A 56235-nucleotide genomic window follows, 5' to 3' on the forward strand; every position below is an offset into this window, starting at 1 on the left:
CATTCAATTTGTTGCCGTTCTTCGCGTCACCGTATTTTCAGCGGCGACTTTTATAATATATCATGTTTTAGTTTACTTGGCAAGCACTTTTTTTGATTTAATTTTCATCACTATATTTCGGTGCTTGTTTCGGTTAACTTCTCCTTAAAAAAGGAACGAAAATTAATTTATCATATTGAACAAAAAAGGTCAACCCTTTTTCGACAAATTGTTCCCTACTCTCTTTCAAAGCCCTTCTCTTCTTTAATTTACTTGATATTCATGAGATTTGAGGTACAGCGCTGGCTATACCGGGCCGCACCTCTCATATAGTCAACTGATTTATCCCTATGGCATATCATTATGGCTTGGACTTTTTTAATTTACCGCCTCTTGCATATTTGGATAGCTCTTTGGGTGGCGCAAAGCGTGCATACATCCGGAACACTGTCTTATAGCGACTCGCAATGGCGTATTTGATTTCTTGATCGAGACGGTTGTCACTTAAATCGAACAACATTTCATCAAGTTCTTTGCGTAATACATAATCTAGTTCTTTGCATTCCTTCTCGTTAAACAGCATACCCAGCATTAGAGTTCTCCTTTTTCTGCATATGGATAATGGCGCGCCCTATGTATTCAAGTTCAAGCCCTTTCGATCAGAGCTCTATATTGGACAACGCCGGTTTTAGAAGCAATCCTAGGATCATCTTTGTCTGCCCTTTTGTGGTTGCTTCTGAAACCCGTTTTATTGTTATGGTCAACTTTCTGAAAATTTATGAATGTCATCCCATATAAATTTATCCACGCACCAGGCTGTAGGTAAATGTACTTTCGATAATCGCTGCAACAAAAAGCAAAATAACAATCCAGAAGGATGCAGTTACCGTTGTGCGCATAAATGCACTCCAGTGACTGCCAAGCGTATTTCGTTTCTCCCCGCCAAATTGAGCAAGACTTTTGAGAACCAACCCGCCAAATCTTAATCCGAATGCACATGCGATAATAATAACCGGAATTTCAATAATACCATGTGGAAGAAGTCCCTTAACGACAATATCAAAAAAGCTTGCCCCATAGTTCATTGTGGTATGAACAAGAAAACCGATAACCATTCCATTAATCAACAGGAAAATGACAGGCAGGATACCTAAAAACAGACCGGCGTAAATCACAAGTACGCTTTTGATGGCATTATTGAAAAAGATAAAAAGGAAGAAGTTCCATTGCACATTTCCCCCCTGCTCCAGCCGTTCACTGACCTCTCTAAGTCCCCCAATCTGTTTTAACAATAAATCCTCCAGCGGACCCGTACTGATCCACCCTGCACCTATGCCAACAACAAACAATACAACTGACCAAATTAATGCACCCCTAATCGAACCTAGAGCTCTGAGAAATGTACTGAATTTTAACATAATAACCTCCTGTGGAAACAAGATGATGGACAAACAAACGTATGATACGAATAACTGCGAGGTACGAGCATACATTGGAGAGTAAACAAGCATTTCTTAAGGGAGAGGGGCGCTTATTGGATGAACTCGTTCTATGTATTTAGCGGCAAAAAGATCAAACGTTTCCTGATTGTACTGGTTGCTGCCGTCTTCGCTATCGGGATTATTTATCTGGAGAGCGGCAATGTTTCCGTATTCTCGGAAGATGCACCGTCTGCCGTCTACAGTGTACCAACCGAGAAAAAGGTTATCGCACTTACCTTTGACATTAGCTGGGGAGACAAACGGACAGAACCCATCTTAAAAGTCCTTCAGGATAACAAGGTGGAGAAGGCAACCTTTTTCCTATCCTCCCCATGGAGCAAGACTCATCCCGAGATTGTAACAGCGATCAAAGACGCAGGATACGAAATTGGCAGCCACGGTCACAAACACGACAACTACAGCAGTCTGACTGAAGATGAAATCCGCAAGGAAATTTCTACAGCTCATAGCATTTTAACCGATTTAACGGGAAAAGAACCGAAATTGCTACGCCTGCCTAATGGAGATTTTGACAAACGTGTTCTTCAGGTAGCCAGCAGTCTAAACTATCAAGTTGTTCAATGGGACACCGATTCGCAGGATTGGAAGAACCCCGGTGTACAGACCATTGTTGATCGTGTTGTTAGCAAAGCACATCCGGGTGACATCGTGCTACTGCACGCCAGTGATTCATCGAAACAAACGCACGAAGCATTGCCAGTCATTATCGACAAGTTAAAAAAGCAAGGGTATGAATTCGTGACTGTTTCCGAGCTGCTTAATCATTCAAGTGTCAAAGGTAAAGAGGTTCGCGATCAGGCGAGCGCACAGTAACGGTACACCTTTAAGCTTAGCTAATAAAAACTATCGTAACCCTTGGAGCTATCTCATGTAAAAAAGCGCCGAAGCGCCATAAATGAAAAGAGCTAACCAGGTTAGCTCTTTTTGGCGTTTTTAAAATCATCATAACGCATGGCTTTCTTTTATTTGCTCGTTCTTTCCACTTGCCCGTTCCTCCATGGCTCCATCCACCAGCCTATGCAATATCAGCATTTGGTATGCATTACAGATTAGCAGTGGAACTACAATAAAGATGGTGGCCGCATTCACATCAATTCGCAACACACCGATCGTCTCCACCACGGTAACAGCTACCATGAAAAAGAGTGTAGGCACGAGAGCCGAAATATGCGTCTGCTTCACCTTAACGTAAGCGGTAACAATTCCGGCAGCCAGAATAATGATTCCAAGCACTATATCGGATAGGCGTTCTCGTTCCCCACCGACAAACAAGCGTAAAAACATTACATCAAGCAAAGCCAACACGGTTAGAACAATCTGTACCATTTGCCAACTTCGTTTGGAAAATACACCCTTGCCCATATAGTTCAATATCAAGTATGCGAAAAAACCCATTTGCGAATACACGCTAATCATAATTCCAGACCCAAACAAAATCAGGAGATAAATTAAAAAATCAGTCATTCCATTTGTTTTCTCTCCATTAACCACCATCATAATTAAACCTGTCACTAATGATCCTGCAGCCCCAATAAGCAAAGCTGACCAAAATAGGAAAAACCATTTACGTAAATTCAAATGTTTTCCACCCCCGAGAGTTTATTTTACCAACCTTCACAGCAAAAAACCATCATCATTCAACATATTTAGTGGTTTACCATCACATACTACATCCAGTATCTAATCAAGGAGGGGTTGTGCACATGAAACGGCCTTTGTGGCAGTTATGCTGTGTCGTAATTGGACTATCCGTCATGCTCGCCGGCTGTGGCTCAGATCAGAATTACTCGCCTCCTCAGGGCGGTTATAAAGAGATGAAAACGATGGTTGTGGATATTCTCAAAAGTGACGAAGGAAAAAAAGCAGTTGAAGAAGCTCTTACAGGACAAAGTTCTTCCGGAGGCGGAGAAAGTGGGGGCGCAGGCCAAGCTGGTGGCGCAGGCGGTGGATCTGGAACAGTGGGAATGAAAATGTTAATGCCTATGCAATCTTCGGAACAAATACGTATTGCTGTAAAAGATACCATCACTGCTCCAGAGTACAAAAAAGAATTCGAGAAAATTATGACAGACCCTCAATTTGCAGGAGAATTTGCCAAAGTAATCAATGCACAAAGCAAACAATTGCATGAGCAATTGATTAAAGATCCGACTTATCAAAAGTCGATTGGGGACATCATGAAGTCACCTGAGGTATCCAAGATGTTCATGGACATGACCAAAACACCTGAATACCGTAAACAAACGATGACTGTTATGCAAGAAGTCATGCAGAACCCTTTATTTCGTATGGAGGTACTGACCTTACTAAAGAAAGTAGTACAGGATGAGCTTCAGCCCAAAACCGAAAGTGGCGGTCAGGGTGATCAACAAGGTAAAAGTCAAGGTGAAGACGGCGGCAGCGGCGGTGGTGGTGGTGACGGAGGAGATGGCGGCAGCGGCGGAGACTCTGGAAGTAGCGGTGGATCTTAAAATTTAATAAAAGCCTTTCAATTGCTTCGAATTAAAGCCGTTATGTAGGGATACAACAATATAGATCTCACAAAAGCCCGCATCCGAAGATGTGGGCTTTCGTTTTTACATTTTAAAAATTAAAATTTGGCATCAATAGACTGGGCAACTTCATCGTAAATTGCTCCGATTCGTGACTCTGCCTTATAAACAGACGGGGAAAAGTCGGGTTCTGAAATATGATTGTCCGGCGATCCCAATGGAATCTGGGCAAGTAGAACGGTATGCAAACTCTCGGCAAGATTGCCACCGCCACCGCGACCAAATACATAATCCTTTTCACCGCACTTGCTGCATTCGTAATAAGCCATGTTCTCTACAACACCAAGCAGCTCATGTTCCGTCTGAATCGCCATGGCACCTGCGCGTGCCGCTACAAAAGCAGCTGTTGCATGCGGTGTTGTAACGATGATTTCTTTGCTATGTGGCAGCATCTGATGCACGTCCAATGCGACGTCACCCGTTCCAGGAGGCAAATCAAGCAGCATGTAATCCAGCTCCCCCCAATTTACATCGGTGAAGAATTGCCGCAGCATCCGTCCTAACATCGGTCCACGCCAAATCACCGGGTTGTTCTCCCGAATAAAGAATCCCATAGACATCACTTTTACACCAAATCGCTCTACAGGTTGAATGATTCCATCCTCGACGACCGGATATTCTTCAATCCCCATCATATCAGGTACACTGAAGCCGTATATATCTGCATCAATTAAACCAACCCTCTTGCCTTGACGCGCCAGAGCTGCAGCCAGATTCACGGTTACCGTTGATTTGCCGACGCCCCCTTTACCACTTGCAATCGCAATAAAACGCACTCCGGATTCAGGACTTAACAACTCATGTCCATCCAGCCCAGCTGCGTGGCCCTTTACAAGCACTTCATCCTGCTCGTCTTCATGTTCGGCTTGTCCTCTATTCAGGCTCTCACGCTCATGCTCAGACGCTGCACGCAGACGAATATGTACATCATTCACTCCGTGTTGGGACAACAGATTGCGCGTGGCATCACTAAGAGCACTTGTTTCCTCTAAGTTATTCTCCAACGTCACAATGGTAAGTGCAACATGATTTTCTTTAACCATGACATCGCGGACCCACTGGAGTTCAGTCAAACTTACTCCCAATTGCGGTTCCTGTAATGGCTGCAATAGTTCAAGTATCTGTTCTTTTGATAACATCAGACAGCACCTCAGCTTTATCTATTGGCATGTAATTAGGTATGCTGGTCCAATTATATCATTACCTTTCTCATTATGACTAACTTTTAGGACGTTCTCCTGAGGAATAACGGAGAATGCCATTATAGATGGACGCAGCCACTTTGCGCTGATAGGCTTCATCGGCAAGCATACGTGCCTCTTCCGGATGAGAAAGGAATCCTACCTCTACAAGTGCCGAGGGGATTTTTAGAGCCTGGAGCAAGTAAACCGTATTAACCGTTTTAGCTATTCGATCTGTATTTTCCAAATTACGAATCATTTCTTGCTGAAGCAGGTTGGCCAGTCCTTCATTGTCTGGATGGTTCGGTGTATAAAAAACTTGCGCGCCACTCCATCGGTTCGACGGAACACTATTCATGTGGATACTGATAAAAAGATCTGCTTGTTTATCTTCGATTCTTCTTACCCTTTGTTTCAGATCTTCCGTCTTGCGTTTAGAGTACCCTTTGGTATCTGAAGCAGCCAGATCGGTGTCTATTTCTCGGGTCATCACAACCAAGGCCCCGGCCTGCTGCAGATAATCGCGTACATACAGGGCAATGGACAAATTGATGTCTTTCTCGATGACTCCCTGCTTACTGACAGCTCCCCCGTCTGGTCCTCCATGTCCTGCATCAATGGCTATGACTTTACCTGCTAACGGCAAACCCCAGTAACCGGACATTTTGGATGAAGGGAGTTCATACGTGACTACCACAACAAACATCGCAAGCAGGCAGAGGCTTAACATGACCCTCTTGATTGTACGCAGCCTGATCCAGACCACAAAGTGCTTCCCCATATTTTTACGCATAAAAAAACCACCTCGTCCCTATAAATGATTCTAATCATCTATATGGGACAAGATGGACAAATATACCGTTAGGAGCGGACTTGCTCAGCCATTCCTTCAATCAGCACCTCAGCTACCTCAGGACGCGTAAATTCAGGTGGAGGGCATTGACCGTCACGCAGCAACCCACGTACTTTGGTACCGGACAGCGCCATATGGTGCTCTTTATCATGAGGGCAGGTTTTGCTTGATGCCATGTTGCCGCATTTGGTGCAGAAAAAACTATGCTCGAAAAACAAAGGCGTGATCCCGAGTTCTTCTGCTGTAAAGTTTGTAAAGATCTCCTGAGCTTCATACGTTCCATAGTAGTCACCCACACCTGCATGGTCACGGCCTACAATAAAGTGAGTACAACCGTAATTTTTGCGAACCATAGCGTGGAAAATCGCCTCACGTGGACCAGCATACCGCATAGCAGCCGGGAACACGCCGAGAAACGCACGATCGGCCGGATAATAGTTCTCCAGCAACACCAGGTAACTCTTCATGCGCACATCAGCAGGCACGTCATCTGACTTGGTTTCCCCTACAAGCGGGTTTAAGAACAGAGCGTCCACTATCTCCATTGCGCTCTTCTGAATGTACTCATGAGCCCGATGGACCGGATTACGCGTCTGAAAACCCACGACGGTTTTCCAACCCTTATCCTGGAACGTTTTCCGTGTCTCAGCAGGATCATAATAAAACTGTTCGAATTTTGCCGGTTTCGGGCGATTCAAAACCTGAATCGGTCCTCCCACATAAGTTGCAGGTCGTTCCAATAGTTTTTTCACACCCGGATGCTCTGGATCATCGGTTTTGAAAACACGCCGCGCTTCTTCACCTTGGTCGACATTGTATACACTCTTCACTTCCAGCAGACCGTATGTCACGCCATCGTCTTCGCCGACAAGCGCCACTGTCTCTCCGATCCGAAGGGCCGCAGCCTGCTGTTCATCTACAGCCAGAGTAATTGGTATACTCCATACTGTTCCGTCCGCAAGACGCATACGCGATATAACCGACAGATAGTCTTCTTCATTCATGAAACCCTGAAGCGGTGAAAATGCACCCACACCAATTAGATCCAAATCGGATATGGTCCAGCTGTTGATACGTAGAGAGGAAAGTTTCTCGCTCTCCTGTAATAATTGTTCCCGTTCTTCTCCTTGTACGACACGCTGAATTAGCGTACCTCCATGAGGCAGAATCGAAGTCATCTTGTCAGCTCCCTGTTACTCCATTTTTTATATCATCAGATTGAATTCATAGCACTATAACATCCAACGTTTACTCTAACCTGATTTATTTATGAAGGCCACATTCCGTTTTATCATTTCCAGACCAGCGTCCCGCTCGTGGATCTTCTCCAGGCATAACCTGACGTGTGCAATACTCACAGCCGATACTCGGGTAATTCTGATCATGCAATGGGTTGTACACGACGTTATTGGCACGGATATAATCCCATACATCCTCTGAAGTCCAGTGGGCGATCGGGTTGAACTTCATGAGACCGAACTTGGAATCATACTCGACCTTCTTCGAATTTGCACGGGTCGGAGCCTGATCCCTCCGTATTCCGGTAATCCAAGCATCATACTGGGAAAGAATGCGTGTCAGTGGCTCAACCTTACGAATATTGCAGCAAGCATTAGGATCCGATTTCCACAATTCATCTCCATGTTGAGCCGCCTGCTCTTCAGGAGTAATTTTCGGAGCAACACGTACAAAATCAAGATTGTATTTCTCCTTCATTTTGTCGCGTGTTTCGTATGTCTCCTTAAAATGAAAATCGGTATCGAGATAAAATATATCCGTAGATGGACTGATCTTCTGAAGCATATCTACAAGTACAACATCTTCCGCACCGAAGCTGCATGCAAAAGTGATATTTGGAAACGTCTCAATGGCATATCGAATAATGTCCTCTGGACTCGCATGCTCCAACTCTTCAGCTTTCTTACGTGCAAGGTCTTCTTTCTCCAACAAGTTCATCTTTGCATTTCCCCCATTCTGCATTTCAATACATCTTAAAGCCGACTAATCTAATATGAATTATGTATAGTATAAATCTTTCATTGGGGATGTCAATGCCTCCCATGTGGTAAATTACTGCAGTCAGAGCCCATTTTTTTGTTTGTTCACCAGAATAAAATTTGGTCTTAATTACGCATTCAATTGATTAGAGGATAAAATCATTCAGGGAAGCATCATCGATTTTCACCTTATCCCATTTCGCTCATCATCGGAATCCATTGCCACTGCTGGGTTTATGACGCCAAATGGATAAAACGAAGTATAGAACTATTCTATTGATCCTATGGAATAAAGAAGAGAAAGTAGGATTTATTAATGAAACAAATGTATGCATTGTGTTCATCAATTGTAAGGGCCCTTTATCAAAGCCATAAGAAAAACTGATGAGAATTGAGGAAGAAAATGAACCGATTCTTGTGAAATTTTAAGTGAGAAATAGGTTAAAGATTTTGGAGAAATGTATTATAGGAATATTAGTGGGGGAAGAAATTTTAATCGTCAGAGAGGAACCTGAAGCTACTCCGCTGCATCACCTGTGTAGTGAGCAATTTAAAATAGCTTAAATAGTCTGTAAAATACAAGAAAGCCTTTGACCGAGGCCAAAGGCTTGCAATGCATATTAACGTTTGGAGAACTGAGGTGCGCGACGTGCAGCTTTGAGACCGTATTTTTTACGCTCTTTCATCCGTGGGTCACGAGTCAGGAATCCTGCTTTTTTCAGGGAAGCACGGTATTCTGGATCTGCTTTGAGCAGAGCGCGGGAGATACCATGACGGATCGCGCCGGCTTGACCGGAGATACCGCCACCATGAGCGATAACAAGAACATCATAGTTGCTGAGTGTTTCTGTTAGGTTCAATGGTTGTTTTACGATCAGTTTGAGTGTTTCCAAACCGAAGTATTCATTAATATCACGTTTATTGATGACAATGCGTCCTTCACCCGGTACAAGGCGAACACGAGCTACCGAATGTTTACGACGACCTGTCCCATAGTATTGTACTTGTGCCATGAAACTGTCCTCCTTTTAATTAACCGCGAAGTTCGTAAACTTCTGGTTTTTGTGCTGCATGTGGATGCTCAGTGCCTCTGTACGCTTTAAGTCTCAGCTTCATTTTCTCGCCCATGCGAGTTTTAGGAAGCATACCGCGAACAGCCAATTCCAACATACGTTCGGGTTTGTTTTTAACCATCTCTTCAGCTGTAGTTACTTTCAAACCACCTGGATGCATCGAGTGACGGTAGTATTTCTTGCCTTGCATTTTTTTACCAGTCAATACAATTTTCTCTGCATTGATGATAACAACGAAATCGCCAGTGTCCACATGTGGAGTGAATTGTGGCTTATGTTTGCCGCGGATCAAAGCAGCTGCTTCGCTCGCCAAACGTCCGAGCGTTTTGCCTTCGGCATCAATGATGTGCCATTGGCGCTCAACTTCGTTAGGCTTCGCCATGTACGTGGTACGCATGAAAAGTTCCTCCTTAAAATGTTCAACATCATTATATTCATTTATCTTCATTCGTTAGGTTATAACTTTAGGTGTTGATGGATTATTCTTTCGATGTGAAGCTCTTAATTGGGGCTTGTGGGAAAGCCATTAAGAAAACACAACTTTTATATTACAGGATAGGAGCTTAAATCGCAAGTGTTAATTAAGCATTTCACTTCACAAATTTAATCTTTTCTGTATTCAAGATCCCAGAGCATCAAACCGCAACTAACTGCAGTAGGTCCTGCAGCAGAACGATTGCATGCTGCAATCATATTCGGTACATCAGAGGCTTTCCGTTTGCCCTCTCCGATCTCCAGCAGTGTACCTACAATAATACGAACCATATGCTGCAAAAAGCCGTTGCCGCTCACATAGATGTGAATGACACCCTGATCGCGCGGATGGTCCCTGCACATTGAATGGTCCACTTCTATCCATGCTTCGTATACCGAACGTACATGATTGTCTTTCTGAGACTTGCGTGAAGCAAAGGAAGTGAAATCATACGTACCGATAAAATGACGCAACCCTTCCTGCATTGCCGCAATGTCCAGCTTGGCATGATGATGATATTGCAATCTTCGGTTGAATACATCCGGGAATTGATTCGCATTAACGGTATACCGATACGTTTTCTTTTTCGCTGCATAGCGAGAATGAAAATCGGATGGCACTTCTACCGCATCAATAACGATAATATCCGATGGTAATCTGGAGTTGAGCGCAATACACCAACGTTCAATCGGGATCTGGGAATCCGTAAGGAAATTGAAGATCTGTCTACGTGCGTGAACGCCCGCATCCGTTCTGCCTGAACCCGTAATTTTAACCTTCTCGCCGGTTAAAGCTCGGATGGCATCTTCGAGATGGTCCTGAATGGTATTCCCTCCCGGCTGAACCTGAAAGCCGTAATAGGCCGTACCATCATAAGTTAACGTCATACACAAGTTGCGCATCATTACCTCACCTTTGTTCCATACTATACATGTGCCTATCCCGAACAGCAAAAGAAGCCCCTTCCGGAGCTTCTATTACAGCACGAATTCCGAAATGAAGAGAAAAAAAGGGTTAATCCAGAATCAGTGATTCTGTCCCCTTTCCTCATCTCATCTGTTTTACGCGCGGTCAACCAGTTCCAAGTAAACCATAGGCGCAGCGTCACCACGACGAGGTCCCAGTTTAAGGATACGAGTGTATCCACCTGGACGCTCAGCGTAACGGCCGGACAATTCGCTAAACAGTTTTTGGATTGCATCTTGCTCACCATCGATTGTTTCGCGGCGAACATAAGCTGCCACTTGGCGACGGGCATGAAGATCTCCCTTTTTCGCTTTAGTGATCAGTTTTTCAGCAATAGAGCGAACCTCTTTTGCTTTCGCTTCAGTTGTCTGAATGCGTTCGTATAAGAATAGGTCGGTTACCAGGTCACGGAACAAAGCTTTACGTGCGCTGGAATTACGGCCCAACTTTTGGTATGCCATTGTTTTCCCTCCTTCACTTCAAGCACTCGGCTGTCTATTCTTCTGTACGGAGTCCCAAACCAAGTTCCTCAAGCTTCTCTTGAACTTCTTCCAAAGACTTACGTCCGAGGTTACGGACCTTCATCATGTCTTCTTCTGTTTTCGTAGTCAGCTCTTGTACGGTATTAATACCAGCACGTTTGAGGCAGTTGTAGGAACGAACAGAGAGATCCAGCTCTTCGATCGTCATTTCGAGTACTTTTTCTTTTTTGTCTTCTTCTTTTTCGACCATAATCTCTGCATCTTTCGCTTCGTCTGTAAGACCCACGAAGAGCATCAGATGCTCGGTCAAAATTTTAGCGCCGAGGCTTACAGCCTCTTCAGGACGAATACTTCCGTCAGTCCAAACTTCCAACGTGAGCTTGTCATAGTTGGTTACTTGGCCGACACGCGTATTTTCCACAGCGTAGTTAACGCGGCTGATCGGGGTGAAGATGGAATCGACTGGGATGACGCCGATCGGCTGGTCATCGCGTTTATTCCGATCTGCCTGGACGTAGCCGCGACCGCGATTGGCAAAAATACGCATGTGAAGTCTCGAACCTGGTCCGAGCGTAGCAATGTGCAAATCCGGGTTAAGGATCTCCACATCGGAGTCAGCACGGATATCTCCAGCCGTAATTGCTCCTTCGCCTTCAGCATCAATCTCGAGCACTTTCTCCTCATCAGAATGAATTTTAAGCGACAAAGCTTTCAGGTTAAGAATGATCTCCGTAACATCTTCCATTACGCCAGGAACTGTAGCAAATTCATGCAGAACGCCATCGATTTGAACCGAAGACACTGCCGCACCCGGCAGTGACGAGAGCAAGATACGACGAAGCGAGTTTCCAAGCGTCGTACCGTATCCGCGCTCAAGCGGTTCTACTACGAATTTCCCATAGGTGCCATCATCGTTGACGTCTACCGTCTCAATTTTCGGCTTTTCGATTTCAATCACTGCAATACCCCTCCTTCAAAACGTCGGTCCTCTATGAAACATTTACCTTCTCTTGCGAAAACATGTAGTAGTATGCCTAAACAACCATTATTAGCAGATTGTGCCGGAAATATACCACACGCAGGGGCAAATCTCATTAGACACGACGACGTTTTGGAGGACGGCATCCGTTATGCGGGACTGGAGTTACGTCTTTGATCAGGTTAACTTCAAGACCTGCAGCTTGCAAAGAGCGGATCGCTGCTTCACGGCCTGCGCCTGGTCCTTTAACCATAACCTCAACGGCTTTCATCCCATGTTCCATTGCAGCTTTGGCAGCAGTCTCAGCAGCCATTTGTGCAGCAAACGGAGTCGATTTACGGGAACCTCTGAATCCGAGGCCGCCTGAGCTTGCCCACGAAATTGCATTTCCGTGAGGGTCCGTAATGGTAACGATAGTGTTATTGAATGTGGAGCGGATATGTGCCACGCCAGATTCAATATTTTTACGGTCACGACGTTTAGTACGTACGACTTTTTTCGGTTTAGCCATTTTCTCTTATCCCCCCTTATTATTTCTTCTTGTTCGCTACAGTACGACGAGGACCTTTACGAGTACGAGCATTCGTTTTCGTACGTTGTCCACGAACAGGCAGACCACGACGATGACGAACTCCACGGTAACAACCGATCTCCGTCAAACGTTTAATATTCAAAGAGATTTCACGACGCAGGTCACCTTCAACTTTGACCTCTTTATCGATACTTTCACGCAATTTGCTGACTTCATCTTCCGTCAAATCACGAACACGAGTGTCCGGATTGATGCCTGTTGTGCTCAGAATTTTCTGGGAAGTCGTTTTACCGATTCCGAAAATATAAGTCAAGGCGATCTCAACGCGCTTATCACGTGGCAAATCCACACCAGCTATACGTGCCATTTTACGCTACACCCCCTTCTTTAACCTTGTTTTTGTTTGTGTTTCGGATTTTCACAGATAACCATAACATTCCCTTTGCGGCGAATGACTTTGCATTTTTCGCAAATCGGCTTGACCGAAGGTCTTACCTTCATGTGAATTACCTCCTCAAAGTTTTGCTTAGCAAAACCCTCTTCGTAAGCATTGACCTTGTTCTACTATTGTAAAACCGGCTTCGAAGCTTTCGCAAGTTTTGCCGGGCAAAACCCGCTTCATAAGCTTCACAGTTCATTGCAACTGTCTACTACTATTTACGGTAAGTTATACGACCTTTTGTCAAATCATAAGGCGATAACTGAACAACCACTTTGTCTCCAGTCAGGATACGGATAAAGTGCATCCGCAACTTGCCGGAAACGTGAGCGAGAATTTGATGACCGTTCTCAAGCTCAACCTTAAACGTTGCATTCGGTAGCGGTTCGAGAACCGTACCTTCCACTTCAATGACATCTTCCTTGGCCATTAGTCAGTCTCCTTTCTCTTCAGCTATGTTGGTGGATTCCAGAAACGAATGAACCGCGAAGCGGAGCTTTCCGTTTGTCACCCGACCACTCTCGTTTAAACTGTTTACGACCTCGCTGCTAATCATCGGCTGGAGTTCAAGATGAAGAATATTCTTCTTCTTGGGCTGATCAAACTTACGTTTGTCTCCATCCGCAATATATACGAACCTGCTGTCCGCTATAGCAACAATTACTGCGGCTTGGTCCGCATTGCGGCCTTTACGGATCTTCACAAGTTGACCGAGCTGCGGATTAGACTGATTGTTCATGCCTTATCACCTACGCATTCAGTTTTGTGAAAATTTCCATGCCTTCTGGTGTAACTGCTACGGTGTGTTCAAAGTGGGCGCATAACGATCCATCAGCGGTAACGACAGTCCAGTTATCTTCCAACGTTTTCACATACCTTCTACCTGCGTTAACCATCGGCTCTATGGCCAGCACCATGCCTGCTTTAAGCCGTGGTCCTCGATCAGGAAGACCATAGTTCGGAATCTGTGGTTCTTCGTGAAGATCCGCTCCTATGCCGTGACCGACATATTCACGTACTACCGAGAACCCTTCATCTTCAATATATTTCTGAATCGCATGAGATATTGTAAACAAGCGAACGTCCGGTTTTACCAGCGCCAGACCTGCGTATAACGAAGCCTCGGTAACGTCCAGAAGACGACGGGCTTCTTCGGAAATACGGCCGACTGGATAAGTCCAGGCGGAATCTCCGTGATACCCCTGGTACTGCGCGCCAATGTCAAACGTAACGATATCGCCCTCGTTCAACTTGCGTTTGCCGGGAAATCCATGCACCAACTCTTCATTCACTGAAGCGCACACACTGGCAGGGAAACCGTTATAACCTTTGAAAGACGGCACAGCTCCTTGACTGCGGATGTATTGATCGGCCATATGGTCAAGTTCTCCAGTCGTAATACCGGGAGCGATATGCTCTGCCAAGAGACGATGCGTTTCCGCAACAATTCTCCCCGCTTCCCTCATCAAGCCCAGTTCCGTTTCGGACTTACCAATGATCATTCAATTAACCTCGCAGCAGGGACACGATTTCATGAGAAACTTGATCGATATCCTGCTCTCCGTCCATCTGGCGAAGAAGACCTTTGTTCTCATAAAATGTGAGGAGTGGTGCTGTTTTGTTGATATATTCGTCGAGACGTGTGCCTACGCTCTCTTCATTATCATCAGAGCGCTGGTACAAGTCACCGCCGCATTTATCACAAATACCTTCCTGCTTGGGCGGATTGAACACGACATGATAGGTGGCGCCACAGTTCTTACAAATGCGACGACCCGTCAAACGGGCGAGCAATTTGTTGCGGTCCACTTTCAGGTTGATTACATGATCGAGACCTGAGTTCAGTCGATCCAGAATACCATCGAGCGCTTCTGCCTGAGACAGGGTTCTTGGAAATCCATCCAAGAGGAATCCTTCTCTGCAGTCAGGCTGCTGCAAACGTTCTTCAACGATGCCGATCGTTACATCATCTGGTACGAGCAATCCTTGATCCATATATTCCTTGGCTTTCAGGCCAATGGGAGTTCCCTGCTTAATCGCGAGACGAAATGCATCGCCTGTTGAAATGTGGGGAATACCGAACTCTTTCACAATGACGTCTGCTTGCGTTCCTTTTCCTGCCCCCGGAGGGCCCATGAATAGGATGTTCACGTTATGTCACTCCCTCCAAGACTACCCTACATCAACAAACAGCACAATAGGTGCCGGCAAGTAAATCTTAGCTTGACCGGTACCTATTGCCTATTTATTGATAAAACCTTTGTAGTGGCGTTTGATCAATTGGCTTTCGATTTGCTTCATCGTATCCAGCGCAACACCTATTACGATCAGGAGAGATGTTCCCCCTATTTGCGCAGATTGAGGCAAACCAGAAAGTGCCCCCAAAATTACAGGCAGAACGGAAATGACTGCCAAGAAGATGGCACCTGCCGTTGTCAAACGAGTCATGACACGGGTCAGATATTTCTCGGTTGCTTTACCCGGACGAATGCCTGGGATGTAACCGCCGTTCTTTTTCATGTTGTCAGCCATCTGCTGTGGATTCATCTGTACGAAAGTATAGAAGAAGGTAAACCCGAAAATCATCACTACATACAGTAACATACCCAGAGGTTTATGTGTAGTGAGATTGGCTCCGATCCACTGTGCCCAAGCGCGATCAGCCCAGAAGTTTGCGATGATCGATGGGAACATCAACAGCGATGATGCAAAGATGACAGGGATAACACCTGCTGCATTAATCTTCAGCGGGATATGTGTATTCTGTCCACCGTACATTTTGTTACCTACGACTCGTTTAGCGTACTGTACAGGAATTTTCCGAATCGCCTGCTGAATGTAAATGACCCCTATGATAATCAGTACAATAACAATTGCAACGATTACCCCTTTAAGAATGTTCATGAACAGTTGATCAGCTTGGATAAAGTCGGATTCGATTGTTTGTTTGATAATATTAGGCACCGTGGATAGGATACCCGCAAAGATCAAAATCGAAATCCCGTTTCCTATGCCCTTCTCGGTGATCTGCTCACCAAGCCACATCAGGAATGAAGTACCCGCCGTAAGTACAATCGCGATCAAGATATAATCTGCAAAGGTTGCATTAGGAACCATTTCTGTATTGTACAAGCGGTTGAATCCGATCGACGTACCAAACGCTTGAATCAATGCCAGACCTACCGTTAAATAACGGGTTAGTTGTGCAGATTTCTTCTTACCTTGTTCACCCTGCTTCGCCCACTCCGCTAATTTTGGAATAACGTCCATGGAAAGCAACTGTACTATGATAGACGCAGTGATGTAAGGCACGATCCCGAGCGCAAATATCGAGAACTGAAAGAGCGCTCCACCCGAGAACGTATTGAGAAGTCCAAAAACTTCTTTACCCGCAGAATTTGTCGCTTCGAACACATCTTTGTTAACACCCGGTACGGGTACAAAGGAGCCGATGCGGTAAATGATCAGTACAAAAAGGGTAAATAATACCCTTTTGCGCAGATCTTCAACCCGCCAGATATTCTTTAGGGTCTTGAACATTAAATCACCTCGGTTTTACCGCCGGCAGCTTCAATTTTCTCCACCGCAGATTGAGAAAACTTGTTAGCTTTAACAGTCAGCTTCACAGTGACTTCACCGTTACCCAGGATTTTGATTCCGGACTTAGCGTTTTTAACTACGCCGTTCGTCATCAAGAATTCTGGAGTCACTTCAGTACCCGCAGCAAAACTGTTCAGGTCTTCAGTATTCACAACTGCATATTCTTTGCGAGTTGGGTTTACGAAACCACGTTTTGGCAAGCGACGATACAATGGATTTTGTCCACCTTCGAAGCCCGGACGAACACCACCGCCGGAACGAGCGTTTTGTCCTTTGTGACCGCGACCTGATGTTTTACCTGTACCACTACTTGGACCGCGACCAAGACGTTTACGTTCTTTGCGGGATCCAGGAGATGGTGAAAGCTCATGTAACTTCATCGTTCGTTGCACCTCCTTAAAGATTTGTGGGATTAACCCTTTTTTAAGCTTCTACTTCTTTAACAGCGACCAAGTGGCTTACTTTGTTAATCATACCACGAATGGCAGGATTATCGTTTTGAACCACTTTACTGTTGATTTTGCGCAAGCCCAATGTTTTCACAGTTGTTCTTTGCGTCTCCGGACGTCCGATCAAGCTGCGGACGAGGGTAATTTCTAATTTAGCCATGAGATTCCCTCCTTAACCCAGAAGCTCTTCGACGGATTTGCCGCGCAGTTTTGCCACGTCTTCAGCACGTTTCAAACGGGACAAACCTTCCAAAGTCGCATTGACCATGTTCATGGAATTCGAAGAACCCAGAGATTTTGTCAAAATGTCACCTACACCAGCAAGTTCGAGAACCGCACGTACAGGACCACCAGCGATAACACCAGTACCTTCAGATGCTGGTTTCAACAGAACGCGTCCTGCGCCGAACTTACCTGTTACCAAGTGAGGAATCGAAGTTCCTACGAGTGGAACGTGTACAAGGTTTTTCTTAGCGTCTTCAATACCTTTGCGAATTGCATCAGGTACTTCGCCCGCTTTACCGATACCAGCTCCAACCCAGCCGTTGCCGTCGCCGACTACAACCAGTGCGCTAAAGCTGAAACGGCGTCCGCCTTTTACTACTTTAGCTACGCGATTAATATTTACAACTCTTTCAGACAGTTCCAAAGTATTCGGATCTACACGCAAGTCGTTAACCTCCTTTTGAAAAATATCTTAAAACTCAAGTCCTGCTTCACGAGCCGCTGCAGCCAATGCTGCGATACGACCATGGTACAGATATCCGCTACGGTCAAATACGATGTTTGAAACGCCTTTGTCTTTCGCACGTTTAGCAACGAGTTCGCCAACTTTACGAGCAGATTCAACAGATGCGCCGTTTTTGATGTCGCCGCTCAGTTCTTTGTCAACAGTAGACGCGGAAGCGATCGTAACACCAGCTACGTCATCGATAATTTGAGCATACATATGTTTACCAGAACGGAATACGTTCAAACGAGGACGTGCTGCCGTTCCTTGGATTTTCTTACGAACACGCAGGTGTCTTTTCAGACGAGCCTTGTTTTTATCTTGTTTCGTAATCATCTCTGGGATTCACTCCTTTCAGGTTACCTCGCTGGCTTCAAACCAGAAGCCACGGGGTATATTAGAAACACAAGAAGCAAGCAAGCCGAAAACCGCGCAAAGGCGGTAAGAGAAATCTTATTTCTTCTTACCGGCTTTACCTTCCTTACGGATGATACGCTCGCCTTCATATTTAATACCTTTACCTTTGTATGGCTCAGGTTCACGAACGGAACGGATTTTAGCAGCGTAAGCACCTACACGCTCTTTGTCGATTCCGCGAACGATGATTTTCGTATTCGAAGGAACTTCGAATTCGATTCCCGCTTCCGGTGTAATTTCAACCGGGTGAGAGTAGCCAACGTTCAGAACGATTTTATCTCCGGATTTGCTTGCACGATATCCGACCCCAACCAGCTCCAGAGATTTTGCGAATCCTTCAGTAACGCCACTCACCATGTTGTTTACAACGCTACGCGTTGTGCCGTGCAAAGAACGGTGAGTTTTGTTATCGGAAGGACGCACAACTGTAATTTCGTTGTTTTCAACTGTAACCTTCATGTCTTTATGAAGTTCACGAGTCAAAGATCCTTTTGGTCCTTTTACCGTAATAACGGTGTTGTCCAGTGTGATGTCCACACCACTTGGTACTGTAATTGGTTTGCGACCAATACGAGACATATGTTGCACCTCCTATCTTGTGACGTTATATTACCAAACGTAGCAGACGACTTCTCCGCCGGATTTTGATTGACGAGCTTCTTTGTCCGTCATGATACCTTTGGATGTCGAGATAATCGCGATACCCAGACCACCAAGTACACGAGGTACTTCGTTGCTTTTCGTGTAAACACGAAGACCAGGTTTACTGATTCTTTTCAGACCAGTGATAACGCGCTCGTTATTTTGACCGTATTTCAGGAAAACACGGATAATCCCTTGTTTGTTATCATCGATAACTTCAGCGTCACGGATGAAACCTTCACGCTTCAGGATATCGGCGATTTGTTTTTTCATTGTCGAAGCAGGCATTTCTACCGTTTCGTGACGAACTGTGTTCGCGTTACGAATACGAGTAAGCATATCTGCAATTGGATCAGACATAGTCATTGTGAGTTAACCTCCTTCCCGTTCAGGACTTTTTACCAGCTTGCTTTTTTCACGCCAGGGATCTGGCCTTTATAAGCTAATTCACGGAAGCAAATTCTGCAAATTTTGAACTTTTGCAGGACCGAATGTGGACGTCCGCAACGCTCACAGCGTGTATAAGCACGTACTTTAAACTTTGGTGTACGTTGTTGTTTAACTTTCATCGAAGTTTTTGCCACTTAGCCTGACACCTCCTAAATAATTTCGGAGAAAAGGGAGTCTTTCCAGACACCCGGAAACGTTATACCAACATTATTTAACGAAAGGCATTCCCAGTTGCGTGAGCAATTCACGGGACTCTTCGTCTGTTTTCGCCGTTGTAACAATGACAATATCCATACCGCGGACTTTGTCTACTTTATCATACTCGATCTCTGGGAAGATCAGTTGTTCTTTCAGACCCAGTGTGTAGTTACCACGTCCGTCGAAAGCTTTGCTCGATACACCGCGGAAGTCGCGGACACGAGGAAGCGTAACGTTGAACAGTTTATCGAGGAAGAAGTACATGCGCTCGCCGCGCAATGTTACTTTCACACCGATTGGCATGTTCTCACGCAGTTTGAAACCTGCGATAGATTTTTTTGCACGAGTGATGACAGGTTTTTGACCTGCGATCAATTGCAAATCGTTTACTGCGGAATCCAACACTTTGGAGTTTTGAACAGCGTCGCCCACACCCATGTTGATAACGATTTTCTCGATTTTCGGCACTTGCATTACCGTTGTATAGTTAAACTTCTGCATCAAAGCAGGAGCGATTTCGTTCAGGTAACGTTCTTTCATTCTTGCTGCCATGAATCATATACCTCCTTTCTCATTCGGTTCAATTAGTCGATAATTTCTCCGGAACGTTTAGCAACGCGCACTTTCTTTCCGTTATCCAACACTTTGTAACCTACACGGGTTACTTTTCCGCTCTTTGGATCGATGTGCATTACGTTGGAAACGTGAATCGGAGCTTCCTTCTCGATAATGCCGCCTTGCGGATTTTGCTGGTTAGGCTTCTGGTGTTTTTTAATCATGTTAACACCTTCCACAAGGACGCGGTTCTCACGAGGATAAGCAGCGATGACACGGCCTTTTTTACCTTTGTCTTTACCGCTGATCACCATAACTGTATCTTCTTTTTTAACATGAAGTTTATTGTTATGGGATTCCAGAACTTTTTTCACTCTTGGCATTTCGTACACCTCCTGTTTCTAACATCACGAGATTAAGCTTTAGATAACTTCTGGGGCCAAGGAAACGATTTTCATGAAGTCTTTCTCGCGAAGTTCACGAGCAACAGGTCCGAAAATACGTGTTCCACGTGGGCTTCTGTCGTCTTTTACAACAACCGCTGCATTTTCATCAAAACCGATGTAGGAACCGTCTTTACGACGTACAGAACGTTTCGTACGAACGACAACCGCTCTAACTACATCACCTTTTTTGACAACGCCGCCTGGTGTTGCTTGTTTTACAGAACAAACGATCAGATCACCGATTTGAGCTGTACGACGTCCCGTACCGCCGAGTACGCGGATACACATCAGTTCCTTCGCACCGGAGTTGTCAGCCACAGTCAAACGTGTAAATGGTTGAATCATTTAGTATTCCTCCTTTCAGCAATGCTGCTGATGCATTAGATGATAACCGCTTTTTCTACGATTTCAGTAAGTCTCCAGCGTTTATCTTTCGAAAGCGGACGAGTTTCCATGATTTTCACCGTGTCACCGATTTTCGCAGTGTTTTCTTCGTCATGCGCTTTGAATTTTTTAGTAACCTTAATGCGTTTATGGTACAAGTTGTGTTTTTTGTAAGTTTCTACAGCAACAACAATCGTTTTGTCCATTTTATCGCTGACCACTTTACCGGTTTGCACTTTACGTGCGTTACGTTCTTCGCTCATTGTTGGCCTCCTTCCTGATTACGGACGGATTATACATCCGATCCCTAATTAACCGATTCCCAATTCTCTTTCACGGATAATGGTTTTAGCACGAGCTATTTCTTTCCGCACATCACGGATTCGAGTCGGGTTATCCAGCTGACCGGTAGCGAGTTGAAAGCGGAGGTTAAAGAGTTCTTCTTTAAATCCGGCAATCTTTTGCTCGATTTCAGCAGAGGTTAGGTTGCGAAATTCACTAGCTTTCATTTGCTTCACCACCCAATTCTTCACGTTTCACAAACTTCGTTTTGATTGGCAGTTTGTGAGCGGCAAGACGCATCGCTTCGCGTGCGATCTCCTCCGGTACACCAGCAAGTTCAAACATGATCTTACCTGGTTTCACAACTGCAACCCATTTTTCTACGTTACCTTTACCGCTACCCATCCGAACCTCGAGAGGCTTTTGAGTGATTGGTTTGTCTGGGAAGATCTTGATCCAAACTTTACCACCACGTTTGATGTAACGAGTCATCGCAATACGAGCCGCTTCGATTTGACGGTTCGTAATCCAAGCCGGTTCCGTAGCTTGCAGACCGTATTCGCCAAAGTTCAGCGTAGTTCCGCCTTTAGCTTGGCCCTTCATATGCCCACGTTGTTGCTTACGGTGTTTTACACGTTTTGGTACCAACATGATTAGTTGCCTCCTTCCTTAGCAGCTTGTTTCTTAGCCGTAGGAAGAACCTCTCCACGATAGATCCATACTTTTACGCCGATACGGCCGTAAGTAGTATGAGCCTCTGCTGTACCGTAGTCGATGTCGGCACGAAGCGTGTGCAGTGGAACAGTTCCTTCGCTGTAGCCTTCCGAACGAGCAATCTCAGCACCGCCAAGACGTCCGCCCACTTGCGTTTTAATACCTTTTGCACCAGAGCGCATTGTTCTTTGAATAGCTTGTTTCAGAGCACGACGGAAAGAAACACGACGTTCCAATTGTTGTGCAATGCTTTCAGCTACCAGGATTGCGTCCAGGTCTTGGTTCTTAATTTCAGAGATGTTGATGTGTACTTTTTTACCGCCTGCGATTTTCGTAATTTGATTACGCAGATTTTCAACTTCCGAACCACCTTTACCGATAACCATACCTGGTTTCGCAGTGTGAATCGTTACGTTTACGCGGTTTGCCGCTCTCTCGATTTCAACACGAGACATAGCGGAGTCTTTCAATTTATTTTTCAGGAATTCACGAATTTTCACGTCTTCCATCAAAAGATCGCCGAAGTCTTTACCTGCATACCACTTAGATTCCCAGTCACGGATAATTCCGACACGGAGTCCGACTGGATTTACCTTTTGGCCCACACATTTCCCCTCCTTCTACTTTTCAGATACCACCAAAGTGATGTGGCTAGTACGTTTGTTAATACGACTTGCACGTCCCATTGCACGAGGGCGGAAACGTTTCATTGTCGGTCCTTGGTTCACGTAAGCTTGAGAAATGACCAAGTTATTAACATCCAAAGAATAGTTATGTTCCGCATTTGCAATCGCGGAGTTAAGCAACTTCTCAACAATCGGAGAAGCGGATTTCGGAGTGTGACGGAGAATGGCAACCGCCTCACCAACTTGCTTGCCGCGAATCAAGTCAACAACGAGTTGAACTTTACGAGGAGCAATCCGGATAAACTTAGCATGTGCTTTTGCTTCCATTGTGTAACCTCCTCTCAAACATTAAAGATGTTCATTTATCTTCTTGTTTTCTTGTCATCATCAGTATGGCCTTTGTACGTACGGGTTGGAGCGAACTCACCCAGTTTGTGTCCGACCATGTCCTCAGTTACGTATACTGGTACGTGTTTACGACCGTCATATACGCCAAATGTGTGTCCGATGAATTGCGGGAAAATTGTAGAACGACGGGACCAGGTTTTAATAACAAGCTTTTTACCGGATGCTTCCATCTCTTCTACCTTTTTCAGCATGTAGCCATCAATGAATGGCCCTTTTTTCAAACTGCGACCCATGTGGAGATCCTCCCTTCAAACGTAGCTATTATGCATCCGCAGATGCCTCACGAAGTTATGCACAGTGTGTATTACTTCGTGCGGCGGCGAATGATGTATTTATCAGAAGCTTTATTTTTCTTACGCGTTTTGTAACCAAGAGTAGGTTTACCCCATGGTGACATTGGCGATTTACGTCCGATTGGAGCACGACCTTCACCACCACCGTGTGGGTGATCGTTAGGGTTCATTACTACACCACGAACTTCAGGACGTTGTCCCAACCAACGGCTACGACCGGCTTTACCGATTTTGATGAGCTCGTGGTCTTGGTTACCAACAGATCCGATTGTTGCGCGGCAAACTTTCAGAATACGACGAACTTCTCCGGAAGAGAGACGAACAGATACGTATTTTTCTTCTTTACCAAGCAATTGAGCTTCTGTACCAGCAGCACGAACCAATTGTCCGCCTTTACCTGGTTTCAACTCGATGTTGTGGATAACGGTACCTACTGGAATGTTTTCAAGCGGCAGTGCGTTACCGATTTTAATGTCTGATTCAGGACCGGAGAAGATTTGATCTCCAACTTTCAGACCTTTAGGAGCGATGATGTAACGTTTCTCACCATCAGCGTAGTGAATCAAAGCGATGTTGGATGTACGGTTCGGGTCATACTCAATCGTAGCAACGCGGCCCGGTATTCCATCTTTAGTACGTTTGAAGTCGATGATACGGTATTTACGTTTGTGTCCACCACCGTGGTGACGAACTGTAATTTTACCTTGGTTGTTGCGGCCTGCTTGTTTGCTCAACGGGGCCAACAACGATTTCTCCGGCTTATCTGTGGTGATTTCCTCAAATGTAGAAACGGACATGTTCCGTCTTGCCGGGGATGTTGGTTTATACTTTTTGATTGGCACTAGGTTTCCCTCCTTACTTCAAAAATTTCAATTATACAGTTTCAAAGAACTCAAGCGTTTTGCTGTCTTGTGTCAGCGTTACAAACGCTTTTTTCCATTCGCTTGTATATCCGGAATAACGTCCGTACCGTTTAGGCTTAGCTGGAACACGCAGAGTGTTCACGTTTTTCACTTTTACGTTGAAAATAGCTTCTACGGCTTTTTTGATCTCGGTTTTGTTTGCACGGATGTCGACTTCAAATACATATTTCAAGTCATTCATCATGTCAGCAGTACGTTCCGTAATAATCGGACGTTTTACAATATCACGAGGATCCTTCATTACGCGAGCACCTCCTCTACCTTCTGAACTGCTTCTTTCGTAATGATCAATTTGTCGTGCGAAAGCACGTCAAGAACATTAATGCCGTCAGCAGCTACGAATTTCACGCCAGGAATATTCCGTGCGGAAAGAGCCACATTATCATCATAGCTAGGAGCTACAATCAAAGCTTTGCGTCCAACTTTCAAGTTGTTCAAGATGGCTGCAAATTCTTTTGTTTTAGGTGTGCTCAGCGTGAGAGCATCCAGAACGATAATGTCATTGTCGATCACTTTGGATGAAAGAGCTGATTTGATCGCCAAACGGCGAACTTTCTTAGGCAGTTTGTACGCATAGCTCCGTGGTGTCGGACCAAATACGATACCGCCGCCTTTCCATTGTGGAGAACGAATCGAACCTTGACGAGCGCGACCTGTACCTTTTTGTTTCCAAGGTTTACGTCCACCGCCACGTACTTCAGAACGTCCTTTTACTTTGTGGGTACCTTGACGAAGGGAAGCGCGTTGCATAAGAACTGCATCGTACAGAACGTGTTGGTTCGGCTCAATTCCGAAAACCGCATCGTTCAATTCAACTTCGCCTACTTGGCTACCATCTACATTGTAAACTGATACTTTTGGCATTTTGTGTTCCTCCTTTCTTCAGTGGTTATTTTTTCACCGTTTCTTTAACTTTAATGAGACTGTTTTTCGGTCCAGGAATGGAACCTTTCACGAGCAACACGTTACGTTCAGCGTCTACTTTAACTACTTCAAGACGTTGGATTGTAACAGTATCATGTCCCATGTGTCCTGGCAGGCGTTTGCCTTTAGGAACGCGGTTAGCTTGGATAGAACCCATTGAACCCGGGCCACGGTGATAACGCGAACCGTGTGACATAGGTCCAGTGCTTTGTCCCCAACGTTTGATAACGCCGGCAAAACCTTTACCTTTAGAAACACCCGTTACGTCAACGAATTCGCCTTCAGCGAAAATGTCAGCTTTCAGTTCTTGGCCAACTTCATATTCTGCGATGTTGATACCGCGAACTTCACGAACGTAGCGCTTAGGGGCAGTATTCGCTTTTTTAGCGTGACCTGCTTCTGGCTTGTTAGCATTTTTCTCTTTCTTATCGGAGTAACCGATTTGAATTGCTTCATAGCCATCATTCTCAATGTCTTTCTTTTGCAAAACAACACAAGGGCCTGCTTCGATAACCGTTACTGGTACAACGTTACCCTCAGGTGTAAATACTTGAGTCATTCCGAGTTTTTTTCCTAAGATTGCTTTCATGTTGACACCTCTTTTCCTTTATACATGGTCTCTGTTGTAGCTTGTATTACAATTTAATTTCGATATCTACACCGGACGGCAGATCCAAGCGCATCAAGGCATCCACAGTTTGTGGAGTAGGGTTAACGATGTCGATCAAACGCTTATGAGTACGTTGTTCGAATTGTTCCCGAGAATCCTTGTACTTGTGCACCGCACGAAGAATAGTAATGATTTGTTTTTCAGTAGGAAGCGGAATCGGACCGGATACACCTGCACCCGAACGTTTTGCTGTTTCAACAATTTTTTCCGCGGATTGATCAAGAATTCTGTGGTCGTAAGCTTTCAAACGAATACGAATTTTTTGCTTTGCCATTTTATTCCCTCCTTCTATCGCCCAATTTTTTATCGGACATACTCCGTGAAAATTTTCTAGCCACTGTCCCATGGCAAAGGGGCCGGGTGTGCCAGTAACCTCTCACATCATCGCAACGTCACAGAACAACATTCATTATTATATAGAAAAGATGGGCGTATTGCAAGCATATTTAAGAAAAACATTTAAACTAATCTTTTCTCATGAAATGACTTCGTTTAGGTGCAGTGTTTATCTCCAATATCCATGCTGCCTTACCAATCCTTCTACATTCGTAAATGATGTTCATTTCGTATGACGCAGGTTCCGAAACTATTACATAATAAAAGAGTTCCTTATCCGATGTCGGATAAGGAACTCTTCCGAAGCTTCGTTACAATACAATGTTACTCGTTCCAGTACACTGTTTCATATGCTTACTCAGCGTTATGCCGAATTATTTTTGGATGCTAGCTACGGAACCGGCACCAACTGTACGTCCGCCTTCACGAATGGAGAACTTAGTTCCTTCTTCAATCGCGATTGGGGAGATCAGGGAAACAGTAACAGTGATGTTATCACCAGGCATTACCATTTCTGTACCTTCAGGCAAGTTGATGATGCCTGTTACGTCAGTTGTACGGAAGTAGAACTGTGGACGGTAACCAGTGAAGAATGGTTTGTGACGTCCACCCTCTTCTTTAGTCAGAACGTAAATTTGAGCAGTGAATTCTGTGTGAGGCTTAACAGAACCCGGTTTAGCCAAAACTTGGCCACGCTCGATGTTGTTACGGTCTACACCACGAAGAAGGGCACCGATGTTGTCACCAGCTTGAGCGGAATCCAGCAATTTGCGGAACATCTCAACGCCTGTAACTACGGATTTTTTAGTTTCTTCAGTGATACCAACGATTTCGATCTCTTCGCCGACTTTAACAGTACCACGCTCTACACGGCCTGTAGCAACAGTACCACGACCAGTGATGGAGAATACGTCCTCGACAGGCATCAAGAAAGGCTTGTCAGTTTGACGCTCAGGCAGTGGAATGTAAGTATCGATTTCTTTGAACATTTCAACGATTTTTTGAGCCCACTCACCATCAGGGTTTTGCAGAGCTTCACGAGCGGATCCACGAGTGATTGGAGTATCGTCACCTGGGAACTCATATTCGTTAAGAAGGTCGCGAACTTCCATCTCAACCAATTCCAACAACTCTTCGTCTTCGACCATATCACATTTGTTCAAGAATACAACAATGTAAGGTACGCCTACTTGACGGGAGAGCAAGATGTGCTCACGAGTTTGTGGCATTGGGCCGTCTGCTGCGGATACTACCAAGATAGCTCCGTCCATTTGAGCCGCGCCAGTGATCATGTTTTTAACATAGTCGGCGTGACCTGGGCAGTCTACGTGAGCGTAGTGACGAGTGTCAGTTTCGTACTCAACGTGTGCTGTGGAGATTGTGATACCGCGCTCGCGCTCTTCTGGAGCTTTGTCGATTTGGTCGAATGCTACAGCTGCACCACCATAAGTTTTGGACAATACAGTAGTGATTGCAGCAGTCAGAGTTGTTTTACCATGGTCGACGTGACCGATAGTACCAATGTTAACGTGTGGTTTATTACGTTCGTATTTAGCCTTTGCCATTTGAACGTGGCCTCCTTAAAATTATATATTTTATGTTTACACCAGGCGAAGTGCAAAGAATACGAGATTCTTAAGCACTTGCATCCAGTGTGAGAAAACTACTCGGTGCCTTTTGTTTTTGCAACAATCTCTTCAGCGATGCTCTTAGGAACTTCTTCATAATGAGAGAGCTCCATGGAGAATACGCCGCGTCCTTGAGTACCGGAACGAAGAGTTGTGGAGTATCCGAACATTTCGGAAAGAGGTACCTTAGCACGAATGATTTGAGCTCCACTACGGGAATCCATACCTTCGATGCGGCCACGACGGGAGTTAAGCATACCCATTACGTCACCCATGTACTCTTCCGGAACAGTTACTTCCACTTTCATGATTGGCTCAAGCAGGACAGGCTTACATTTGTCTTTTGCTGCTTTCAGCGCCATCGAGCCGGCAATTTTAAATGCCATCTCGTTGGAATCGACATCATGATAAGATCCGTCTACAATTGTAGCCTTAACGTCAACAAGCGGGAAGCCTGCGATAACGCCGTTTTTCATTTGCTCTTCAATCCCTGCAAGAGCTGGTTGAATGTATTCTCTTGGAACAGATCCACCGACAACCTTACTTTCGAACTGGCTGCCTGTACCTGGCTCTAGAGGTTCGAACTCAACCCATACGTGACCATATTGACCACGACCACCGGATTGACGAACGAATTTACCTTCAACACGCGCTGGTGCACGGAATGTTTCACGGTAAGCTACTTGTGGTTTACCCACAGTAGTTTCAACCTTGAACTCACGACGCATACGGTCAATGATGATATCAAGGTGAAGCTCACCCATACCTGCCAAGATTGTTTGACCTGTTTCTTCGTCAGTATGAGCACGAAGAGTAGGATCCTCTTCAGTCAACTTACCGAGAGCAACACCCATTTTATCTTGGTCAGCTTTGGTTTTAGGTTCAACGGCGATTTCGATAACCGGATCAGGGAAGTTCATTGACTCCAGGATAACCGGGTTTTTCTCATCACACAGTGTATCACCTGTACCGGTATCTTTCAAACCTACGGCAGCTGCAATGTCACCGGAGTAAACTTCAGTGATCTCTTGACGGCTGTTCGCATGCATTTGAAGAATACGACCGATACGCTCACGTTTGTTTTTAGTTGCGTTCAATACGTAAGAACCGGATTGAAGAACACCGGAATATACGCGGAAGAATGTCAACTTACCAACGTAAGGGTCAGTCATGATTTTGAATGCCAATGCAGAGAATGGCTCTTCATCAGATGACTTACGAATTGCTTCAGTACCATCTTCAAGGTGACCCGTGATTGATGGAACGTCTGTTGGAGCTGGCAAGTAATCGATAACAGCATCCAACATCAGTTGAACACCTTTGTTACGATACGAGGAGCCACAGATAACCGGGAAGATCTTAACTTCTACAACACCTTTACGGAGAGCGGCTTTGATCTCATCAACTGTGATCTCTTCGCCTTCCAGGTATTTCATAGTCAATTCTTCGTCAAGTTCTGCAACCCGCTCAACCAATTCGTTGCGGAGTTCTTCAACTTGATCTGCAAATTCCGCAGGAATTTCGGTTTCTTCGATATCTTGTCCCAGGTCATCTTTATACATATGAGCCTTTTGTCCAACAATATCAATGATACCTTTGAAATCATTTTCAGCACCGATCGGAAGTTGAATCGCAACTGCGTTCGCTTGAAGGCGCTCGCGCATGTCAGAAACAACGTTCAGGAAGTCAGCACCGATGATATCCATTTTGTTTACGTAAGCGATACGAGGTACGCCGTACTTGTCAGCCTGTCTCCATACGGTTTCGGACTGAGGCTCAACGCCTTCTTTCGCACTGAATACACCAACTGCTCCGTCCAATACACGAAGGGAACGTTCAACTTCAACAGTGAAGTCAACGTGTCCCGGGGTATCAATGATATTAACGCGGTGGCCCTTCCAAGCAGCGGTAGTCGCAGCGGAAGTAATCGTAATTCCGCGCTCCTGTTCCTGTTCCATCCAGTCCATTGTAGCAGCACCTTCGTGTACTTCACCGATTTTGTGCGTACGGCCTGTGTAGAACAAGATCCGCTCAGTTGTAGTGGTTTTACCCGCGTCAATATGAGCCATGATCCCGATATTACGTGTATTTTTCAAGGAGAACTCTCTTGCCATGAATTGGGTCTCCCTTCAAAATTGAAGTTATTATTGTGAACTGAATCCTACCAACGGTAGTGAGCAAACGCTTTGTTCGCTTCAGCCATTTTGTGCGTATCTTCACGTTTTTTAACGGAAGCGCCTGTGTTGTTGGAAGCGTCGATGATCTCAGCCGCCAAACGCTCTTCCATCGTTTTCTCACCGCGGTTGCGGGAGTAGTTCACGAGCCAACGTAATCCCAGGGAAGTACGTCTCTCTGGTTTTACCTCGATTGGTACTTGGTAGTTGGCACCGCCGACACGGCGAGCTTTAACTTCCAGGACTGGCATGATATTCTTGATTGCTGCTTCAAATACTTCCATCGGGTCATTACCCGTACGTTCTTGAATCAACTTGAACGCATTATACAGAATACTTTGAGCAACACCGCGTTTTCCGTCGAGCATGATGCGGTTGATCAAACGAGTAACCAACTTGCTGTTGTATACCGGATCTGGCAACACGTCTCTTTTCGTAACTGGACCTTTGCGTGGCATGGATATCCCCCTTTCTTTCTTCTTAAGCTGATCCTGCACCTTCTATGGCATTAACCCAGAAGGTAATCAGGATAGCTACTTATAATGGTTTAGGCTTTTTTAGCTTTTGGACGTTTAGCACCGTATTTTGAACGAGCTTGCATACGGTTGTTAACACCTGCAGTATCAAGAGCTCCACGAACGATGTGATAACGAACCCCTGCAAGGTCTTTAACTTTACCTCCGCGGATCAACACAACACTGTGCTCTTGAAGGTTATGTCCGATACCCGGGATATAAGCAGTTACCTCGAGACGGTTCGTCAAACGAACACGGGCATACTTACGAAGTGCAGAGTTTGGTTTACGTGGAGTCATTGTACCTACACGAGTGCAGACACCACGTTTTTGTGGGGCACTGATGTTAGTCGATTCACGTTTCAAAGCGTTGAACCCTTTTTGCAAAGCTGGCGATTTGGACTTATCAACTTTTGCTTGACGTCCTTTACGTACCAGTTGGTTAATAGTTGGCATGTGATTGCCACCCCCTTCCTCAATTGTTCATGTTTCTTTATAAACCTCTTTTCGCTAAGTCCACAGACCCAGGCGGTTCATAAAAAGACAAATGAAAAGTTTTTGCCTTGGAGAATCCCTAAAAGTTCTCGGACAAAAACGTTCCTTACCCTATCATTTGACGACAGCAGCCATTGCTGCTCCCACTCCAATCCCGCAAGCTTTGCCGAGATTTTTCATTGTATCCACTTTCGTGTACTTCACATTGTGCTGTTCACATAAGGCAATGATTTTGGAAGTGAGCTGCGGATCACTATCTTCAGCCACATAGACCTCAGCAGCCATTCCTGACTGGACCATCCGCATGGTCTGTTTGCTACCAATTTTGACATGAGCATCTTGCAGACCTTTTTCATTAGACATATTCATTCCTCCGAATAGGACCATATACAACAGCTGCCCACGCACCTTTGATATATTAGCATCTAGCGCAAGCAATGTCAATGCTATTTACAAAACATTTATTTGCAATTTTGCCGTTTCAGGAAACGTCCGTCTGTATGAAACAGTCGTCCGTCCCCCGGCGTACAAAAATCTATTTTACTCTCTTAGAAGAGAGCAAATCAACTAATCAACAGAAACTGGCTCAAGTTCTTCTACTGAAGATTGGCCATCTTCTGGCTCGGCAAATTTGATGCTGCGGTAACGGTGCATACCTGTACCTGCAGGAATCAGTTTACCGATAATTACATTTTCTTTCAGACCGAGCAACTGATCGACTTTACCTTTGATCGCTGCATCTGTCAATACACGAGTAGTCTCTTGGAACGAAGCCGCTGAGAGGAAAGAGTCGGTTTCCAGGGACGCTTTTGTAATACCGAGCAGGATTGGTTTCGCAACCGCTGGCTCTTTATCACTCAGAATCGCTATTTTGTTAGCTCTTTCGTACTCATGCGTATCCACGAATGATCCTGGCAATAGAGTTGTATCGCCCGCATCAACGATACGGATTTTACGCAGCATTTGACGGATCATAACTTCAACGTGTTTATCGTTGATTTCTACGCCTTGGTTACGGTATACGCGTTGTACTTCCTGCAAAATGTAGTTCTGTACGCCACGTACGCCTTTAATGCGCAGCATTTCTTTTGGATCGATAGAACCGTCAGTCAACTCGTCGCCTGCCTCAATTTCCATGCCTTCGCTTACGCGTACACGGGAACCGTAGGTAACAGAGTACACTTTGGATTCTGCCTCACCTTGAATTTCGATTTCACGACGATCTTTTGCTTCGCGAATCTCTTTAACAACACCATCAATCTCACTGATCGTTGCTTGACCCTTAGGATTACGAGCCTCAAACAACTCTTGGATACGCGGCAAACCTTGCGTAATATCGTCTCCGGCTACACCACCGGTGTGGAACGTACGCATTGTAAGCTGTGTTCCCGGCTCACCAATGGATTGTGCTGCGATAATACCAACGGCTTCACCAATCTCCACGTGTTTACCTGTTGCCAGGTTGCGACCATAACACTTCTTGCAGACACCGTGACTTGCACGGCAGCTGAGTACGGAGCGGATTTGCAATTTGGTTACACCCGCTTTGATGATTGCCTCAGCTTTGTCAGAGTCAATCAGTTCATTGCGGTGTGCAATAATTTCTTTCGTTTCCGGATGACGAACAGTCTCGAAGCAGTATCTGCCTTCAATACGGTCGTAGAGATCCTCAATAACCTCTTTACCATCCTGAATACGACTTACCGTGAAGCCTTTATCTGTTCCACAATCATCTTCACGCACGATTACGTCTTGTGCCACGTCTACGAGACGACGAGTCAGGTAACCTGAGTCCGCTGTACGCAGGGCCGTATCGGCCAAACCTTTACGGGCACCGTGGGTCGAGATGAAGTATTCGAGTACCGTCAGACCTTCACGGAAGTTCGATTTGATTGGGAGTTCGATGATCCGACCAGATGGGTTGGCCATCAGACCACGCATACCGCCCAATTGGGTAATTTGCGATTTGTTACCCCGTGCTTTGGAGTCAACCATCATCATGATGGAATTGTAACGATCCATCGATTTCATCAGAATTTCGGTGATATCATCTTTCGATTTCGACCAGATATCGATGATACGGTCATAACGTTCCTCGTTAGTAATCAGACCACGACGGTACTGGTTCGTAACGATTTGTGCTTTATCTTCGGACTGTCTGAGAATTTCAAATTTCTCAGGTGGTACGATAACATCCGATACCGCAACCGTAATACCGGCACGAGTGGAGTATGTGAATCCGAGTTGTTTGATTTTATCCAAAATAACGGCAGTTTCCGTTGTATGATAAATTTCAAAACAACGTGCGATGATAGAACCGAGGTATTCTTTACCCACACCGCCAGCCAAAGGAGCATTCATGATCGCTTCTCTAAGGTCAGCACCCTTCTCATACACAAATGAATGCTCTGCAGTACCTTGGTACAGGTTTGCACGAGTTGCATCATTGATGTAAGGGAAGCTTGCCGGGAAGATTTCATTAAAGATGATTTTGCCGATGGTAGTCAGCAGCATCGCATCTTGTTGCTCTTCGGTGAAGATGGTTTTACCAAGCGCTCTAACCGGGATGGCTACACGTGCATGTAATCCAGCAGTACCACGTTGATACGCAGATACCGCCTCGTTAACAGTACGCAGAATCATACCTGTTCCCTTTTCTTCCTTGTTGTCCATAGTCAGGTAGTAAGAACCAAGCACCATATCCTGGGAAGGGGTAACAACCGGCTTACCGTCTTTCGGGTTCAAAATGTTGCCTGATGCAAGCATCAGGATACGTGCTTCCGCTTGAGCTTCAGCGGACAGAGGAACGTGCACGGCCATTTGGTCACCGTCAAAGTCGGCATTGTAAGCTGTACATACGAGTGGGTGAAGACGAATCGCTTTACCTTCAACCAGAATCGGTTCAAATGCTTGAATACCGAGACGGTGAAGCGTAGGGGCACGGTTCAGCAGAACCGGATGCTCCTTGATTACTTCTTCAAGAACATCCCATACTTCAGGACTTACACGTTCGACTTTACGTTTAGCGCTCTTGATGTTGTGGGCAAGCCCTTTATTTACAAGCTCTTTCATAACAAAAGGCTTGAACAATTCAAGTGCCATATCTTTTGGCAGACCACACTGATACATTTTCAGGTAAGGTCCGACAACGATAACGGAACGACCGGAATAGTCAACCCGTTTACCGAGCAAGTTTTGACGGAAACGTCCTTGTTTACCTTTCAGCATGTGGCTGAGAGATTTCAATGGACGGTTACCCGGACCTGTAACAGGGCGTCCGCGACGACCGTTGTCGATCAATGCGTCAACAGCTTCCTGCAGCATCCGTTTCTCATTTTGCACGATAATGTCTGGTGCGCCGAGGTCAAGCAGACGTTTCAGACGGTTGTTCCGGTTGATTACACGGCGATACAGATCATTCAGGTCAGACGTTGCAAAACGTCCTCCATCCAGCTGTACCATTGGACGAAGCTCCGGCGGGATAACAGGAAGTACATCCATGATCATCCACTCAGGTTTGTTACCTGAGTTGCGGAATGCTTCGATAACTTCCAGACGTTTGATCGCACGGTTACGACGTTGCCCTTGTGCAGTCCGGAGTTCTTCTTTCAGGAACTCGAGCTCTTTGTCTATATCAAGGTCTTGAAGCAATTTTTTAACTGCTTCGGCACCCATGCCGGCCTGGAAACCATATCCGTATTTTTCACGATAGCTGCGGTATTCTTTCTCGGACAACAGCTGTTTTTTCTCCAGTGGAGTTTCTCCTGGATCAGTTACAACATATGATGCAAAATAAATAATCTCCTCGAGTGATCTTGGAGACATATCCAGAGCGAGACCCATGCGGCTCGGAATACCTTTGAAGTACCAGATGTGCGATACCGGAGCAGCGAGCTCAATATGACCCATCCGTTCGCGGCGTACTTTCGCACGTGTGACTTCAACGCCACAACGATCACAGACAACGCCTTTATAACGGACGCGTTTGTATTTACCGCAATGACATTCCCAGTCTTTTGTAGGGCCAAAAATCTTTTCGCAGAACAGCCCTTCTTTTTCCGGTTTCAACGTACGATAGTTGATCGTTTCCGGTTTTTTCACTTCTCCGCGGGACCAAGAACGAATTTTTTCTGGGGAAGCAAGCCCGATCTTCATGTATTCGAAATTGTTGACGTCCAACAAGGAGCAACCCTCCTTAACCAAGTCCTGTATTCTAGGTTACGCCCCCTCCGGCCGAAGCCGGAGCAAGACGCGAGCCTGATGAAAAACGCCGGTCATCATGCGCCCGAAGCGGTTACTCCGCTCCGACCTCTGTACCCTCAAGGTTGAGGCTGAGCTTATCGCTCGCAGCGTCATCTTCATCGTCCATTTCTTTCATTTCAATCTCTTGCTCATCTTCGCTCAAAATCTTAACATCCATACCCAAGCTTTGCAGCTCTTTGATCAATACTTTGAAAGATTCAGGAACGCCTGGTTCCGGAACATTCTCACCTTTGACAATGGACTCATACGTTTTAACCCGACCTACAACGTCATCGGACTTAACCGTCAAGATCTCTTGCAGTGTATAAGCGGCACCATAAGCCTCAAGCGCCCATACTTCCATCTCCCCGAAACGTTGTCCACCGAACTGGGCTTTACCACCCAGAGGCTGCTGTGTAACGAGTGAGTAAGGACCCGTAGAACGAGCATGGATTTTATCGTCAACCATGTGCGCCAGCTTGATCATATGCATGACGCCGACAGTAACTTCACGTTCGAACTCTTCTCCGGTACGGCCATCATACAGAACGGTCTTACCATTACGTTGCATACCTGCTTCTTCCATCGTATCGAAGACGTCATACTCCTTCGCTCCGTCAAATACAGGAGTAGCTACGTGAATACCGAGCTGCATGGCTGCCATACCCAAGTGAACTTCAAGTACTTGACCGATGTTCATCCGGGACGGTACGCCCAGTGGGTTAAGCACGATTTGAACTGGTGTTCCGTCCGGCAGGAAAGGCATATCTTCTTCCGGCAGGATACGGGCCACGACCCCTTTGTTACCATGACGTCCGGCCATTTTATCACCCTCGGAAATTTTCCGTTTTTGGGCAATATAAACACGAACGAGTTGGTTGACACCTGGAGGCAGTTCATCACCGTTTTCACGGGTAAATACTTTTACATCGACTACGATACCGTCAGTACCATGAGGTACACGCAAGGAAGTATCACGTACTTCACGCGCTTTCTCACCGAAGATCGCATGCAGGAGACGCTCTTCTGCAGTCAGTTCCGTTACACCTTTCGGTGTTACTTTACCAACCAGAATGTCACCGGCACTGATTTCCGCACCGATCCGGATAATACCGCGCTCATCCAGATTACGCAGCGCTTCTTCCCCTACGTTCGGGATATCGCGTGTGATCTCTTCAGGTCCGAGCTTGGTATCACGTGCTTCCGACTCATACTCCTCGATATGGATGGATGTATACACATCTTCCTTAACAAGTTTTTCACTGAGCAGGATCGCATCCTCGTAGTTGTAACCTTCCCAAGTCATGAAGGCAACAACGACGTTACGTCCCAGTGCCAATTCACCCATTTCCGTCGAAGGACCATCTGCGAGGATGTCGCCAGCTTTGACAACAGCACCTCTTTTGACAATCGGACGTTGGTTAATGCATGTTCCTTGGTTCGAACGCATAAATTTGTGTAATTTATATTTAACGATATCGCCCTTGACTTCTTGACCGTCTACTTCCTCAATACGACGCAACCAAATTTCATTCGCAGAAGAACGTTCAATAATCCCGTCATATTTGGAGACAATACATACACCGGAATCTTTCGCGGCTTTATGTTCCATACCTGTTCCGACCAGCGGAGCTTTAGGAATCAAGAGTGGAACGGCCTGCCGCTGCATGTTCGATCCCATGAGCGCACGGTTGGAGTCATCGTTCTCAAGGAACGGAATGAGCGCTGTTGCGACAGATACAACTTGCTTAGGAGATACGTCCATGTAGTCAACACGTTCACTCGGCATCGTAAGGATGTTATCCGACTGCTTGTTGTAACGTACAATGATCGCTTCCTCAGCAAAAGTACTGTCTTCATTCAGCTTCGCATTCGCTTGAGCAATTACATAGTTGTCCTCTTCGTCTGCTGTCAGGTAATCGATCTGCTCGGTTACAACACCAGTCTTCGGATCTACCCAGCGATAAGGTGCTTCAATGAAACCATATTCGTTCACACGGGCAAATGTTGACAGGGAGTTGATCAAACCAATATTTGGTCCCTCCGGAGTCTCGATCGGACACATCCGGCCATAGTGGGATGGATGGACGTCACGGACTTCCATGCCTGCACGCTCACGTGTCAAACCACCTGGTCCGAGTGCGGACAGACGACGTTTATGTGTCAATTCACCCAGTGGGTTCGTTTGATCCATAAACTGTGACAATTGAGAGCTACCGAAGAACTCTTTAATGGACGCGATAACAGGACGTATGTTAATCAGAGCCTGAGGCGTAATTACGTTAGCATCCTGGATGGACATTCTCTCACGAACCACACGTTCCATACGGGACAAACCGATACGGAACTGATTTTGCAGGAGTTCACCAACCGAACGAAGACGACGGTTACCCAGATGATCGATATCATCTGTGCTTCCGATGCCGTGCAGAAGGTTAATGAAGTAACTGATGGAGGAAATGATATCAGCCGGTGTTACGTTTTTCACTGATTTATCAATGTTTGCATTGGCAATCAGCTTAACGACTTTACCATCCTCAATCGGTGAGAACACATCAATGGTTTGCATTGGGATATCATTGGCATCCAAAACACCGTTAGCCACGTGATACGTACGGAAGCCAACATTTTTCTCCAGATGCGGCATAATTTCATCAAGCAAACGACGGTCTACCATTTGACCCGCCTCAGCGATAATCTCACCAGTGTCGGTATCAATGAGAGATTCAGCCAAACGTTGGTTGAACAAACGGTTCTTGATATGAAGTTTTTTGTTGATTTTGTAACGACCAACATTAGCCAGGTCATAACGTTTTGGATCAAAGAAACGGGCTACGAGCAAGCTTTTCGCATTATCAAGCGTTGGCGGCTCACCCGGGCGAAGACGCTCATAAATCTCAATCAGAGCTTTCTCCGTGGAATCCGTATTGTCTTTGTCCAGTGTATTGCGGATATATTCGTCATTACCGAGCAGATCCAGAATCTCAGCGTCTGTGCCAAAACCAAGTGCACGCAGGAGAACCGTCACCGGTATTTTACGTGTGCGGTCGATCCGGACGTATACAACATCCTTCGCGTCCATCTCCAGTTCGAGCCAAGCGCCGCGGTTAGGAATAACTGTAGCGGTATACGTTTTTTTGGCGTTTTTATCTACTTTGGTACTGAAGTAAACGCTAGGAGAGCGAACCAACTGGCTGACAATAACCCGTTCAGCACCATTAATAATAAATGTGCCAGTATCGGTCATCAGCGGGAAATCTCCCATGAATACTTCCTGCTCTTTGACTTCTCCGGTTTCCTTATTAATGAGCCGGACTTTGACCCGAAGCGGTGCTGCATAAGTAACGTCACGCTCTTTCGCGTCATCTACTGTATACTTCGGTTCACCGAGACTGTAATCGATAAATTCCAAAATCAAGTTGCCTGTGAAATCCTGGATCGGCGAGATATCCTGGAACATTTCACGCAACCCTTCCTCCAAAAACCAATCATAGGATTTTTGTTGGATTTCAATCAGGTTCGGAACTTCGAGTATCTCGTTAATTCGTGCATAACTGCGCCGAGTGCGTCGACCATATTGAACAAGATGTCCTGCCAACTTAAACTCACCCCTCAATGTCTACTCACTTTAAAAATTTCGTTGCGAACCTCTGTTTGTAACCTTATAATGGTACACATACAGAGCAAAGCAATGCATCCACAAATAAAGAAAAGCCCTTACTCGAATGTCGTTCGAAAAAAGAGCAACTTTGATCGGCGGATGTCTTTCCAAATGATACTTATCCCCAGTTTGCCCAAAATGTACATATTATACGCCAAACGTAGGCATAATAAGCCCGTTCGGCGTAAAAAAAGGTTGACATTTTTAGTTAGCTAAAGCCAAGTAGGGCATCTTAATACTGACATTTTACAATAATACCACGGCCTGAATTTCAAGTCAATAGTCCTATTGCAAAAAAAATGCTCCCCTGCTTACTTTACAAAACCGGAATTAGCTTATACTTGCATCTTCCGTCTTGACCGCTTTGAAAATCCGGTAGCCTTTATCCTTCGTTACTTCCTCCACTCGTCCAAACAAAGATTCCAACTTCGCTTTCGCAGAAGGTGCTCCCTGTTTTTTCTGAATGACAATCCATAACGATCCACCTATTTTCAAATGACGATACGCTTGTTCAAAAATGGTATGAACCGTTTCTTTCCCCGCACGGATCGGCGGATTGGTCAGAACCGCATCATAGTCTTCCTTTTTCACTTCAGCCAGAAGATCACTTTGCATAACCGTTACATTCGTTATGCCGTTCGCTTTTGCGTTTTCCCTGGAAAGCTCTACCGCTCTCTCATTGATATCGATCATGGTGACATGTCCATCCGGTACAAGTTTGGCTGCTGTAAGACCAATCGGTCCATACCCGCAACCCACATCCAGAACATGAGCTCCAGCAGGTAAATCCATAGCATCAATCAAGACTCTGCTGCCATAATCGATTCCGTTTTTGGAAAATACCCCTGCATCCGTAACAAATCGTAACTTCCATCCACGCAGCTCCGCTTCTGTAGCCCTTCTGTCATGTGCCACCTGCGGTTTGTCCGAATAATAGTGATTGGACATGTCCTCACTCACTTTCCATTACAATTACAGCAACAAACCCCTTGATATAAGTCAAGGGGTTTGTTGTTTTGTTCATCCAGCTTATATGAAAGCTAAATTATTTAACTTCGATTGTAGCGCCTGCTTCTTCAAGCTTAGCTTTAACCGCTTCTGCTTCTTCTTTGCTTACTTTTTCTTTCAGTGGTTTTGGAGCGTTGTCAACCACTTCTTTTGCTTCTTTCAGGCCAAGACCTGTGATTTCACGAACTGCTTTGATAACGTTGATTTTGGAAGCACCAGCGCTAGTCAAGATTACATCAAACTCGGATTGCTCAGCTTCAGCTGCAGCAGCTCCGCCACCTGCAACAGCTACTGGAGCTGCAGCAGTTACGCCGAATTCTTCTTCGATTGCTTTAACGAGATCGTTCAGTTCCAGTACAGTCATGCCTTTGATTGCTTCCAAGATTTGCTCTTTACTCATGATTGAACCTCCATATATAATATTATTTTTTTTTGTAATTCATCACTGCCTAAGCAGCTTTCAGATCAAGTTGCTTACGCGCCTTGTTCTTCTTTTTCAGCAACAGCTTTAACCGCAAGCGCGAAGTTGCGCACTGGCGCTTGAAGCACGCTGAGGAGCATGGAAAGAAGACCTTCGCGGGATGGCAGTTCTGCCAATGCTTTGACTTCTTGTACTCCGATTACGCGACCTTCTACAACTGCACCTTTCAATTCGAGTGCATCGTTCTTTTTCGCGAAGTCGTTCAGAATTTTGGCTGGAGCCACAACGTCGTCTGCGCTGAATGCAATTGCACTAGGTCCTGTCAGCACTTCATTAAGTTCTGTCAGTTCTGCTGCAGCTGCTGCGCGGCGAAGCAACGTGTTTTTCAGCACTTGGAATTCGATTCCGGCTTCACGAAGCTGCTTACGCAGCTCAGTTACTTGGGCAACGTTCAAACCGCGATAGTCAACAACAACACTAGTAGCGCTCTCGCGCAATTTAGCTGTTACTGCATCAACGGACTCTTGTTTTGCTTGAATCACTTTTGCGTTTGCCAAACTGTACACCTCCTGATCAAATTTATCCCATTAAGAAAAGCCTCCGTAGAATCACGAAGGCTTGATATATACTCATAACCGATTTGCATCGTCTAAGTTCTATAATCACACCTCGGCAGGAAATTAAGCCAAATGGCACCTACTGTCTACGGCAAGCATATTCAAATGTCAACGGTCAGTCACTCGGACTCACAACTTTTATAGAATATCAGAACAAGACAAGCCTGTCAAGAGATATTATCTAAAAGATGCTGCGTTCACGCGTGCGCCAGGGCCCATCGTGGAAGAAAGACTAACATTCTTCAGATAAACACCTTTTGCTGCCGCCGGTTTAGCACGAGTCAAAGCATCCATGAGAGCTTTAAGGTTCTCATTCAGTTGCTCTGCCGAGAAAGAAGCTTTACCGATCGGTGCATGAATTTGACCTGCACGATCCAGACGATATTCGATTTTACCGGCTTTAATTTCTTGAACAGCCTTGGATACATCGAAAGTTACCGTTCCGGCTTTAGGGTTAGGCATCAGACCTTTACCGCCGAGCAGACGGCCCAATTTACCTACTTCACTCATCATATCTGGTGTCGCAACGCAGACGTCGAATTCGAACCAGCCTTGTTGGATTTTGTTGATCATGTCTGCATCACCAACATAGTCCGCGCCAGCCGCTTCCGCTTCTTTCGCTTTGTCACCTTTTGCAAATACCAATACGCGTTGTGTTTTACCTGTGCCGTGAGGCAAGACAACAACACCACGTACAGCCTGGTCTTGTTTACGTGGGTCTACGCCCAAGCGTACTGCTGCTTCGATTGTTTCATCGAATTTTGCAGTGGCTGCCTTTTTCACAAGCTCTACAGCTTCTGAAGGCTCGTAAGTTGCTTCGCTGTCAATCAGCTTAGCAGCTTCCAGGTATTTTTTACCGTGTTTAGCCATGTTATATTCCTCCTTTGTGGTGTTAGCGGATATACCTCCCACATCAACCGGCCGCGAATCGGCCGGCTTTACGAAGCCATGTTTCAGATGAAAAATTAGTCTTCGATGGTGATACCCATGCTGCGGGCAGTACCTTCGACCATACGCATTGCGGACTCAACGTCAGCTGCATTCAGGTCAGGCATTTTTTGTTCCGCGATTTGACGTACCGCATCACGTTTAACGGTAGCGACTTTTTTCTTGTTTGGTTCGCCGGATCCTTTTTCCACTTTAGCTGCCACTTTCAACAGAACTGCTGCTGGTGGAGTTTTAGTGATGAAAGTAAAGGAACGGTCTTCGAATACTGTGATTTCAACAGGAATAATCAATCCCGCTTGATCGGCTGTACGAGCGTTGAACTCTTTACAGAATGCCATGATGTTGACACCTGCTTGACCCAAAGCTGGACCTACCGGAGGCGCTGGATTCGCTTTACCTGCTGGAATTTGCAGTTTTACCATTTTGATTACCTTTTTTGCCATGATTGACACCTCCTTGCAAAATAGTGGTTAACGGACCTCTCGGTCCTCCCACAAGAAACTTGAAGAGACTATATCTTCTCCACTTGGGTATATTCCAACTCAAGCGGTGTTTCCCGTCCAAACATGTTCACATGCACTTTCAACTTGCTTTTGTCTACCAAAATTTCTTCCACGGAGCCCACAAAATTCGCAAAAGGACCAACTTTAATACGTACGGATTCCTTAATGTCGAATTCAATTTTAGGCTTCGGCTCAACCATGCCCATATGCTTCAGAATTTGTTCCACTTCTTCAGGCAGCAAGGCTGTTGGTTTGGACCCGGAACCTGTCGAACCGACAAATCCCGTAACACCTGGTGTGTTACGAACAACATACCAAGAGTCATCCGTCTGGACCATTTCCACCAAGACATAACCGGGGTAAACTTTACGCATAACGGTTTTTTTCTTACCGTCCTTGTTTACCACTTCTTCTTCCATAGGAACAAGAACGCGGAAAATCTTGTCTTCCATGCCCATGGACTCTACGCGTTTTTCCAAATTGGCTTTGACCTTATTCTCATACCCTGAATAGGTATGAACGACGTACCATCTTTTTTCCATATCAAGCCACCTGGGACCCTTCTTAAATAATCGCTTCGATCACAGCGGAGATGCCGATATCAACGACCCAAAAAAACAGCGTCATAACCACAACAGTACCAAGTACGATCAATGTGTAGTTGGTCAGCTCTTTACGATTAGGCCAGCGAACTTTTTTAAGTTCAGCCCAGCTTTCAGAGAAAAAGGAAATCAGAGATTTGAAACTACGTTTCACGCCGACTACACCTCCAAAAAACTATCTGGTTTCGCGATGAGAAGTCTGCTCGTTACAAAACTTGCAAAATTTCTTCATCTCCATGCGGTCGGGGTGATTACGCTTGTTTTTTGTCGTAGTGTAATTTCTTTGTTTGCAGTTCGTACAAGCCAAAGTAATAATTACCCGCATGATGTACACCTCCCGAAGACTTCCACGTTGAAGCGGAGTCTCTAAATTGATCCTAAAAAAAGCCGCGAATTTAGGCCTACCTAAAACACTTTATCATAAGGGTATAACCATGTCAATGAAAGAATAGCCTTTCATCTTTGGGTAAAAGTTCCTATCAAACACTTTCAGTTTCTCATCTCTGTTTTTCTCTTCTCCTGCATGGACCAAGCGATTACTAGTATAATCATTCTTTTTGTTTATAAACTTGAAGCAGCAAAAAAAGACTCAAACCCCGAGCCTTTTCCGTCAACGACAACATGTGTTTAATTATCTCGTACTTCCAGGTACTTTTCAAGTTTACGCTTTACGCGCTGAAGTGCATTGTCAATGGACTTCACATGTCTGTCCAAATCGACTGCAATCTCTTGATAAGATCTCCCGTCCAGATACAACATCAATACTTTACGTTCCAGATCACTCAAAATCTCAGACATTTTATCTTCCAGGCCAACAAACTCTTCCTGATTAATGATAAGCTCTTCTGGATCACTGACCTGAGTTCCACAAATCACATCGAGTAACGTACGATCAGACTCTTCGTCATAAATAGGCTTATCCAGTGATACATAAGAATTAAGCGGAATATGCTTCTGACGTGTTGCCGTCTTGATTGCCGTAATAATCTGTCGTGTAATACACAACTCGGCAAAGGCTTTGAAAGAAGCGAGCTTGTCCCCTTTGAAATCCCTAATGGATTTATAGAGTCCAATCATTCCTTCCTGAATGATATCTTCCCGGTCGGCCCCAATCAGAAAATAAGATCTTGCCTTGGCGCGTACAAAGTTGCGATATTTGTTAATCAAAAACTCCAGCGCTTCGCTCTCGCCTTCACGGACCGCTTCGACAATGTCTTCGTCACTTTGGTAATCATACTTGGATAACATGATATCTTTGAGGTCGACACTCACAGACAATCCCTCCGGCTGCAACGCAAGGTACCCCGTTACTCTACTCTATGAAATATAGGATCAGTATATATGATGGTACCTCACACCGTCAACCACGCTCTGCCTAAAAAAGAACATCAATAACATAATTGTCAAGAGTTTCAAAAATCTAAATTCTGTAAAACCGCGCTGTTATTCCCGCCGCCATCGCTCGAACTGTTTCAAAACATCCGGACTTAATTTCCCGCCGAGTGTATTGCGCGTAGCTTTAGCTTGATCTTCTGCCAGACGTTTTTGTAACTCTTTTTCGTTCTGCTCCACTTCGATCAACAGTTCCCTTGCAGATATTCGCAGAGCCCCCTGTCCAAAAATGACATGCTGCTCTACCATATCACTTGTAGCCACATAGATTTGGCGTCTTCGCGTGCTTAGTTCCCGAACGAGTCTCTCAATGCATTCGTCTGCCGTCTCTTTTTCCTTTGTAAAAAAAATCTGCACTTTGCTCTGTGTAAAGGATTTGCCGAGTCCAGGCACGAGGTAGGCGTCAAAAACAACGATGACTCTCAGACCGGAGAATGCCTGGTAATCGGCTAGACGGGAGAGAAGCCTGTTGCGTGCCTCCTCCAAACCACTCACCGCCAGTCTCGATAACTCCGGCCAGTCACCAATCATGTTGTACCCGTCTACAAGAAGCACATCACGGGAATCAGCCATATCTTCTAGTCCTGCGCTTGACGCGAGCGGAGCACCTCATACATGACAACACCCGCAGCCACGGAAGCATTCAGGGAATTAATCTGTCCTTGCATCGGCAACTTGATCAACACATCGCATTTCTCCCGAATGAGTCGTCCCATTCCCTTGTTTTCATTTCCGATCACAAGAGCTACAGGACCTGTAAAGACTCCGTTACCAAACACGCTCTCCTGTGCAGCAACATCCGTGCCCACCACCCATACGCCTTCTTCCTTGAGGCGGTCAATCGTTTGTCCGAGATTGCTTACGCGAGCTACTGGCACATACTCAACAGCACCTGCTGATGTTTTGGAAACAGTCACTGTAACGGCAGCTGAGCGCCGCTTGGGCACAATGACACCATGTGCACCCGTACAGTCGGCCGTCCGCAAAATGGATCCGAGGTTATGCGGATCTTCAATCTCATCCAGCAATATCAGGAACGGATGCTCATTTTTCGCTGCAGCCGCTGCAAGAATGTCTTCTACCTCGACATAAGCGTAAGGAGCAGCTTGGGCAACAACACCCTGATGCTGGATGCCCGGAACCGTTTGATCCAGTTTACGCTTGTCCACGTGCTGAATGACAATACCCAGTTTTTTCGCTTCCGCGATAATAGGTTGTGTCAGATGTTTTTGTGCTGTATCTGCAATCCATATTTTATTAATGGTCCGGCCTGAACGCAGCGCCTCCGTTACCGAGTGCTTCCCGGCGATCCATTCTTCTTCCATTTTGTTCGATCCTCTCTTTAACGCTCTGCTGGAATCAGCACCTATATAAGCTAACCCATAAAAGCGGATTTTGTTGAAATATCTATTATTTTGTCGGCTTGTTTGAACCGTATTCGCCTTCGGCATGCTCGATGCCTTTGGCAATCAATTCAATCATTCGACTATGCAGACCACTACTATACAGGTAACCGATCAGACACTCCAGTGCAGTAGCATGTCTGTACTCCAGAACATCCGCATTTTTGGGAATGCTGCCTGACTTAGCATTGCGACCTTGTCTAACGATGTCACGTTCTTCATCCGTCAGGTCAGCTTCAATACCCGTAAGAATGCGGCTTTGGGCCTTGGCTGACACCAAACCGGTTGCACTGCGGTGCAGATGATTGGGACGCATGTTGGCTTTGGACAACAGATATTGCCTTACAGCGACCTCATATACCGCGTCACCAATATAGGCGAGGGCAATCGGTGGAATCAATCGTGCGGGACGGGATGGGGGATAGGGAAACCATCCCCCCTGGGTAACAGACTGTTCTTCTACCTGCTTTTGCTCACTGCAATCGACAGATTCAGACAACTTATTCGATTGATCCTCGGTCATTTACGCCGCCATCTCATCCCTTGAGCCGTATCCTCAAGCAAGATGCCCTGCGCAGACAGTTCATCCCGAATTTCATCAGCCCGCGCCCAGTTTTTGGACTTACGCGCTTGTGTGCGTTCTTCAATCAGACGCTCAATGTCTTCATCCAAAAGTTCCGGTTCAGCATCCGTATAGATGCGAAGCACCGCATTCAGTTCACTGAACAATTCCAGGAGTGCACGAATGTCCGCAGCGTTCACCACATCTTGCTGCAACAGCAGGTTCGCTTCCCCAGCCCATTCAAAAAGTGCTGTAATTGCATCAGGCGTATTGAAATCATCTTGCATTTTCTCATGATACTGCTGACGAATCTGCTCCAGTCTCGCTGTAAATTCTGCTGATACAGCTTCATCCACGCTTACAGCCTGCAAGCGATGATTGAGATTGCCTACGGCATTGGCGATCCGGTCCACACTATTCTGTGCCTGTTCCATTGTATCTTCCGTAAAGTTCAATGGATTGCGGTAATGGGTAGACAACATGAAATAACGAATAGCTTCACGTTTATACTGATTACGTAGATCTTTGACAAGAACTCCGTTCCCGAGTGATTTTGACATTTTTTCGTTATCGATACGGATAAACCCATTATGCATCCAGTAGTTGGCCAGCGGTTTGCCCGTCAATACCTCGGATTGAGCGCATTCGCACTCATGATGCGGGAACTGCAAATCCTGTCCACCACCGTGAATATCCAGCGTGTCGCCCAAGTACTCCCGTGCCATGGCAGAGCACTCGATATGCCAGCCCGGACGACCATCCCCCCATGGACTGGACCAGAAGATCTCACCCGGCTTCGCAGCTTTCCAAAGCACGAAGTCCTCCGGATGCTCTTTGCGCTCATCTACACCGATACGGATTCCAAATTGTAACTCCTGAAGGTTCTGTTTCGACAGTTTGCCATACTCCGAGAACTTCCCAGTGCGGTAATATACGTCACCACCATTTTCATAGGCGAAGTCCTTTTCAACCAATTCCCGGATAAAATCAATGATGAGCGGCATGTTCTCCGTTACTCTTGGATTACTGCTTGCCTTTGGAATACCCAGCCCTTCGAGGTCCTCATAGTATGCTGCAATAAACTTCTCAGCGACATGAGGGACATCTGTACCAAGTTGCTCCGCTTTGCGAATGAGCTTGTCATCCACGTCGGTAAAGTTCACAACATAGTTTACCTCATGCCCTGTCTGTTCCAGGTATCCACGAACCGTGTCGAAAAAAATAACCGGACGCGCATTCCCGATATGAATGTAATCATATACCGTTGGTCCGCACACATACATTTTCACTTTCCCCGGCTCTTGGGGAACAAAATTTTCTTTGGTACGACTCATCGTATTATAAATTTGAAGCGTCATAGTCACTTTCCTTTCATCCGTTTCCATCATTATTCTATTGTACCACGGGAAAATTCACTTTCACGGCTACTCTGCAAAGTACGCACTTCTTCACGCAAACGTTCGATCTCTTGCTGCATACTGCGCAGGGAATCGATTACCGGATCGGGAAGCTGCTGGTTCAGACGGTCTACTCGTCGCCCATCCTGTTTTACGATTCTTCCAGGTATGCCAACCACAGTGCTGTTCGAAGGAACTTCCTTCAGTACAACCGAGTTTGCACCAATATTGCATTGGTCCCCCACGCTGAAGGAACCCAGCACCTTCGCTCCGGACGAGATAACCACATTATTGCCAATTGTCGGATGTCTCTTCCCTTTTTCTTTACCCGTTCCGCCAAGTGTAACCCCTTGATAGATGACAACATCGTCGCCAATTTCACACGTTTCCCCAATCACAACGCCCATACCATGGTCAATAAACAAGCGATTACCGATTGTAGCCCCGGGATGGATCTCAATACCTGTCATAAAACGGCTGACCTGCGAAATAAACCGGGCCAATGAAAACCATCTCCGCTTGTATAAAAAGTGTGCCGCCCGGTGCGCCCATATCGCGTGCAGCCCCGAGTAAGTAAATACAACTTCAAACCATCCCCGGGCCGCCGGATCGTTTTCAAACACCGCCTGGATATCTGATCTGATCTTCTTGAACATGCTCGTTCCCCTCTTGTTCAGGTCTTCGTCCTCCGGCTTACCGGACGGCGCGGCCCTCATGGTAGTGTACTTCCGACTCGATTAAATAGAAAACGCCTCTGCAGCTATTTAAGCTGCAGAGGCGTTTATCGCGGTCCCACTCTGCTCGATCCATGCTTTAACATACAAGGACCGGTCAGCTAATATAGCCGCCTCGTATCCTTGCACAAGAATGAACCCTCAACAGTTCCGTAACGGGAACCAACCGTCACAACCTATCCTGGCGTTTTCCTCTTTGCTAACAGGGCAAGAGGCGGGGCCGGATTCGGCTATGCAGCTCACGGGTGCATTTCGACTGACGGACAGCGGATGGCTCACAGCCACCGAAAGCAAAGAACTGCATTCTTTGCAAGCGGGACCATCCTCTCTGAATCTGCCCGGTTCAACCTACTTCTCCCGGTCTTTGCTGTTTCTATGATGAATGATAAAATCATACCATTTAACCTTTGTGTTGCTATTATAGCGAAAAGGTCATGGACTGACAACATTCTTCCTTCATATCGGTTCGAACGAAGTTCCTTACTCCAGTTCAGAGCAGACTGAAACAAGTGTGTATGTTAAGCGCCTTTTACCTGAGCATGCAATCGATCAATAACCGTATCGCGGCCCAGCAGTACGATTGTTTGGTTCAAATCGCGACCATGAGTCTGTCCTGTCAAAGCTACACGAATAGGCATAAACAGCTGTTTCCCCTTAAATCCGGTCTCTTTCTGAACCTCCTTAATCAGCGCGGCCATCTTGCTAGGTGTAAATTCGTCGCTCGCCTGCACTTTGTCAGCAAAGGCCTTCAGCACGGTCGGCACCTGCTCCTCAGCGAGTACTGCAGCTCCTTCACTTTCCATCTCCAGATGGGAACGGAAGAACACTTCGGACAATTCCACAATATCCGAAGCCGAATTCATCTGCTCCTGGTAGAGATGAACAAGGGAATATGCCCATTCTTTCTGTTCAGGTGAAAGCTCACTAGAGATGCGCCCTGCCTTTTGCAGATGTGGAATGGCCATTTCGGCAATCCGATCCGGGTCCGCATGTTTGATATAATGGTTGTTCAAATGAGCCAACTTGTGGGTATCAAATACCGCCGGGCTCTTGGACAGACGCTTTGTATCAAAAATGGAGATCAGCTGCTCTTGCGAGAAAATCTCTTCCTCTCCCTCAGGCGACCAGCCAAGCAAGGAGATGAAGTTAAACATCGCTTCAGGTAAATAGCCGAGCTGATCATATTGTTCAATGAACTGAATTACGGACTCATCCCGTTTGCTCAGCTTCTTGTGGTTCTCATTCACAATCAGTGTCATATGACCGAATTGCGGCGGCTGCCAGCCGAGCGCTTCATAGATCATTAACTGACGCGGTGTATTGGAGATGTGATCTTCCCCTCGCAGGACGTGGGAAATCTTCATCAGGTAATCATCCACAGCAACGGCATAGTTGTACGTGGGAATCCCGTCTTTTTTCACAATGACGAAGTCGCCGGATTCCTTGCTGTTGAAAGAAATGGTCCCTTTGACCATGTCATCAAATGTATATACGCGTTCTTCCGGTACACGGAAACGAATGCTCGCCACACGGCCTTCCGCTTCAAATGCGCTCTGCTGCTCCGGTGTCAGATCACGATGTTTACCCGAATAGCGCGGAGTTTCCCCACGTGCCGTCTGCTCCTCACGTTCTTGCTCCAGCTCTTCTTCCGTGCAATAGCAGCGGTAAGCCAGACCTTTGTCCAGCAGCTCCTGCGTATATTTGCGATAGATGTCCAGACGTTCCGTCTGACGGTATGGTCCGTACTCGCCGCCAACATCAATACTTTCGTCCCACTCGATTCCGAGCCATTTCAGGTATTTCAGCTGACTTTCTTCACCACCGGCAATATTGCGTTTCACATCCGTATCCTCAATACGAATAATAAATTTGCCGTTATTATGTTTGGCATACAAATAGTTAAACAGCGCCGTACGGGCATTCCCGATATGCAGGTGTCCCGTTGGACTCGGCGCATAACGCACGCGAACTTCGGTGCTCATAATATCCCCTCCGTCTCTAATTGGTTGATGATATCACACGCGAACAAGGCAAACAACCGATTGGGCAGCTATACCCTCTCCCCGTCCGGGGAATCCGAGCTGCTCTGTTGTAGTCGCTTTGACATTCACCTGTGTTACATCTGCTTCCAGTGCCTTGGCAATAACCTCGGCCATCTGCGGAACGTAAGGTGCCATCTTTGGCTTCTGTGCAATAATGGTTGAATCGATATTCCCGAGACGGTATCCGCGATCTTTCACCAGCTGCCACACATGCTCCAGCAGTTTCAGGCTGTCGGCATCCTTGAATTCCGGATCGGTATCCGGAAAGTGTTTCCCAATGTCCCCGAGTGCAAGTGCCCCAAGAATAGCATCACTAATGGCATGCAGCAGCACATCTGCGTCCGAGTGGCCCAACAATCCTTTTTCATAAGGAATCGTCACTCCGCCAATAATGCAAGGGCGTCCCTCTACCAGTTGGTGTACATCAAATCCCTGTCCTACACGTATCATCGCTTCTTCTCTCCCCCTAGCAAAAACGCGGCATACTCCAAATCTTCCGGCGTCGTTAATTTGATGTTCGCATAACTGCCTTCCACAACCTTGACCGACATTCCCTGTCGCTCAGCCAGCATGGCGTCATCCGTCCCTAGAAATCCATCCCGTTCAGCAGATTCATAGGCAAGCAGCAGCGAAGAAAGACGAAAAGCCTGCGGGGTTTGAATGCTCCACAGACTGCTGCGCTCTGGCGTCGCCGTAACGACACCCTCCGCATTCACTTGTTTGATCGTATCCTTCACTGGAACAGCCAGGACAGCTGCTCCACCCGACATCGCGGCCTGCATGCAACCTGTGATCTGCTCACGGTTTATAAAAGGACGTACCCCGTCGTGAACGAGGACCCAATCTGTTCCCAAGGCCTTTAGGCCTTCATGCACAGAATGTTGTCTCTCCTTCCCTCCGGGGATAACACGGACACGTGATTCCAGTTGGTATTCTTTTACCCAATTCAGGCAGCGTTCAACATCTGCTGCTCCGGTTACCAGGACCATTTCGCTGACCTCGTCCAGAGCCGCAAACACCTCAAGCGTATGTATGAAAACGGGCTTGTCCTGCAGCAGCAGAAACTGTTTGCTCTCGGTCGTTCCCATTCGGGTTCCCCGACCTGCCGCCACAATGACAACCCCCCACCCTTTATCCATGCCCCGATCCCTGCCTTGTCTGTCAGTTTACCGTCTTAAGATACAAAATATCTACTTTCGATATAAAATATCGTTAAACGATACACTACCCATCATACCGCTTTATTGGGCTTTTTCCAACAATTTCGGCTTGGCAAAAATCATTCGTCCCGCTGATGTCTGCAGCACACTGGTCACCAGCACTTCCATCATCATGCCGATATACTCGCGTCCACCCTCCACAACGATCATCGTGCCATCATCCAGATAAGCCACACCCTGACCGTGCTCCTTGCCATCCTTGATGATCTGTACCAGAATTTCCTCACCGGGCAGGACCACTGGCTTGACTGCATTAGCCAGATCATTGATGTTCAGTACAGATACACCTTGGAGCTCACACACCTTGTTGAGGTTAAAGTCATTGGTAACGACCTTGCCCTGAAGCACTTTCGCCAGCTTAACCAGCTTACTGTCCACTTCGGAAATCTCCTCGAAATCCCCCTCATAGATCAGGACCTTGACGTCCAATTCCTTCTGGATTTTATTCAAAATGTCGAGCCCGCGCCGGCCTCTGTTTCGCTTGAGCAGATCCGATGAATCGGCAATATGCTGCAATTCCTCCAATACGAATTCCGGGATCACAATCGTTCCCTCGATAAATCCGGTTTTGCATATATCTGCGATGCGGCCATCGATAATGACGCTGGTATCGAGAATCTTATGCTCTTCCATCCGCCTGTCCTCATCCACCTCAGGGTGGCCCCATCGTCCTGACATCCAGAAGGCACCCAGATCGTCTTTCTTGGCCATGGCAAGCATATACCCGGTATAAGCGCTAATGACCGTCAGCGCCACCTGAAGCACCTCTCCGGCTGTTCCAAGCCAGGCTACACAAGGGTATAACAGCAAGGCTACCAATAATCCGGCAACGGTACCCGCTGCGCCTGCTGCGAGTTCATTCATCGGTACTTTTGCCAAAGAATCAATCCCATTTTGCAGTCTGGTTGCCATCAATGTTCCTCCGATGTTGCACACAGACATAAACAGTACAGCTCCTAGCAGAGTTGATACTCCAGCTCCCAACAGTCCTGCCGACTGAATCCACTCAGCCATCCAAGGGACAGATTTTCCTGCCAGATGATATGCCGTGTAGCCGAACCATGCACCGCACAATCCCGTAAAAGTTAAAATGCCTTTTTTCCACATAAGTCCCTGCACCTCCTTCAATATAACTTCTTGTTTATATCCAGTATGATCCAATTCCCAAATTGCTAATCCCGCTTTCGAAGAACTTTTTGGAAATGTTGCAATCGTCAGTTGAAAGAAGGTAAATTATTGGCATATAATGAATTCAATTCATATCCCGAGGTGAGTAGCAAAATGAGTACGCTAAGTTTACAGGCTTTTCAGGATCAAGTTTCCGAGCTGCTGCTGCGTCATCGCAGCCTGATTGATGTACTGTCCAAAACGGGACAAGCCGGAGCTTCTGTCAACCGTGCCGTGTCCAAGGCCATTACCGAATGCGGCTGCATTGAGCTGCACGCCACCAAGCAGAGATATGCCCCGGAGAGCGATATTTCTCAATCCAAAGGGCTGCTGGAAACGCATGTGGAAGGTGAATTGTGCGAGAATTGCAAAGAGGTGATCAGCTCCGAACTGGGGCGGAACCTTTTTTATATGTCGGCTCTCTGCAATCTGCTGGACATTAACATGGAAGAGGTCGTGAATCACGAGTCACAGAAATGTTCGACGTTAGGGATGTTCAATTTGTCGTAGATCTGAATAACAAAAAGCACGTATACTCCTGCACAGGAGCGTACGTGCTTTCTTTGTAATGTTTGATATTTGAAACAAAAACCGAATTCTAGAATGCTGGAATACCTAGCGATCCGAAGGACGAGAAGACTTCCCTTCTTTACGCTTTTTGGCCCGGTTTCGTGAGGCTGCCGTCTGCATATTATGCTTCATCCCGTACAGGGCATATAGCACAAGTGGAATAAAGATCAATTTGGACAATTGTTCGGGAAACATTACCGCCACCAGTACTGCGAAGACGATAACCCAAGGTGCGATCCAGATCGCTTTGCGCGGCAAACCCACTTTTTTGAAATTTGGATATTTCAGTGAACTCACCATGAGATAGGATAACAACAACGTAGCAATCATCATACTCACAGGGCCGATATCCTTGTTAAATAGGGACAGTGTAGCTAATACCCCACCGGCTGCTGGAATCGGCAAGCCTGTGAAGTATCCGGGGATTCCCGGGCGGACATTAAAGCGTGCCAGCCGGATGGCCCCACATATTGGAAAACTGGCTGTTGCGATCCAGGCAAAAACCGGCGTTGCATCCTGAAACGAGACCATAAAAATAATCAGGGCCGGAGCTGCACCAAATGATACCATGTCTGACAAGGAATCGAGCTCTTTGCCGAATTCACTCTGAGCATTGAGTGCACGTGCTACCCGCCCATCCAGGCCATCCAATAACATCGCAACAATAACCATGATTGCAGCCAAACTGTAATTCCCATCAATCGCAAGTAAAATCGCCATCATTCCAAGAAACAGATTACCCAGGGTAAAGAGATTCGGAATGAATCTGGTTAACATCGTTGTTTCACCTCGTCATATTCAAGCCGTTATAGGCAAATCCTTACATCTGTCTGTCAATAAACATCTGCTCTTGCAAACGTTTGAGACCTTCTTTAATGGTGCGGGCGCGTACCTCACCAATCCCGTCCACTTCGTCCAGTTCCTCAATGGTAGCCATAATGACATGTGGCAATTGTTCAAACTGATCCACCAGGTTATGGATAATGACATTCGGCAGGCGGGGTATCTTATTCAATACCCGATATCCGCGAGGTGCAACCGAATCTTCGGATGTAGCAGCTGACGAAGGGTACCCCAACAGGCGAACAATATGATGCGCATCCAGCAATTCATCGTCTGACAACCTTTTCAGGCCTATAATAATATCGCGGATTTTGTCATCACTGTCGTCACGGGCATAGTCTTTGTAGAGCAACCAGGCCTCTTCCTCCGTTGTTCCGACCAGCTCCTCCATCTGCATGGAGATCAGTCGTCCTTCGTTACCAAGTTCATGAATGTACCGTTTGATTTCGGTTTTGATGCGCATAACCATTTCTGTACGCTGGATGACATTGACCACTTCAGGAATGGTCACCAGCTCCTCGAATTCGGATGCACTCAGATTCGTAAGGGACTGCGTCAATACAGCTTTGTATTTCTCCAAAGTTTGAATCGCTTGATTCGCCTTGGTCAGAATAACCCCGATTTCCTTCAGGGAATACCGAAGAGTTCCTTGATATAAGGTGATGATATTACGGCGCTGTGATATGGATACGACCAATTTGCCCGTTTGCTTGGCAACACGTTCTGCCGTTCGGTGACGAATTCCTGTCTCGGATGAGGAGATCGAAGAATCCGGGATGAGCTGGGTATTGGCATATAGAATACGCTTCAAATCCTCGCTTAGGATAATGGCACCGTCCATCTTGGCGAGTTCATACAGATAGTTGGGGGAAAAGTCGCAGTTAATCGAAAATCCCCCATCCACAACTTCCATTACTTCAGGGCTGTATCCTACAACCAGCAGTGCCCCCGTCTTGGCGCGCAGCACGTTCTCCAGACCTTCGCGGAAAGGTGTACCTGGTGCGATCAGCCTTAACAAATCATTCATGTTATCCAGTTGGCTCGAATCCTTCATCTTATTATGCCCCCTAATCTAAAGCAACCGCTAGTGCATCTGCCACGGTATTCACACCGATCAGTTGTATCCCGCGAGGATGTTTCCAGCCCTTTAAGCTTTTTTCTGGTAAAATAACACGCTTGAAGCCCAGTTTCTCGGCTTCTTTCACACGTTGTTCAGCCCGTGATACAGCCCGAACTTCACCCGTCAAACCGATTTCCCCAAAAATGACGTCATCCGGCTTGGTCGGTACATCCCTCAAACTCGATGCAATGCTTACAGCAACTGCCAAATCTACTGCCGGTTCATCTAGTCTTACACCACCAGCCACATTCAGATAAGCATCCTGGGTCTGTAAAAACATGCCCATTCGTTTCTCCAGCACTGCAATGATCAGGTTTAATCGATGGAGATCCACCCCTGTAGCCATACGGCGGGGCGAAGGAAAATGTGTGGTTGAGATCAATGCCTGCAATTCCACGAGCAGAGGTCGTGTACCCTCCATACTGGCAACTACAGTAGAACCCGCCACACCAAGTGGACGTTCTGACAAAAAGAGCTCAGAAGGGTTACCAACTTCACGAAGTCCTTCTTCCCCCATTTCAAAGATGCCTATCTCATTAGTCGAACCAAAACGGTTCTTAACCGCACGTAAAAGGCGATACGTATGATGCCGTTCTCCTTCAAAATAAAGAACACAGTCCACCATATGTTCGAGCATACGCGGACCGGCAATGGCGCCTTCTTTCGTAACATGCCCCACAAGTACGGTTGCAATGCCTCGCCCTTTCGCAATCCGCATGAATCGTGAGGTACATTCCCTTACCTGAGCTACACTGCCGGGTGCACTGGTGACTTCTGGCAGATATACCGTCTGAATGGAGTCGATGACAAGAAAATGCGGCTGGATCTGTTCCACCGCTTCCTCAACTCGTTCCATATTAGTCTCACATAGTACATATAACTCAGGAGATAACGCACCCAGACGATCAGCCCGCA

General features: G+C 46.2%; 73 protein-coding genes and 1 other annotated feature (1 of these 74 only partly in view). Of the genes, 4 read left to right on the top strand and 69 right to left on the bottom strand.

The genetic code is table 11. The features are described from left to right. Positions 1–340: 340 nt before the first annotated feature. Positions 341–571: a hypothetical protein gene (locus PPA03S_RS29725; protein WP_017692114.1), complete on the bottom strand. Its 231-nt coding sequence runs from the start codon at positions 569–571 to the stop codon at positions 341–343. A 208-nt stretch (positions 572–779) separates the two neighbouring features. Next, positions 780–1397: a stage II sporulation protein M gene (locus tag PPA03S_RS29730; protein ID WP_062329440.1), complete on the bottom strand. Its 618-nt coding sequence runs from the start codon at positions 1395–1397 to the stop codon at positions 780–782. A gap of 120 nt (positions 1398–1517) precedes the next feature. On the opposite strand from PPA03S_RS29730, the gene pdaB reads away from it, so the two are divergent. Next, entirely contained in the window at positions 1518–2294 is a 777-nt protein-coding gene (gene pdaB / locus PPA03S_RS29735) for a polysaccharide deacetylase family sporulation protein PdaB (RefSeq protein WP_062329442.1), read from the top strand. A 129-nt stretch (positions 2295–2423) separates the two neighbouring features. Here the strand turns inward: pdaB and PPA03S_RS29740 are convergent, their stop codons facing one another. Next, positions 2424–3059 carry a KinB-signaling pathway activation protein gene (locus PPA03S_RS29740; RefSeq protein ID WP_062329443.1) on the bottom strand — a complete coding sequence of 212 codons (636 nt, stop codon included), beginning with the start codon at positions 3057–3059 and terminating at the stop codon, positions 2424–2426. Between the two features lie 125 nt (positions 3060–3184). On the opposite strand from PPA03S_RS29740, the gene gerD reads away from it, so the two are divergent. After that, the gene (gene gerD / locus PPA03S_RS29745) at positions 3185–3952 is read left to right on the top strand and encodes a spore germination lipoprotein GerD (RefSeq protein WP_062329445.1); all 768 of its coding nucleotides are present in this window, start codon (positions 3185–3187) and stop codon (positions 3950–3952) included. Between the two features lie 119 nt (positions 3953–4071). On the opposite strand, the gene salA is transcribed toward gerD, so the two are convergent. From salA to cysE, 59 genes are all read right to left on the bottom strand, one after another. After that, on the bottom strand, positions 4072–5172 hold the full coding sequence (salA, locus tag PPA03S_RS29750) for an iron-sulfur carrier protein/transcriptional regulator SalA (protein WP_062329447.1): 1101 nt from the start codon (positions 5170–5172) through the stop codon (positions 4072–4074). A gap of 79 nt (positions 5173–5251) precedes the next feature. Next, positions 5252–6007, bottom strand: coding sequence for an N-acetylmuramoyl-L-alanine amidase CwlD (gene cwlD, locus PPA03S_RS29755; protein WP_062329449.1), 756 nt, complete (start codon positions 6005–6007; stop codon positions 5252–5254). 68 nt (positions 6008–6075) lie between these two features. Next, a complete protein-coding gene (gene sat, locus PPA03S_RS29760; protein ID WP_062329451.1) occupies positions 6076–7245 on the bottom strand; it encodes a sulfate adenylyltransferase in 1170 nt (389 codons plus the stop codon). Between the two features lie 85 nt (positions 7246–7330). Continuing rightward, on the bottom strand, positions 7331–8023 hold the full coding sequence (locus tag PPA03S_RS29765) for a phosphoadenylyl-sulfate reductase (RefSeq protein WP_062329515.1): 693 nt from the start codon (positions 8021–8023) through the stop codon (positions 7331–7333). A 661-nt stretch (positions 8024–8684) separates the two neighbouring features. Then, positions 8685–9077, bottom strand: coding sequence for a 30S ribosomal protein S9 (rpsI, locus tag PPA03S_RS29770; protein WP_024633563.1), 393 nt, complete (start codon positions 9075–9077; stop codon positions 8685–8687). A gap of 19 nt (positions 9078–9096) precedes the next feature. Continuing rightward, positions 9097–9534 carry a 50S ribosomal protein L13 gene (gene rplM, locus PPA03S_RS29775; protein ID WP_024633564.1) on the bottom strand — a complete coding sequence of 146 codons (438 nt, stop codon included), beginning with the start codon at positions 9532–9534 and terminating at the stop codon, positions 9097–9099. Positions 9535–9740: 206 nt separating this feature from the next. Further along, positions 9741–10514 (bottom strand): tRNA pseudouridine(38-40) synthase TruA, encoded by a 774-nt coding sequence (gene truA, locus PPA03S_RS29780; protein WP_062329453.1) that lies wholly within the window; start codon positions 10512–10514, stop codon positions 9741–9743. 159 nt (positions 10515–10673) lie between these two features. Further along, entirely contained in the window at positions 10674–11039 is a 366-nt protein-coding gene (gene rplQ, locus PPA03S_RS29785) for a 50S ribosomal protein L17 (protein ID WP_017692102.1), read from the bottom strand. A 34-nt stretch (positions 11040–11073) separates the two neighbouring features. After that, a complete protein-coding gene (locus PPA03S_RS29790) occupies positions 11074–12018 on the bottom strand; it encodes a DNA-directed RNA polymerase subunit alpha (protein ID WP_024633566.1) in 945 nt (314 codons plus the stop codon). A 136-nt stretch (positions 12019–12154) separates the two neighbouring features. After that, the gene (gene rpsK / locus PPA03S_RS29795) at positions 12155–12550 is read right to left on the bottom strand and encodes a 30S ribosomal protein S11 (RefSeq protein WP_017692100.1); all 396 of its coding nucleotides are present in this window, start codon (positions 12548–12550) and stop codon (positions 12155–12157) included. A gap of 19 nt (positions 12551–12569) precedes the next feature. After that, positions 12570–12938, bottom strand: coding sequence for a 30S ribosomal protein S13 (gene rpsM, locus PPA03S_RS29800; protein WP_062329455.1), 369 nt, complete (start codon positions 12936–12938; stop codon positions 12570–12572). A 20-nt stretch (positions 12939–12958) separates the two neighbouring features. Continuing rightward, positions 12959–13072, bottom strand: coding sequence for a 50S ribosomal protein L36 (gene rpmJ, locus PPA03S_RS29805; protein ID WP_003333770.1), 114 nt, complete (start codon positions 13070–13072; stop codon positions 12959–12961). Between the two features lie 152 nt (positions 13073–13224). Continuing rightward, entirely contained in the window at positions 13225–13440 is a 216-nt protein-coding gene (infA, locus tag PPA03S_RS29810; protein WP_017692098.1) for a translation initiation factor IF-1, read from the bottom strand. 3 nt (positions 13441–13443) lie between these two features. After that, entirely contained in the window at positions 13444–13749 is a 306-nt protein-coding gene (locus tag PPA03S_RS29815) for a KOW domain-containing RNA-binding protein (protein WP_062329458.1), read from the bottom strand. A gap of 10 nt (positions 13750–13759) precedes the next feature. Further along, on the bottom strand, positions 13760–14512 hold the full coding sequence (gene map, locus PPA03S_RS29820; RefSeq protein WP_062329460.1) for a type I methionyl aminopeptidase: 753 nt from the start codon (positions 14510–14512) through the stop codon (positions 13760–13762). A 4-nt stretch (positions 14513–14516) separates the two neighbouring features. Continuing rightward, positions 14517–15161: an adenylate kinase gene (locus PPA03S_RS29825; RefSeq protein ID WP_024633570.1), complete on the bottom strand. Its 645-nt coding sequence runs from the start codon at positions 15159–15161 to the stop codon at positions 14517–14519. A 90-nt stretch (positions 15162–15251) separates the two neighbouring features. Continuing rightward, positions 15252–16550: a preprotein translocase subunit SecY gene (gene secY, locus PPA03S_RS29830; protein ID WP_062329461.1), complete on the bottom strand. Its 1299-nt coding sequence runs from the start codon at positions 16548–16550 to the stop codon at positions 15252–15254. Beyond that, positions 16550–16990, bottom strand: coding sequence for a 50S ribosomal protein L15 (rplO, locus tag PPA03S_RS29835; protein WP_062329463.1), 441 nt, complete (start codon positions 16988–16990; stop codon positions 16550–16552). Before rplO ends, secY begins: the two co-directional genes overlap by 1 nt. A gap of 43 nt (positions 16991–17033) precedes the next feature. After that, entirely contained in the window at positions 17034–17219 is a 186-nt protein-coding gene (rpmD, locus tag PPA03S_RS29840; protein ID WP_017692092.1) for a 50S ribosomal protein L30, read from the bottom strand. Between the two features lie 12 nt (positions 17220–17231). Continuing rightward, positions 17232–17729, bottom strand: coding sequence for a 30S ribosomal protein S5 (gene rpsE / locus PPA03S_RS29845; RefSeq protein ID WP_024633574.1), 498 nt, complete (start codon positions 17727–17729; stop codon positions 17232–17234). A 27-nt stretch (positions 17730–17756) separates the two neighbouring features. Further along, the gene (rplR, locus tag PPA03S_RS29850) at positions 17757–18125 is read right to left on the bottom strand and encodes a 50S ribosomal protein L18 (RefSeq protein ID WP_062329465.1); all 369 of its coding nucleotides are present in this window, start codon (positions 18123–18125) and stop codon (positions 17757–17759) included. A gap of 117 nt (positions 18126–18242) precedes the next feature. Beyond that, positions 18243–18785 carry a 50S ribosomal protein L6 gene (gene rplF, locus PPA03S_RS29855; RefSeq protein WP_024633576.1) on the bottom strand — a complete coding sequence of 181 codons (543 nt, stop codon included), beginning with the start codon at positions 18783–18785 and terminating at the stop codon, positions 18243–18245. 30 nt (positions 18786–18815) lie between these two features. After that, positions 18816–19214: a 30S ribosomal protein S8 gene (gene rpsH, locus PPA03S_RS29860; protein WP_017692088.1), complete on the bottom strand. Its 399-nt coding sequence runs from the start codon at positions 19212–19214 to the stop codon at positions 18816–18818. Positions 19215–19246: 32 nt separating this feature from the next. Beyond that, complete coding sequence (locus PPA03S_RS32640; RefSeq protein WP_013312154.1) at positions 19247–19432, bottom strand: type Z 30S ribosomal protein S14; 186 nt, start codon at positions 19430–19432, stop codon at positions 19247–19249. Positions 19433–19505: 73 nt separating this feature from the next. Next, positions 19506–20048 carry a 50S ribosomal protein L5 gene (gene rplE / locus PPA03S_RS29865; protein WP_062329467.1) on the bottom strand — a complete coding sequence of 181 codons (543 nt, stop codon included), beginning with the start codon at positions 20046–20048 and terminating at the stop codon, positions 19506–19508. A gap of 32 nt (positions 20049–20080) precedes the next feature. Next, a complete protein-coding gene (gene rplX, locus PPA03S_RS29870) occupies positions 20081–20434 on the bottom strand; it encodes a 50S ribosomal protein L24 (RefSeq protein WP_024633578.1) in 354 nt (117 codons plus the stop codon). Between the two features lie 39 nt (positions 20435–20473). Beyond that, positions 20474–20842, bottom strand: a complete 369-nt coding sequence (gene rplN / locus PPA03S_RS29875; RefSeq protein WP_024633579.1) for a 50S ribosomal protein L14 — start codon at positions 20840–20842, stop codon at positions 20474–20476. A gap of 35 nt (positions 20843–20877) precedes the next feature. After that, positions 20878–21144 (bottom strand): 30S ribosomal protein S17, encoded by a 267-nt coding sequence (rpsQ, locus tag PPA03S_RS29880; protein ID WP_017692084.1) that lies wholly within the window; start codon positions 21142–21144, stop codon positions 20878–20880. A gap of 48 nt (positions 21145–21192) precedes the next feature. Beyond that, positions 21193–21390, bottom strand: a complete 198-nt coding sequence (gene rpmC, locus PPA03S_RS29885; RefSeq protein ID WP_017692083.1) for a 50S ribosomal protein L29 — start codon at positions 21388–21390, stop codon at positions 21193–21195. Then, positions 21380–21814: a 50S ribosomal protein L16 gene (gene rplP / locus PPA03S_RS29890; RefSeq protein WP_017692082.1), complete on the bottom strand. Its 435-nt coding sequence runs from the start codon at positions 21812–21814 to the stop codon at positions 21380–21382. Before rplP ends, rpmC begins: the two co-directional genes overlap by 11 nt. A gap of 2 nt (positions 21815–21816) precedes the next feature. Further along, complete coding sequence (gene rpsC, locus PPA03S_RS29895; RefSeq protein WP_024633582.1) at positions 21817–22482, bottom strand: 30S ribosomal protein S3; 666 nt, start codon at positions 22480–22482, stop codon at positions 21817–21819. A gap of 15 nt (positions 22483–22497) precedes the next feature. Then, a complete protein-coding gene (gene rplV, locus PPA03S_RS29900; RefSeq protein ID WP_024633583.1) occupies positions 22498–22830 on the bottom strand; it encodes a 50S ribosomal protein L22 in 333 nt (110 codons plus the stop codon). 35 nt (positions 22831–22865) lie between these two features. Further along, positions 22866–23144, bottom strand: coding sequence for a 30S ribosomal protein S19 (gene rpsS, locus PPA03S_RS29905; protein ID WP_024633584.1), 279 nt, complete (start codon positions 23142–23144; stop codon positions 22866–22868). A 71-nt stretch (positions 23145–23215) separates the two neighbouring features. Then, the gene (rplB, locus tag PPA03S_RS29910) at positions 23216–24046 is read right to left on the bottom strand and encodes a 50S ribosomal protein L2 (protein WP_062329469.1); all 831 of its coding nucleotides are present in this window, start codon (positions 24044–24046) and stop codon (positions 23216–23218) included. A 31-nt stretch (positions 24047–24077) separates the two neighbouring features. Next, a complete protein-coding gene (gene rplW / locus PPA03S_RS29915) occupies positions 24078–24368 on the bottom strand; it encodes a 50S ribosomal protein L23 (RefSeq protein ID WP_024633586.1) in 291 nt (96 codons plus the stop codon). Beyond that, on the bottom strand, positions 24368–24991 hold the full coding sequence (rplD, locus tag PPA03S_RS29920) for a 50S ribosomal protein L4 (protein ID WP_062329471.1): 624 nt from the start codon (positions 24989–24991) through the stop codon (positions 24368–24370). The genes rplW and rplD overlap by 1 nt, the downstream gene beginning before the upstream one ends. Before the next feature lie 25 nt (positions 24992–25016). Further along, positions 25017–25640 (bottom strand): 50S ribosomal protein L3, encoded by a 624-nt coding sequence (rplC, locus tag PPA03S_RS29925; protein WP_053779208.1) that lies wholly within the window; start codon positions 25638–25640, stop codon positions 25017–25019. A gap of 46 nt (positions 25641–25686) precedes the next feature. After that, positions 25687–25995, bottom strand: a complete 309-nt coding sequence (rpsJ, locus tag PPA03S_RS29930; protein ID WP_017692074.1) for a 30S ribosomal protein S10 — start codon at positions 25993–25995, stop codon at positions 25687–25689. Positions 25996–26431: 436 nt separating this feature from the next. Beyond that, positions 26432–27622 carry an elongation factor Tu gene (gene tuf / locus PPA03S_RS29935; protein ID WP_062329473.1) on the bottom strand — a complete coding sequence of 397 codons (1191 nt, stop codon included), beginning with the start codon at positions 27620–27622 and terminating at the stop codon, positions 26432–26434. A gap of 98 nt (positions 27623–27720) precedes the next feature. Next, entirely contained in the window at positions 27721–29799 is a 2079-nt protein-coding gene (gene fusA / locus PPA03S_RS29940) for an elongation factor G (RefSeq protein ID WP_062329475.1), read from the bottom strand. A 47-nt stretch (positions 29800–29846) separates the two neighbouring features. Beyond that, positions 29847–30317, bottom strand: coding sequence for a 30S ribosomal protein S7 (gene rpsG, locus PPA03S_RS29945; RefSeq protein WP_007432586.1), 471 nt, complete (start codon positions 30315–30317; stop codon positions 29847–29849). An 89-nt stretch (positions 30318–30406) separates the two neighbouring features. Next, positions 30407–30829, bottom strand: a complete 423-nt coding sequence (gene rpsL, locus PPA03S_RS29950; protein WP_056697677.1) for a 30S ribosomal protein S12 — start codon at positions 30827–30829, stop codon at positions 30407–30409. Positions 30830–30982: 153 nt separating this feature from the next. After that, positions 30983–31231 carry a ribosomal L7Ae/L30e/S12e/Gadd45 family protein gene (locus PPA03S_RS29955; protein ID WP_062329477.1) on the bottom strand — a complete coding sequence of 83 codons (249 nt, stop codon included), beginning with the start codon at positions 31229–31231 and terminating at the stop codon, positions 30983–30985. Between the two features lie 204 nt (positions 31232–31435). Continuing rightward, a complete protein-coding gene (gene rpoC, locus PPA03S_RS29960) occupies positions 31436–35050 on the bottom strand; it encodes a DNA-directed RNA polymerase subunit beta' (protein ID WP_062329479.1) in 3615 nt (1204 codons plus the stop codon). A 112-nt stretch (positions 35051–35162) separates the two neighbouring features. Next, positions 35163–38708 carry a DNA-directed RNA polymerase subunit beta gene (gene rpoB / locus PPA03S_RS29965; protein WP_062329482.1) on the bottom strand — a complete coding sequence of 1182 codons (3546 nt, stop codon included), beginning with the start codon at positions 38706–38708 and terminating at the stop codon, positions 35163–35165. Between the two features lie 393 nt (positions 38709–39101). After that, entirely contained in the window at positions 39102–39719 is a 618-nt protein-coding gene (locus PPA03S_RS29970; RefSeq protein WP_062329484.1) for a class I SAM-dependent methyltransferase, read from the bottom strand. Positions 39720–39816: 97 nt separating this feature from the next. Next, complete coding sequence (gene rplL, locus PPA03S_RS29975; RefSeq protein WP_062329486.1) at positions 39817–40179, bottom strand: 50S ribosomal protein L7/L12; 363 nt, start codon at positions 40177–40179, stop codon at positions 39817–39819. A 74-nt stretch (positions 40180–40253) separates the two neighbouring features. Next, a complete protein-coding gene (rplJ, locus tag PPA03S_RS29980; protein ID WP_062329488.1) occupies positions 40254–40757 on the bottom strand; it encodes a 50S ribosomal protein L10 in 504 nt (167 codons plus the stop codon). Positions 40758–40780: 23 nt separating this feature from the next. Next, positions 40781–40927 (bottom strand) — a sequence feature (ribosomal protein L10 leader region). Between the two features lie 67 nt (positions 40928–40994). Beyond that, positions 40995–41687 (bottom strand): 50S ribosomal protein L1, encoded by a 693-nt coding sequence (gene rplA, locus PPA03S_RS29985; protein WP_024633597.1) that lies wholly within the window; start codon positions 41685–41687, stop codon positions 40995–40997. A 95-nt stretch (positions 41688–41782) separates the two neighbouring features. Further along, positions 41783–42208: a 50S ribosomal protein L11 gene (rplK, locus tag PPA03S_RS29990; RefSeq protein WP_024633598.1), complete on the bottom strand. Its 426-nt coding sequence runs from the start codon at positions 42206–42208 to the stop codon at positions 41783–41785. A 68-nt stretch (positions 42209–42276) separates the two neighbouring features. Continuing rightward, a complete protein-coding gene (gene nusG, locus PPA03S_RS29995; protein WP_024633599.1) occupies positions 42277–42810 on the bottom strand; it encodes a transcription termination/antitermination protein NusG in 534 nt (177 codons plus the stop codon). A gap of 22 nt (positions 42811–42832) precedes the next feature. Beyond that, positions 42833–43024 (bottom strand): preprotein translocase subunit SecE, encoded by a 192-nt coding sequence (gene secE / locus PPA03S_RS30000; protein WP_024633600.1) that lies wholly within the window; start codon positions 43022–43024, stop codon positions 42833–42835. Between the two features lie 21 nt (positions 43025–43045). Next, on the bottom strand, positions 43046–43195 hold the full coding sequence (gene rpmG / locus PPA03S_RS32645; protein ID WP_072735843.1) for a 50S ribosomal protein L33: 150 nt from the start codon (positions 43193–43195) through the stop codon (positions 43046–43048). A 302-nt stretch (positions 43196–43497) separates the two neighbouring features. Beyond that, a complete protein-coding gene (sigH, locus tag PPA03S_RS30005; RefSeq protein WP_024633601.1) occupies positions 43498–44142 on the bottom strand; it encodes an RNA polymerase sporulation sigma factor SigH in 645 nt (214 codons plus the stop codon). A gap of 171 nt (positions 44143–44313) precedes the next feature. Next, positions 44314–44835, bottom strand: a complete 522-nt coding sequence (locus PPA03S_RS30010; protein WP_062329490.1) for an NYN domain-containing protein — start codon at positions 44833–44835, stop codon at positions 44314–44316. A gap of 5 nt (positions 44836–44840) precedes the next feature. Further along, complete coding sequence (rlmB, locus tag PPA03S_RS30015; RefSeq protein ID WP_062329492.1) at positions 44841–45587, bottom strand: 23S rRNA (guanosine(2251)-2'-O)-methyltransferase RlmB; 747 nt, start codon at positions 45585–45587, stop codon at positions 44841–44843. 85 nt (positions 45588–45672) lie between these two features. Beyond that, positions 45673–46188 (bottom strand): Mini-ribonuclease 3, encoded by a 516-nt coding sequence (locus PPA03S_RS30020; protein ID WP_082704367.1) that lies wholly within the window; start codon positions 46186–46188, stop codon positions 45673–45675. After that, entirely contained in the window at positions 46185–47585 is a 1401-nt protein-coding gene (cysS, locus tag PPA03S_RS30025; RefSeq protein ID WP_062329494.1) for a cysteine--tRNA ligase, read from the bottom strand. Before cysS ends, PPA03S_RS30020 begins: the two co-directional genes overlap by 4 nt. Positions 47586–47614: 29 nt before the next feature. Then, the gene (gene cysE / locus PPA03S_RS30030; protein WP_062329496.1) at positions 47615–48280 is read right to left on the bottom strand and encodes a serine O-acetyltransferase; all 666 of its coding nucleotides are present in this window, start codon (positions 48278–48280) and stop codon (positions 47615–47617) included. Positions 48281–48554: 274 nt separating this feature from the next. Between cysE and PPA03S_RS33120 the strand changes: the two genes are divergently transcribed. Then, the gene (locus tag PPA03S_RS33120; RefSeq protein WP_157284426.1) at positions 48555–48737 is read left to right on the top strand and encodes a hypothetical protein; all 183 of its coding nucleotides are present in this window, start codon (positions 48555–48557) and stop codon (positions 48735–48737) included. A gap of 139 nt (positions 48738–48876) precedes the next feature. On the opposite strand, the gene gltX is transcribed toward PPA03S_RS33120, so the two are convergent. The 4 genes from gltX to PPA03S_RS30050 all read right to left on the bottom strand — a co-directional run bounded on the left by gltX (position 48877) and on the right by PPA03S_RS30050 (position 52727). Continuing rightward, positions 48877–50340, bottom strand: a complete 1464-nt coding sequence (gltX, locus tag PPA03S_RS30035) for a glutamate--tRNA ligase (protein ID WP_062329498.1) — start codon at positions 50338–50340, stop codon at positions 48877–48879. 33 nt (positions 50341–50373) lie between these two features. Then, on the bottom strand, positions 50374–50850 hold the full coding sequence (gene ispF, locus PPA03S_RS30040; protein WP_053779226.1) for a 2-C-methyl-D-erythritol 2,4-cyclodiphosphate synthase: 477 nt from the start codon (positions 50848–50850) through the stop codon (positions 50374–50376). Then, entirely contained in the window at positions 50847–51539 is a 693-nt protein-coding gene (gene ispD / locus PPA03S_RS30045; protein ID WP_062329499.1) for a 2-C-methyl-D-erythritol 4-phosphate cytidylyltransferase, read from the bottom strand. The genes ispF and ispD overlap by 4 nt, the downstream gene beginning before the upstream one ends. Positions 51540–51641: 102 nt before the next feature. Beyond that, on the bottom strand, positions 51642–52727 hold the full coding sequence (locus PPA03S_RS30050; RefSeq protein ID WP_062329501.1) for a PIN/TRAM domain-containing protein: 1086 nt from the start codon (positions 52725–52727) through the stop codon (positions 51642–51644). 174 nt (positions 52728–52901) lie between these two features. Here PPA03S_RS30050 and PPA03S_RS30055 point away from each other — a divergent pair, with 174 nt between their 5' ends. Then, positions 52902–53297: a nucleoside triphosphate pyrophosphohydrolase family protein gene (locus tag PPA03S_RS30055; protein WP_062329520.1), complete on the top strand. Its 396-nt coding sequence runs from the start codon at positions 52902–52904 to the stop codon at positions 53295–53297. A 105-nt stretch (positions 53298–53402) separates the two neighbouring features. Here PPA03S_RS30055 and pssA read toward each other — a convergent pair whose 3' ends face one another. The 3 genes in view from pssA to radA are tightly spaced (at most 43 nt apart) and all read right to left on the bottom strand, a layout consistent with a single transcriptional unit that may run on beyond the window. After that, a complete protein-coding gene (gene pssA / locus PPA03S_RS30060; RefSeq protein WP_062329503.1) occupies positions 53403–54134 on the bottom strand; it encodes a CDP-diacylglycerol--serine O-phosphatidyltransferase in 732 nt (243 codons plus the stop codon). Between the two features lie 43 nt (positions 54135–54177). Beyond that, positions 54178–55254 carry a DNA integrity scanning diadenylate cyclase DisA gene (gene disA, locus PPA03S_RS30065; protein ID WP_062329505.1) on the bottom strand — a complete coding sequence of 359 codons (1077 nt, stop codon included), beginning with the start codon at positions 55252–55254 and terminating at the stop codon, positions 54178–54180. Positions 55255–55267: 13 nt separating this feature from the next. Further along, positions 55268–56235: the 3' portion of a DNA repair protein RadA gene (radA, locus tag PPA03S_RS30070; protein WP_062329507.1), read on the bottom strand. The gene runs 400 nt beyond the window's last position; only the last 968 of its 1368 coding nucleotides appear in the window; the start codon falls outside the window, past its right edge; its stop codon occupies positions 55268–55270.

Origin of the sequence: Paenibacillus pabuli NBRC 13638 (assembly GCF_001514495.1) — a bacterium.
In the GTDB taxonomy this organism is placed as follows: Bacteria; Bacillota; Bacilli; order Paenibacillales; family Paenibacillaceae; genus Paenibacillus; species Paenibacillus pabuli.

Bases quoted from the DNA above. Each gene is read 5' to 3' on its own strand.
- PPA03S_RS30055 (WP_062329520.1), top strand. From the start codon at position 52,902: ATGAGTACGCTAAGTTTACAGGCTTTTCAGGATCAAGTTTCCGAGCTG.
- rpsK (WP_017692100.1), bottom strand. From the start codon at position 12,550: ATGGCTAAACCGAAAAAAGTCGTACGTACTAAACGTCGTGACCGTAAA.
- pssA (WP_062329503.1), bottom strand. From the start codon at position 54,134: ATGTTAACCAGATTCATTCCGAATCTCTTTACCCTGGGTAATCTGTTT.
- rplD (WP_062329471.1), bottom strand. From the start codon at position 24,991: ATGCCAAAAGTATCAGTTTACAATGTAGATGGTAGCCAAGTAGGCGAA.
- rpsH (WP_017692088.1), bottom strand. From the start codon at position 19,214: ATGACTATGTCTGATCCAATTGCAGATATGCTTACTCGTATTCGTAAC.
- disA (WP_062329505.1), bottom strand. From the start codon at position 55,254: ATGAAGGATTCGAGCCAACTGGATAACATGAATGATTTGTTAAGGCTG.
- PPA03S_RS29815 (WP_062329458.1), bottom strand. From the start codon at position 13,749: ATGAACAATCAGTCTAATCCGCAGCTCGGTCAACTTGTGAAGATCCGT.
- rplW (WP_024633586.1), bottom strand. From the start codon at position 24,368: ATGAAGGATCCTCGTGATATTGTAAAACGTCCGATTATTACGGAACGT.
- PPA03S_RS29970 (WP_062329484.1), bottom strand. From the start codon at position 39,719: ATGTCCAATCACTATTATTCGGACAAACCGCAGGTGGCACATGACAGA.
- rpmG (WP_072735843.1), bottom strand. From the start codon at position 43,195: ATGCGGGTAATTATTACTTTGGCTTGTACGAACTGCAAACAAAGAAAT.
- rpsL (WP_056697677.1), bottom strand. From the start codon at position 30,829: ATGCCAACTATTAACCAACTGGTACGTAAAGGACGTCAAGCAAAAGTT.
- tuf (WP_062329473.1), bottom strand. From the start codon at position 27,622: ATGGCAAAGGCTAAATACGAACGTAATAAACCACACGTTAACATTGGT.
- rplR (WP_062329465.1), bottom strand. From the start codon at position 18,125: ATGATTACGAAACAAGATAAAAACAAGGCTCGTCTGAAAAGACACCTG.
- truA (WP_062329453.1), bottom strand. From the start codon at position 10,514: ATGCGCAACTTGTGTATGACGTTAACTTATGATGGTACGGCCTATTAC.
- rpmD (WP_017692092.1), bottom strand. From the start codon at position 17,219: ATGGCTAAATTAGAAATTACCCTCGTCCGCAGCTTGATCGGACGTCCG.
- rplV (WP_024633583.1), bottom strand. From the start codon at position 22,830: ATGGAAGCAAAAGCACATGCTAAGTTTATCCGGATTGCTCCTCGTAAA.
- PPA03S_RS29955 (WP_062329477.1), bottom strand. From the start codon at position 31,231: ATGTCTAATGAAAAAGGTCTGCAAGATGCTCATGTCAAAATTGGTAGC.
- ispF (WP_053779226.1), bottom strand. From the start codon at position 50,850: ATGATACGTGTAGGACAGGGATTTGATGTACACCAACTGGTAGAGGGA.
- rpsQ (WP_017692084.1), bottom strand. From the start codon at position 21,144: ATGAGCGAAGAACGTAACGCACGTAAAGTGCAAACCGGTAAAGTGGTC.
- sat (WP_062329451.1), bottom strand. From the start codon at position 7,245: ATGACTTCGATTCTGCCTCATGGAGGTACGCTAATTCAGCGTGTCGTA.
- PPA03S_RS30020 (WP_082704367.1), bottom strand. From the start codon at position 46,188: ATGACCGAGGATCAATCGAATAAGTTGTCTGAATCTGTCGATTGCAGT.
- rplK (WP_024633598.1), bottom strand. From the start codon at position 42,208: ATGGCAAAAAAGGTAATCAAAATGGTAAAACTGCAAATTCCAGCAGGT.
- rpmJ (WP_003333770.1), bottom strand. From the start codon at position 13,072: ATGAAGGTAAGACCTTCGGTCAAGCCGATTTGCGAAAAATGCAAAGTC.
- ispD (WP_062329499.1), bottom strand. From the start codon at position 51,539: ATGGATAAAGGGTGGGGGGTTGTCATTGTGGCGGCAGGTCGGGGAACC.
- rplX (WP_024633578.1), bottom strand. From the start codon at position 20,434: ATGCCAAGAGTGAAAAAAGTTCTGGAATCCCATAACAATAAACTTCAT.
- rplM (WP_024633564.1), bottom strand. From the start codon at position 9,534: ATGCGTACCACGTACATGGCGAAGCCTAACGAAGTTGAGCGCCAATGG.
- gerD (WP_062329445.1), top strand. From the start codon at position 3,185: ATGAAACGGCCTTTGTGGCAGTTATGCTGTGTCGTAATTGGACTATCC.
- secY (WP_062329461.1), bottom strand. From the start codon at position 16,550: ATGTTCAAGACCCTAAAGAATATCTGGCGGGTTGAAGATCTGCGCAAA.
- PPA03S_RS29725 (WP_017692114.1), bottom strand. From the start codon at position 571: ATGCTGGGTATGCTGTTTAACGAGAAGGAATGCAAAGAACTAGATTAT.
- PPA03S_RS30010 (WP_062329490.1), bottom strand. From the start codon at position 44,835: ATGGCTGATTCCCGTGATGTGCTTCTTGTAGACGGGTACAACATGATT.
- rplF (WP_024633576.1), bottom strand. From the start codon at position 18,785: ATGTCTCGTATTGGTCGCAAACCAATTACAGTACCAAGTGGTGTGGAC.
- nusG (WP_024633599.1), bottom strand. From the start codon at position 42,810: ATGGAAAAAAGATGGTACGTCGTTCATACCTATTCAGGGTATGAGAAT.
- PPA03S_RS30050 (WP_062329501.1), bottom strand. From the start codon at position 52,727: ATGTGGAAAAAAGGCATTTTAACTTTTACGGGATTGTGCGGTGCATGG.
- rpsI (WP_024633563.1), bottom strand. From the start codon at position 9,077: ATGGCACAAGTACAATACTATGGGACAGGTCGTCGTAAACATTCGGTA.
- rpsS (WP_024633584.1), bottom strand. From the start codon at position 23,144: ATGGGTCGCAGTTTGAAAAAAGGGCCATTCATTGATGGCTACATGCTG.
- PPA03S_RS29765 (WP_062329515.1), bottom strand. From the start codon at position 8,023: ATGAACTTGTTGGAGAAAGAAGACCTTGCACGTAAGAAAGCTGAAGAG.
- rplE (WP_062329467.1), bottom strand. From the start codon at position 20,048: ATGGCAGCAAGAATGAAAGAACGTTACCTGAACGAAATCGCTCCTGCT.
- cysS (WP_062329494.1), bottom strand. From the start codon at position 47,585: ATGACGCTTCAAATTTATAATACGATGAGTCGTACCAAAGAAAATTTT.
- rplN (WP_024633579.1), bottom strand. From the start codon at position 20,842: ATGATTCAACCATTTACACGTTTGACTGTGGCTGACAACTCCGGTGCG.
- PPA03S_RS29730 (WP_062329440.1), bottom strand. From the start codon at position 1,397: ATGTTAAAATTCAGTACATTTCTCAGAGCTCTAGGTTCGATTAGGGGT.
- rpsG (WP_007432586.1), bottom strand. From the start codon at position 30,317: ATGCCACGCAAAGGTCCAGTTACGAAAAGAGACGTGTTGCCAGATCCG.
- rpsM (WP_062329455.1), bottom strand. From the start codon at position 12,938: ATGGCACGTATAGCTGGTGTGGATTTGCCACGTGATAAGCGCGTTGAG.
- cysE (WP_062329496.1), bottom strand. From the start codon at position 48,280: ATGTTCAAGAAGATCAGATCAGATATCCAGGCGGTGTTTGAAAACGAT.
- rpsJ (WP_017692074.1), bottom strand. From the start codon at position 25,995: ATGGCAAAGCAAAAAATTCGTATTCGTTTGAAAGCTTACGACCACAGA.
- rplQ (WP_017692102.1), bottom strand. From the start codon at position 11,039: ATGGCATACCAAAAGTTGGGCCGTAATTCCAGCGCACGTAAAGCTTTG.
- infA (WP_017692098.1), bottom strand. From the start codon at position 13,440: ATGGCCAAGGAAGATGTCATTGAAGTGGAAGGTACGGTTCTCGAACCG.
- rplP (WP_017692082.1), bottom strand. From the start codon at position 21,814: ATGTTGGTACCAAAACGTGTAAAACACCGTAAGCAACAACGTGGGCAT.
- map (WP_062329460.1), bottom strand. From the start codon at position 14,512: ATGATCATTGGTAAGTCCGAAACGGAACTGGGCTTGATGAGGGAAGCG.
- fusA (WP_062329475.1), bottom strand. From the start codon at position 29,799: ATGGCAAGAGAGTTCTCCTTGAAAAATACACGTAATATCGGGATCATG.
- rlmB (WP_062329492.1), bottom strand. From the start codon at position 45,587: ATGGAAGAAGAATGGATCGCCGGGAAGCACTCGGTAACGGAGGCGCTG.
- rplO (WP_062329463.1), bottom strand. From the start codon at position 16,990: ATGAAGTTACATGAGCTTTCACCATCTCCTGGATCCCGCAAAGAACGT.
- pdaB (WP_062329442.1), top strand. From the start codon at position 1,518: ATGAACTCGTTCTATGTATTTAGCGGCAAAAAGATCAAACGTTTCCTG.
- cwlD (WP_062329449.1), bottom strand. From the start codon at position 6,007: ATGCGTAAAAATATGGGGAAGCACTTTGTGGTCTGGATCAGGCTGCGT.
- rplA (WP_024633597.1), bottom strand. From the start codon at position 41,687: ATGGCTAAACACGGTAAAAAATACCTGGAAGCTGCTAAGCTGATTGAC.
- rpmC (WP_017692083.1), bottom strand. From the start codon at position 21,390: ATGAAAGCTAGTGAATTTCGCAACCTAACCTCTGCTGAAATCGAGCAA.
- gltX (WP_062329498.1), bottom strand. From the start codon at position 50,340: ATGAGCACCGAAGTTCGCGTGCGTTATGCGCCGAGTCCAACGGGACAC.
- rplL (WP_062329486.1), bottom strand. From the start codon at position 40,179: ATGAGTAAAGAGCAAATCTTGGAAGCAATCAAAGGCATGACTGTACTG.
- salA (WP_062329447.1), bottom strand. From the start codon at position 5,172: ATGTTATCAAAAGAACAGATACTTGAACTATTGCAGCCATTACAGGAA.
- rplC (WP_053779208.1), bottom strand. From the start codon at position 25,640: ATGAAAGCAATCTTAGGAAAAAAACTCGGAATGACTCAAGTATTTACA.